This is a genomic window from Vibrio sp. ED004 (assembly GCF_023206395.1).
GTDB lineage: Bacteria > Pseudomonadota > Gammaproteobacteria > Enterobacterales > Vibrionaceae > Vibrio.
The window spans coordinates 173,014-230,684 of the sequence record NZ_CP066149.1 but is presented as its reverse complement, the minus strand read 5'-3'; the positions used below and the strand labels follow the sequence as shown (position 1 = coordinate 230,684).

The following is a 57,671-nucleotide window of genomic DNA, read 5'->3' as shown; positions in this document are numbered from 1 at the left end:
AGGGTGACAGAGACGATAGCTCGCGCCGATGAAGCGCTCTATCAAGCTAAACACTCAGGACGCAATCAGGTGATCTTGAGTCACTAATCTGCAAATTGTTTTGATTACTTAATAAGCCACACGTGCATATGTGACGTGTGGCGTTTTTATGGGCGCTATATGAGTTTACCCTCTAGAGCCTTTTGTTGGTTTGTTTGGATAACGTATTGAAATGATTTCCCTGTTCTTTAAATGCTTGCTGGGTGCAGCGGCTGTTTTATTGATTGCGCTGTTGTCGAAAAGTAAGAGCTTTTATATCTCTGGCCTTGTGCCGCTGTTTCCTACTTTTGCTTTGATTGCCCACTACATTGTCGGCACGGAACAAACCATGGTGGAGTTGCGAACCACAGCCTTGTTTGGCCTGTTTTCTCTTGTGCCATACGCGGCTTATCTTGGTGCGGTCTATGTGTTTAGTTATCGCTACAACTTGGTGTCGACGTTGTCATTGGCAACTGTCGTGTGGGTTCTGTGTGCATCTATGTTGCTGTTGGGTTGGACGCGTCTAGTCCCGAGTGCAATCTAGTACCCAGTGCGATTTAGTCATTGATGAGCTGGTTAGCTAAAAATTGGAAGGCTAGAGTTTAGAAACAAAAAAGGTGGCGAAGAGCCACCAAAAGGGAAAAGCGTTTTATTGTTTCTTTGGATGCCCGCTCAGTGTATGTTTCATGTTGAGCGGGCTTTTTATATTGGCTGAGTGGGGGAACTGCAGCCCGTTTAGGGGAGCATTTATTGCTTACCAGAAAATCCAAGCGAACAGTGTCAGTACTAGGATACAAACTAGGTTTAGTACCATACCGATTCGCATCATCTCTTTCTGCTTGATATGACCAGAGGCAAATACAATTGCGTTTGGTGGTGTTGCAACAGGAAGCATGAAGGCACAAGACGCAGCAACAGCGATCAGTGCAGACAAGATAACTGGCGACATACCAAGTGCTTCAGCGATGGTTGCGAATACCGGCACCAGAAGCGCTGCACTGGCTGTGTTACTTGCGAATTCAGTTAGGAACACTACGAATGCAACTACCGCTAGAATCGTTAGTAGAACGCCTGCTGTTTCTAAGAAGCCACTCAGTGAGTGTGCTAGGAAAACGCTGGTGCCTGTTGCTTTAAGAATGTTACTTAGACAGATACCGCCACCGAACAGGATTAATACACCCCAGTCTGTCGTCTTCTCAACATCTTTCCACTCAACCGCTCTAGAAGCGCCTAATAGTACAATCGCACCAATCGCTACCAAACTGTCGAACTTAGAGAAGCCGCCGATCATTGCATTAATTGGCTTACCGAAAATCCAAAGCGTAACCGTTAGTAAGAAGATAGACAGCGTGATTTTTTTGCTGTTTGTCCACTCAACAGGTGCGTGGTCTAACTCGAATTTGTGGTCAAGCTTAGGCTTCGTCATCACATAAAGAATGAACATCGCGATTGGCATCAAGATAAGTGAGATTGGAAGACCTAGCGCCATCCACTCAGTAAAGCTCAAACCCACTTCAGCGGCTGCGATTGCGTTCGGTGGGCTACCCACCAAGGTCGCGATCCCACCAATCGAAGCACAGTAAGCGATACCCAGCAGCACGAACACGTACGTGTTGCGGTCTTCACTTTGGTCAACTTTGTTCATGATGCCAAGAACGAGGGGAAGCATCATTGCAGTGGTTGCTGTGTTCGAAATCCACATCGATAAACCCGCACTCACACCGAATAGCATGAACACCGCCACCGACATTCTGCCTTTTGCAATCAGCAGTACTTTGTCGGCAATCGCCTTATCGAGCTCTTGCTTGTTGAGCGCAGCAGCAAGGGCAAAACCACCCATGAATAGGAAGATGATTGGGTTCGAGAAGTTTGCCAATGCAGCCGATGTGTTGAACACACCAAACAACACAGCTAAGAGTGGAACGAGCAGAGCAGTAATGCTGACGTGAATTGCTTCGGTTAACCATAAAACGGCGACAAACACGAGAATACTCAGACCAGTATTGACTTGTGTTTCGAAAGGGAGGGTATTGATTAACAGAGCAAATAACATGAAATTACCAATTAATATCATGCTGTTGCGGGTGAACAACCAGTGTTTCAGTGTAGTAACAAGTGCCGTCATAAGACGCTCCTTTTGTTATCCTCGTTTTATAGGTGCATAACTTCATTGAGCCGTGCTTATTATTTCGAGGTATATAGCTTGATGTAGGGTCAGACTTTGTTGGGAGAATGTTACCTAAGTTAATAAAGGCGTGTTGGTGTGTTTTTGTGTAACAGTGGGGAAATGTGAGGCAACAAATTCAAAATGTGTAGTTTTCTACACATCCGTCTCTGCTGGGTCTGTAATAGGGCTTGTTGTAGGATCTACAACAGGGTTTACAGAGGGGTCAGTCATAGGGTTTGGAATCGGAAATGATTCCGGTTTTGGACTCGGTTGAATCGGCTCTTTAGGTCCAAGGAACTTTGGCGTTGTCCCCATAATATACAAGTCTAAGAACGCCTTCGCACGCGCAAAAACTTCACGTAAACGGATAGACGTACCCGAATGGTGAGTAGGGCCTGAAACCGCTAAACATTGCGCGTGTATATCGTAAGAATTAGCGATAAACAGTGCTCTTTCACAGTGGAATTTCTGAGTGATGATCAGGAAGTTGTCGGTATCAAAGATCTTTTTAGCACGAACAATCGAGTCTAATGTTCTAAACCCTGCATAATCGAGATTAATGCGCTCATCAGGCACACCCGCTTTCAGCAAATCGCGTTTCATGGTCCACGGCTCATTGTAAGAGCGGTGAGCGTTATCACCACTTAACAGAAACTGGTCGACTTTTTCACGGTCGAAGAGCTCAATCGCGGCTTCGATTCGATACTTATAATAGTCGTTGAGTGTTCTGCCCAAATACTTGCTGGTACCAAGCACCACTGCAACTTCAAGCTCAGGCACTTCATCAATATCGTAAATGATGCGATCTTCTGCTTGCCATGAAACCCAATAATCGATCGCAATAACCGAAGCGCTGCCTACTAAGAACACGAGGAAAGCGCCAAACAGAAAACCTTGCAGTTTTTTGTAAGCTTTTGATAGGTAGCTACGGTAAATGTGAGAATCGAATTTCACTCTCGGCATGGTCCTTGACTGAGCATTAATTTTTGAGTGCTCGATAATACCAAATAAAAATGAGAAAAATCAGTTAAAAAGACAAGACAGTGTAAAGAAAAAAGCCCCTGCGATTGCAGAGGCTCTTGTAAGAGTGGTATTTGAGAACAAGTACGCTCTATTAGAATGCAGTACGCTTGTAGCGACGGTAAACCGGTTGCCAGAAGTGCTGGTCAATCGCTTGTTGTAGCGCTTCTTCAGTGATCTCTAGTGCAACACCTTGTTCAATCGCTTTCTTACCAACAGCAAAAGCGATCTTCTTAGATACCGTGTGGATCTCTTCCAATGGTGGAAGTAGAGCGCCTGAACCGTTGATTGCTAGCGGAGAACACGTTGCAAGCGCACGGCTTGATTCCATTAGCATTTCGTCAGTGATGCGTGAAGCGTTCACAGCCAATACACCAAGGCCAATACCAGGGAAGATGTAGCTGTTGTTACACTGAGCGATTGGGTAAGTAGTACCATTGTGAACCACTGGCTCAAATGGGCTACCTGTTGCAACAAGTGCTTGGCCATCAGTCCAACGAATGATGTCGTTTGGCGTTGCTTCAACACGGCTAGTTGGGTTCGACAGTGGGAACACGATAGGGCGTTCGCAGTGAAGGTTCATCTCTTTGATAACTTCTTTGCTGAACAGACCCGGCGCACCAGATACACCAACTAATACTGTTGGTTTAGCTTGACGAACAACGTCTAGTAGTGAGAAGCCAGTGCCATCGCTTTCCCAATCTTTAGTATTCGCGTTGGTTTGAACTAGGCGCTGTTGGAAATCAAGCAGGTTCTGCATGCCTTCCTGTAGCAGACCCCAACGGTCAACCATGTAAACTTGAGAGCGAGCTTGTGCATCGCTGATACCTTCAGACACCATTTGAGCAATGATAGCTTCAGCAATACCACAACCCGCAGAACCCGCACCCAAGAAGGTGATACGTTGGTCTGACAATTTGCTGTTTGCTGCTTTACATGCTGCAAGTAGAGAACCTACCGTTACTGCTGCTGTGCCTTGGATATCATCGTTGAAACAACAGATGCGATCTTTGTAGCGCTCAAGCAGTGGCATTGCGTTCTTTTGTGCGAAATCTTCGAACTGAACTAGAGCATCAGGCCAACGACGTTGAACTGCTTGGATGAACTCTTCAACGAATGCATCGTAGTCAGCACCTGTGATACGAGGATGACGCCAGCCCATGTACATTGGGTCAGCAAGACGTTGAGGGTTGTTTGTACCTACATCAAGAACGATTGGTAGCATGTAAGCTGGGCTGATGCCGCCACACGCTGTGTAAAGTGCTAGCTTACCGATTGGAATACCCATACCACCGATACCTTGGTCTCCCAAACCAAGAATGCGCTCACCATCCGTAACCACGATGACTTTAACATTGTGGTTTGTCGCATTATTCAGTAGATCATCGATACGATCGCGGTTCGGGTAAGAGATAAATAGACCACGGCCACGACGGTAAATATTTGAGAAGTTCTCACATGCTGCGCCAACCGTTGGCGTGTAAATGATAGGCATCATTTCAGAAATGTGGTTTTGAACTAAACGATAAAAAAGCGTTTCATTAGTGTCTTGGATGTTACGAAGGTAGATATGCTTATCCATATCACTTTCGAAGTTACAATATTGTTTGTATGCACGTCCTACTTGCTCTTGGATTGTTTCGGTTGTTTCCGGTAACAAACCTTCAAGGTTGAAAGAACTGCGTTCTTCTGCAGAGAATGCGCTGCCTTTGTTTAAAAGAGGGGTACTTAGTAGAGCAGGACCAGCATAAGGGATATATAGAGGGCGTTTATCGTTGTTCATTGGATGCCTAATATGGGAGAAAGGGTAACTGAAAAATGATAACGGTTTAGTTATTCAATTGTAAATAGTTTCCCTCCGATCTTAGCAAACAAAATGATATTCTTACCCTTGTCCCACACTTATCGAATTTGAACGCCATAATTCGTTATACTTTGCTCACACTTTTTCGCGACGCTTCCTTTTTATGTATCAACTTCCCATCGATTCTTATCAAAATTTTTTCCATAAACAGATCTCTGATTCTCATCTTGTTGTCGAGGCAGAAACTGGATCGGGTAAATCAACGCGCTTGCCAATTTGGGCATCTCAACATGGGCGTGTCTTGGTGGTGGAGCCGAGAAGAATTGCGTGGACATCACTTGCGAAATATTTAGCGCAACAATCAGGTGAAAAGCTGGGTTCAAAGGTTGGTTATGCGATTAAGCTCGAGTCGGAATATAACGAGCAAACGGACGTAGTGTTTGTGACGCCCGGTATTGCGCTGCGTTGGCTATCAGAAGATGGGCTCGCTGGCTTTGATGTGATTGTGGTGATGAATTCCACGAAAGACGCTGGGACATCGACTTGCTGGTGGCGATCCTAAAGAAAAAAGCGAGTCATCGTTTAGTCATCACATCGGCAACCATTGAGGGTGAACGCCTTGCTGATTATTTGGGTGCGAATCGAATCAGTTGTGAAGGGCGAACTTATCAGGTTGAGATTGAACATCGAGCGAATGAATCCAGAGCTCTGCCGGATAGTCGACATCTAGAGCAGCGCATTGCTGAAGAAGTGAATCATCAACTGATTGCTTCACATGGCGATATGTTGGTTTTCCTACCAGGTAAGAAAGAGATCGTACAATGTGAGCAAGCCTTAGCAAAGAATCCAGATATCCAAGTCGTTAAATTGCATGCCTCGGTCAGTGATAAGGAGCGAGATATGGCGCTCGCTGGTCGTAATATCGAAATTAAAAACGACGGCGACAGTTTGCGAAAAATCATCCTTGCTACCAACGTTGCAGAAACTTCGTTAACCATTCCTGACATTGGTGTTGTGATAGATTCAGGATTAGAAAGACGCACCGTTCAGCGCAATGGCAGAACGACTCTGATGCTTAAATTCATATCACGAGCCAGTGCCAAGCAACGAGCTGGACGTGCGGGCAGGGTAATGGATGGTGTCTGCGTTCGGTTATACGGAGAACACGCTGCATTAGAGCTAGTGACACCGCCCGAATTGCAACGCGAAGAACTGACAGAACCTATGTTGGCCGCGGCATGTTGTGGCAACTCGATCGAGAGCTTATCTTTCCTCGATCCTATGCCTGAGAAGTCGCTAAACAGCGCGACTCAAACCTTGTTGATGATGGAAGCGATTAACGCCGACCATCAAATTACGGAACACGGCAAAAAGCTGTACCCACTGCCGATTGATGCTTTGTATGCCGATATTGTAACTCGCATTAAAACCAAAGCACTCAAAGAAGCGATGGTCGATCTCACGGCGGCGTTGTCCGTGCCGGCTCGCTTGTATCAGTTACCGAACAATGCAGAACATCTTGAAGCACTCGCTCAACAAGAAAAAGAAGGCTGTGATTTAACCTTACTCATTCAGATTGTGCGTGGTCGCGAATATCCGCATTTAGACACCGACCAACAGGCACTGAATGAAGCACAAGGACTGGCTAAGCAAATGCGGGAGGTGTTTGAGCTTCCTCAGCTAGAAGTCGCGTCACGTTTCCAACGCATTGAACTGCTTAACACTATTGTTCAACTTCACCCAGAACTGGTGTTTGTGCGCAGACTTAAACGAAAAGAAGCCTTTGCCAATGGAACGTTAGAGGTGGTGCTCGGTCGTCAGAATCGTTTCCCGGATAATGCACAAGCGATGTTGGTGCTTGATACCCATAGTTTGCCGGGAAGAGGCGTTAAGCAAACACTGACCTTAGCTACGGTCACTGCACCTATTCCTTTGGATCTTATGATTGAAGCGAAGATGGGAGAGTGGCAACAAGGTGAAACCGTGGTTAATGATGATGGCGTCTTTACTGAGATGGCTTTGGTGTACGCAGGCCGTACGATTACGAGCAAGCTTACTGCGGCAGAAGGTCAGTTATCATTAAAGCCAATCGTCGATCTTGTGTTAAAAGGCGCCCATCTTCCCGGTTTTGCACAAGCTCGTACTCAAGAAATCAAACATTGGCAGCTGTATGTGAAACTTGGGCTCGATGAACAAGTCCAATACACGCCGGAAATTGACCAAATGAACTTTGAGCTATGGTTTATAGAACAACTTGAAGTGTTAGGTGTCACGGATGTCTGCGAGTTGGAAATGTTTGAACATTCTGATATGCCGTTTGATGGAATTTCAATTTGGCTATATCCAGAATTTGCGGAAAAATCCCCGTTTGCATTGAGCCTTGCTGACTTACATCTTGATGTCGAATACTTCCCTGCAAGGAAGCTGATTCATGTGCATTATCAGTCGGGGAGTCGAAAGCTATCACCTAAGCGTTGGGAGCTTCCAACATGGTCTGGTTGGCGAATTCAATATAAGAAAGCGAGTCGGATTATCGACATAAAATAGATGGATAAGTTTTATCTCTAAAATATTAATCAAATAGGTGCATATATGATTTTTCAGTGTTTTTTATGTTACAAGTTTGATTTTTATATGCCTTTTTAACCAATCAAAAGGTCATAAAAGACCATTCTTCTATATCCTATTGCTATAAAGAAAGAGTTGATAGATATTGAGTATATTGTGTTGCCAAAGTGTCGGGGGAGATCATGGATAAACAGGAAGAGACGCGTGTAGAGTTCGATTACACAACATTTCTTGGCGCCTCATGCAGTAAAAAATGGACTTTTCTGGAAGCTCTCACCACTATCGCGCCAGTATTCAGTACTGTCTGGAGAGATAGCATTAAAGAGCTAGCCAGCCCAGAAGATCGCTTATGGCAAATGGCATTGAAATCAATGTCGACGCGCAAAAGTGATGAGTCGAACATTGTTACCTTGCTTAAGCTTGCCAAGCTAGAAGGGATCAATGAGCTCAAGGTTGTCATGCCATATTCGCTTGAAGACGAGCAGATTGATTATATTGAATCGCGTAGTCATTTGGTGATTGCAGATAACTCTGGTGAAGAGTTCACTATCAAGCTTTGATCACTAACTAAGCTTTGATTAAATATACATTGTAAAAAGGGCCTCAATATTGAGGCCCTTTTAGTATCTAAAATTTGTGCTTACAAGCGTATTAGCTGACTAACTTGTTAATTTGCGATTAATCGATTAGCCCATAATCAGCACGAAGCACATCAATGATTTCTTGTTTCGGATTGTCGCTTAATACAATCTCGCCACCGGTGATTTTCGCCGCGATATCAAGGTAAGTACGAGACAGAGACATCAATGCATCCAAAGGAAGTTCATTGTCACGAGCTAACGCTTCACGCTCTGGCATACGTTCTTTGTTCAAAAGAATATCAGCATCAGGGAAGTAGTTAAGCAAGAACTGACGGAAACCTTCTTTCGAGTTTTCGACGATGTTGCCCTTGTTGTACTCTTGAGTATCCCAAATACGAGATGAATCTGGCGTACCCACTTCATCCATGTAGATAAGCTTTTCTTTGCCTTGGGCATCGTTCACGTAGCCGAACTCAAATTTCGTATCAACAAAGGTTTGATCGACTTTTGCTAGCGCTTGGCTAATTACGTTGAAGCCTTCTTTTAGAAGTTTCTCGTAATGCGCAATGTCACTTGCTTGAGTAAAGTTGAACGCTGCGAAGTTGTCTTCAATGTTGTTACGTGTGATGTTCACATCGTCAGCTTCTGGTACACCAGGAATTCCTTTCAAAATCCCTTTTGTCGAAGGCGTGATCAGTAGCTCAGGTAATTTCTTGTCTTTCTCAAGGCCTTCAGGCATCTCGATACCGCAGAATTCACGTTCGCCGTTCGCGTATGCACGCCACATAGAGCCTGTGATGTATTGACGACAAATCGCTTCGATCATGACTGGGCGAGCTTTTTGTACAATCCATACGAATGGATGAGGGATATCAAGAATGTGACTGTCAGCAAGGCCGTTGTCTTTAAACAATTTGAACCAGTGGTTAGAGATAGCATTCAGAGCGGCTCCCTTACCTGGAACACCTTTAAGATTACCTTCACCACGCCAAATACAATCAAACGCAGAGATACGGTCACTGATCACCATGATGGCTAACGGCGCATCGGGCGCTACATTGTAGCCTTTCTCTTTAATTAGTCGTTGGCTATCTTCTTCAGTTAACCAGTAGACCGAACGAACCTTGCCACTGTGGACAGGTTTATCAGTACGGATTGGTAGGTCATCATTTACGGCAAGAACTTGATCAGCAAGGCTCATTTAGACATTCCTATCTTTTATCAAACGTCATACAGAGAAGTGCGGTGTGCACATGATTAGACGGGCATTATACCCAATCTATTATTTGCTTCCAGATAAAAAGCAAACGATTGCTAAGTCTATTGATCAAATAAAAACCCCCGCCTAACTATTCGCTAGAAAATTGGCGAATTGTAGGGCAGGGGAAGGCAGTCTGTTGGTCTGTTGGTCTGTGTTTTGGAGCTATGCTGTTAAATTAATTTAAGTTTGTTAGCTAAAAGATTGAGCTATGTTTCTGAGCTAAATTGTTAACCGAGGTCGGCTTAGTGAATACGCTCTGACGTTTCATCAATGAAGAACACTTCGCATTGAAAGCGTTGGCCTAACGTTCTTAGGTATTGTTGGCTGAATGAGTCGATCGACGTACTCGCAACGATTGCGCTCGCGTTTCCTGAGCGTATTGCTTTCTCGACAGTCTCTACTTCATTCATTTGGTTCGACGCTTTCATATGGATAACACGCTCGCAGCAAACATTGTGTTGCTTAAGCTGCTTAGCGGATGGTCTTGGCGTGTGAGCAGTAAACAGCAGCCATTGATGTTGATTGGACAGCAACGCCATTCTTGCGAACAACGCTTCCTCGTTTGAGTTTTTGCTTTTACGAGAAACTGATGTAAATGCGCAGTGAACTAGCGGGCTAGAGTGTTGGGCTTTAACGTGTGCTTGAATCATTTTGCTGTCCTTATATACATGCTGTATGTGTATACAGTAGTTTTTGTTACTTATAAGATCAAGCAGTTTTTGCGGGATTATTGGTCGTTTTATTGCAGGTAAGTAAGGGCTGTTGCTTAAGTTGTTGATATTTATTGTTAAATTAAATTCGACTGATTTTTGTATTTTGTCTCATAAATTGAAAAAATGTGATTTCTATACAGGTGTATACAGTGGTTTTTGCAGAAAAGTACTGTATATAGCTGTATAGAAGATAAGAAGATAAGAAGATAAGAAGATAAGAAGATAAGAAGATAAGAAGATAAACCCCAGATACAAAAAAAGCGCCTTAGGCGCTTTCTTATATTTCAACGGTGTTACTTATCTCAGTGTTGCTTGGGAGAGTTTTGTTCTCATTTCCATTTCACCAATATTGAACTGGCGAACATCAATGGTTGCAATATCATTGCACTCTTTACATGCATGATGACACTTACCATCTAGGTAGTCGTGCTTTTTTACTAGGCTTGGCTTTTTGCACCAATCACAAACGCCTTCTATTGTGAACATATTTTCTCCTCACCTGTTTAAGTCAGGTGTATTTTCGGCGCAAATTATGACACAAGTAAGACTCATTAGTTAATAGTTTGTTACCCGTTTTTGAGAGGGGGATCGATTGCAACACTAATAAAATCGGTATCTTTGCGATCTTGGAAAATGAATATGTGTAGTTGTTTACGGTTTTGTAACATTTTGTAAAATGGTTTTTAGCGCATTGTTCAAACGTTTCATTTCTTCGTCACATCCATGACCGTCAGGGTGATAGATTTTAGAGAGTTGTTTGTATCGAATCTTAATGCTCTTTTGGTCAGGAATAGATCTAGGTGTGTAGCCAAAGAGAGCACAGGCCACTTGCAAAGCATTCAGACCTTTGTTGTTTTTCTGCTTCTTCAATTCGTTGTAGATGGTTTGAAGCTGACGCTTTTGCTGCTTAATGGTGAAGTCTTTCGCACTAAGCTGTGCTTCCAGTGTCTGTTGCTGCTGATTTAACTCACCAGACTTCAGGCCTTGTCGCTTTCGCGAGATAACCAGAGTCGCGCTGATACTCACTATTGCAACCAAAACGGCCAGCACTGCGCCAATCATATAGTCAGAGCTTGTTAGATTAGAACGTGTTGCTTGGTCTCTAGACGTTAGTGTCGAAGGGAAGGTACTTGGTGGATTTGTATTGGCTTCTGCACTGACGTTGTCATTGAGCTGCTCAATCGAAGAGATTTGCTTGGCACGCTGTTGGTTGAACTGTGCTTCCAGAACGCGATTGTAGCCATCTTCTGCATCAGGATTGTTTTTTAAGGCCGCTTCATACCATAGCTGTGCTGCATCTAATGGTTGGAGTAGATCTTTCGCAAGTGAGGACTCATAGATCTTTGCCACCTCACTGGGAGCGCGCTTGTTGCCTTGTAGCGCTGTTTTGATGAACCATTCCAATGCAAGTTTGTTGTCTTGCTCGACGCTTGTCCCCGCCAAGTACCATTCACCGAGTTTAAATTGCGCATCTGCATTGCCATTGTCTGCAGATTGCGAGTACCAATAGAATGCGTCGTTGATGTTTTTAGGCACTTCCGTTCCCAATTCATACGCTTGCGCCAATTGGTATTGAGATACAGGGTCTTGAGGTTGTGAGTTTACTGACAGCTGAGGGCTACTTTCTGCATGAACCAAATGTGTCGAGAACAACTGTATCGTGGCAAAGATGTAGGCAAGAAGCAGAGTTCTTAGAGGCGATGGTGAAAGAAAGTTGGATAGTATAAGCAAAAGATAAGTCTCGTAAAAAAGCCCAGTGCCGATATATCAGTATGAATACGCTATGTGGCTGTTAATTAGGTTGTAACGTTTGAGACAAGCGCTACAACTGACAAACAACTATATAGTGGTTAATTCAATAGATAAAGGCGACAGGGCTTTAATCGTGCTACTTAAGCGGCAAGATTTGAATTTCTACGCGGCGGTTACAAGCACGACCTTGAGACGTGTTGTTATCACATAGAGGGTAACGCTCACCGTTACCACGAGCAATAGCACGACCTGCTGCTACATCTTGAGAGATCAAGAATGCACGAACAGATTCAGCTCGGCGCTCTGAAAGGATTTGGTTAGTTGACTCACTACCAGTGCTGTCCGTGTGACCTTCGATCACTAGGCTTGTGTCTGGGTATTCAACTAGGATACGCGCAACGCCGCGAAGTGTGTTGTGAATGCTTGATTCCAAAGCGTAAGAACCAGAGTCAAAACCAATGCCGTTTTCTAGACGAAGTAGAAGTTGGTTCTCGCCAACGCGTTCAACTTGAACGCCTGAATTCATTAGCTCTTCGCGAAGGGCTGCTTCTTGGCGGTCAAAGTAGTAACCAATACCACCACCAACAGCGGCGCCACCTGCTGCGCCAATAAGAGCACGTTTACCACGGTCTTTTGAGTTGTCACCAGTTGCAGCACCAGCAACGGCACCAGCGAGTGCACCAATTAGAGCGCCTTGAGTTGCAGAGTTAGTCTCAGATTCGCCAGTTGTCGCGTTTTGACGTTGAGTTGCCTGACAACCCGTTAAAGCGATAGTAAGCGCGAGGGCTAGTGTGATTTTTTTCAACGTATTTCTCCATCATGTACTTTTGCCAAATGAATGAATTCAAGCGACAAGCATAGTCCTGTAAATATTATCGATGGTTTTATCAATACGTTGAAGTAATGTAAAGCGGCTCTATGATTTAGATATCTTTTTAGGTGCCTGTGCACCGCCAACTGGTCGATTAACAGACAATTTACGACCTTTCTTTAAACCAACTTCATAATCCGCGGTGAGGTTCTTCATCGCTTCTTTCAGTTGTTGTTTGAATGTTTCACGGTCGATATTTTTGAACTCTTTATCGATGTAGTTATTAATCTTGTTGTTTGATTCGTCGTCTGGAGTGATGGTTGGCAGTTTTTCAAGCGCACCTTCAACCCAACCTGAAACAAACGAGTTCACACGGCGCGTAACTTCTAATGACCCTGTGCCAGAGCCTGCGAAGCTATTTCTGAATTGACCAGTGTGCTCATTCAGTTCGCGATAAATGATATCGAACGCAAAGGCTGCGAAGATTGCGCGATCGGCTTCACCAATGAACTCAACACGTTTGAGGCCTTTGTGATTGAGCAAGACGGCTTCTACGCCAAATTTGGTGTTGATACCGCGAATAACACGCAGCAGTGTAGAACTGATATTTGCAGGTAACAGGTGAGTAGATTGAGTTTTCCCCATCTTGATAAATTCAATATCGTCTTTTTCGAGACCATATTTCAGCATCAAGTTATGCGCCATTTTTATCGCATTGGCAGCTTCATTGACGTTCGCAGAACTTCCAAGCTCAAGACACTTGGCAATTTTCTTTAGGGCTTTTTTCTTATCCATCGACAATTTAATCAGTACCGCAAATTTTTAAAAGTCCAACATTTTACATGTTTTCGCGGGTAACAGAAAGGCAAAACTGGTTTGATGAACAAGGGAGGTGGTGAACACTACACTACTTGAGTCGACTGAGTGACAAAAACAAAAACGCCATCAAGCGTATTGATGGCGTTAGTGACACTCTTTTTTAAAGCATTCGCAAGCTAGATACCCAGTTCATCGAGTAGATCTGCTGCAGAGTCATTGCCTGAGCTTTGAGCTGGCTTGTTCGCTTCTTGCATTTTTTTCTGAGTCGCTTCAAGAATGCTGTCTGGACACTCGTCTTCAGCAATTTCAAATTCTTCCAATTGAATGAATTCGGTCTTATCCATCGCAAGCTCAAGGTAGAAGATGTTGTTATTGGCGGTAGAGAAGGTAACACGGCGAGCTTGTGGACGATCAAGGTTGGTATCAACAGAAAGGTTCACTTGCTTATTCAGAGCGAGCATTTTCGGTTGGTTTTGTGTGATATTGGTTTGTAGCTCTTTGCGGATTTTATTGGTGAAGTCACCGACCAACTGGTTCATCAGCTCACCCAAGACATCACCCACCTCATCTGAAGTATGAAGCACAGCGAGTTCGTTTTCAGGCATGCCCATATTGCGCATGTAATTGGTGTAGATCTCTAACGCTGCTTTCGACGTAAAATTGATCACAACAAGACCAGAAAAGCCGCCGTCAAACAGAACGAAGCAACCAAAATCTGGCTTTAGGCTTGTCTTGTTGATCTTTTGAACCATGGCTGAATAGGACACCTGAGAGGCCGTCGCTGAAGTCAGTACGCTTGAGACTGATTGGCATAGTTTAAGAAGGATATCTTCAGTTGTGACTGTTTTGCTTTTTTTCATTGTGATGTGCTCGTGGAGATGTCTTAAACAAAATGTTACTCAGTATATTGCTACTGAATTAAGACGAAAGTGACTATTTCTCCATTCTTGCACTGAGATTCTGATTTGATCACCTTTTTATATGATCTTAATAGTAGTAAAGTGACGAAATTCAAAGAAAATTATTAAAAATCTCAGATAACCCAATGCTGATAGGATCAGCGAAGTAGGGGCAGGAAGCAAATGTTACCAAGACTTCAACTCAATGCTGATGTCGATCCAGTTGTCGTACGCTTTTTAGATGAACTAAAAACAGCGGGCTTTACTGGCGACATTGAATCTCAATATTCTAGCCGTTTGGCTGTGGCGACTGATAACAGTGTCTATCAGCAATTGCCGCAGGCGGTCATTCTTCCTAAAACAACGCAAGACGTTGTACTTGTCGGTAAAGTGGTTTCTAAATCCGCTTACGAACGCGTGACTTTTTCCCCTCGTGGCGGTGGTACCGGAACCAACGGACAATCTTTAACAAAAGGTGTCGTGGTTGATTTATCGCGCTACATGAATAAGGTTCTGGAGATTAACGAGAAAGAAGGCTGGGTAAGAGTTCAGTCTGGTGTCGTTAAAGACCAATTGAACGATGCTGTTCGCCCATATGGTTACTTTTTCTCTCCAGACCTTTCTACAAGTAACCGAGCTACACTTGGTGGCATGATCAATACCGATGCTTCGGGCCAAGGGTCGTTGAAGTACGGCAAAACGTCTGACCATGTATTATCGCTGCAAGCGGTGTTCGCAGATGGCTCATGTTTAGAATCTGATTTATCACACGGCTTACCCGAAGAAGGTGAATTTGCTCATCATGCTCTTGCGGTGACTGAGGCTGTGTGTCGAGACAAGCGCGCTCAAATCTTAGATAAATTCCCTCCGCTGAACCGCTTCTTAACCGGCTACGACCTAAAGAACGCAATTAACGAACAAGATGACAGCTTTGACCTGACTCGCGTTTTATGTGGCGCTGAAGGCTCGTTAGCATTCATCACAGAAGCAAAGTTAAACCTAACCAATATTCCAAAAGCGCGCACACTGGTTAACGTGAAATACAACACGTTTGATTCTGCGCTGCGTAATGCGCCTTTCATGGTTGAAGCGAAAGCACTCTCTGTTGAAACGGTGGATTCACGAGTATTGAACCTAGCGAAGCAAGACATTGTTTGGCACACCGTGAGCGACTTGCTGACAGATGTTCCGAACAAAGAGATGCTTGGCATCAACATGGTTGAGTTCGCAGGCCAAGATGAAGCGGAAGTTGAACAGCAGGTTCAAGCGCTGACCGCCAAACTCGAAACTATGGTCGAGAGCGAAGAAGCAGGCGTTATTGGTTTCCAAGTGTGCAGTGATTTGGCAAGTATCGGCCGAATCTACAACATGCGTAAGAAAGCGGTGGGTTTATTAGGTGCGGCGAAAGGCCGAGCTAAGCCGGTCGCTTTCGCTGAGGATACTTGTGTACCACCTGAAAACTTGGCGGATTTCATCTCTGAATTTAGAGTGTTGCTCGATTCAAAAGAGCTGAACTACGGTATGTTTGGTCACGTTGACGCGGGCGTACTTCACGTTCGTCCGGCTTTGGACCTGTGTGATCCGATGCAAGAAGCCTTGATGCACGAAGTCTCTGATGAAGTGGTTAAGCTGGTGGCGAAATACGGTGGCTTGATGTGGGGTGAGCACGGTAAAGGCTTCCGTTCTGAGTATGGCCCTGACTTCTTCGGTGAAGAGCTGTTTACCGAATTAAGACGAGTTAAAGCAGCATTCGACCCGCATAACAAAATGAACCCAGGTAAGATCTGTACGCCTTTAGAAAGTGATGCTGAGTTGGTGAAAGTGACCGACACTAAGCGCGGTTTCTATGATCGCCAGATCGATGTTCAAGTACGTGACAGCTTTAAGCAAGCGATGGAATGTAACGGTAACGGCTTGTGTTTCAACTACGATACGAGCTCGCCAATGTGTCCTTCGATGAAAGTTACGGCTGACCGTCGTCACTCACCGAAAGGCCGCGCAGGCTTAGTTCGAGAATGGTTGCGTCAACTGACTGAACAAGGCGTTGACATTCTCGACCTTGAGCAAGAAGCGCTGAAAGACAACACACCAGTCAAGACTATGGTTGAGCGTGTTCGCAATACGATGAACAAACGCCATGAGTACGACTTCTCGCATGAAGTTCATGAAGCGATGAACGGTTGTTTGGCGTGTAAAGCTTGTGCGAGTCAATGCCCGATAAAAGTTGATGTTCCGAGCTTCCGTTCACGATTCTTAAACATCTACTACTCACGCTACCAACGCCCAGCAAAAGACTATTTAGTGGCGAACATTGAAACCATGCTGCCACTGATGGCGAAAGCGCCAAAAGTAGTGAACGCAGCATTGGGTCAAAAGTGGATACAAACGGCAACCGCCAAAACGGTCGGTTATGTTGACGCACCTTTGATGTCTGTTCCTACACTTAAAAATCGTCTGGCGAGCAAAGAGCTGCAACTTTTCGACCAGCAGTATCTTGAAGGGCTTTCTTCGGAAGAGAAGAAGCAGCATGTATTGATCGTCCAAGATCCGTTTACTAGCTTCTATGATGCAGAGGTGATTGAAGACTTCGTCACTCTAGCTCAAAAGCTAGGCAAAACACCGGTACTGCTGCCATTCAAACCAAATGGTAAAGCGCTGCACATCAAGGGCTTCTTAAGTCGCTTTGCCCGCGAGGCTAAATCGACTTCTGATTTCTTGTCGATGGTAGCTGACATCGGTATTCCTTTAGTGGGTGTCGATCCTGCACTAGTGCTTTGTTACCGCGATGAATATGTCGAGATCTTAGGTGACAAGCGTGGCGACTTTGATGTGCTTACCGTGCACGAATGGTTAATGCCATCGTTGGGTGAATTCGAAGCGCGCTCAGCAAGTGAAGAGATGTGGTACTTGTTCGCTCACTGTACAGAGAAGACCAAGATGCCAAACGCTGAAAAAGAGTGGGGCGCAATCTTTAAACACTTTGGTGCTGCGTTAACCAGTGTTCCTGTCGGCTGTTGTGGTATGGCGGGTACTTTTGGTCACGAAGTCGATAAGTTGCAAATGTCGAAAGACATATACGGTCTAAGTTGGAAGCCAAGGATGCAAGACTTACCGAAAGAGCGTTGCTTAGTGACAGGATATTCATGCCGAAGCCAAGTGAAGCGTTTTGAGGGTGAGAAGCTTGCCCATCCATTGCAGGCGCTCGCAAAAATTCTATAAACTATTTAGCCCAGCAATTGCTGGGCTTTTTTCTAAACTAACAATGGAATTGTTAATAAGGAAAGCTATGAGATTTCTTGAGTTAAAAGTACCACCGGTTGCTCTGTTTATATTGGTAATTGTTGCGTCTTATTTCTGCGCTCAACAACTAAGTACGGCGGCAATAGCATTGCCTTATAAGCTAATCGTTTTAGGTGTTGGAATCGCATTGAGCGGCGTGGTTGGGTTATCCGGTATATGGGAGTTTCGAAAACAGAAAACCACCGTTAACCCGATCAAAGTCGAAACCGCTTCGGCAGTCGTAGACAGCGGCATTTTTGGCTACACCCGAAACCCAATGTATCTAGGGTTATTCATTTTACTGTTTTGCGTTGGCTACTACTTTCAAAACATCTTCAGTATATTACTCAGCTTCGTATTCGTGACTTACATGAATCAATTCCAAATCAAGCCAGAAGAGCGTGTTCTAGAGCAATTGTTCGGCGCTGAATATGTTGATTATAAACAAAAGGTTAGGCGTTGGATTTAGTGCCTATCTGAGTACTGGTTTGAGTGGTTTAGTGTAGTCACAACTAAAAACTACAAACTAAAAAGCCCAGCTTGAGGATATCAAGCTGGGCTTTATTGATCTTTTTCTAGAGCTATTTACATTAAGTGGTGTAAATAAGAGTGCCGATTAAGCGGCGGCTGCGAACTGAGCTAGAAACATCTCTTTGCGTTCGTTGAAGCGGTTTACTAGGTCGTCTACAGAAGCTTGGTCGTATGGCTTAAGGCCGCTTGCTACCATGCGTTTAACGCCTTTACCGACTACTTCACCATCTTCTTTGAAATCGAAGTTCAGGGTCACGATGCCGCGCTTGCCTTCAACGTCAAAAGTCGCGCCAGAGAATTCAACTTCAGGGTGAGATAGGTCTAGGCGAGTAAATTCAACTTCCATGCTCTCGTAAATCACAAGAGGGCGTTGGCAGTTGATCATCATTTGTTGCTCTTCCATAAGAGGAACCATGATGTGAGGGAAGTTCATGCCAGAGAACTTAACGTAGTTTGTTACTACGTGTTCGATGAATGCTTGATCGTGGCTCTTTTCACCTTCACACGACATGTGTAGGTACTCTTTGCCTTTCTCGTCAACCAGTGAGCTTTCTTTCTCGCACTTGTTATCAACGCTTAGCGCAATACCGTTACCAACCATACCTGAAAAATCAAAACGCATTTTTTGGCTGATGCCTTCTTTTTGCAGGAGAACTGCAAACAAAAGATCGCCAGGCACGCAGAAGCGCTTGTTGTCTTCATCGTGAATTGGGTTGAAGTCAGCAGCTACTTTTTTAGCAAAGTGGCTAGCTTGTTCACGAGTGAATTGAAATTGATTGTCTTCAGTAGAAAAGTAAGGTGTCAGAAACATAGTATCGCTATTAGTCATCAAATCTGGGGTGGATTATAGCTAACTAACTTCGTTCTAATGGTCTATCCAGTTAACTTTGCTTATATATCAGTCGATTAGATAAATACGTTGGATGGTATGTGGCGATTTTGAGGGGAATAGGGGCTTGGATTCAATGCAACAAGGGCTAATCAATAGCCCTTGTTTATATGACGAGTTATTTCGTTAAACCTTAGAAGCTACATAGTAGGCCTTCTGGCATTAGATGGTTATGCACTGATAACTTGAGCAGTAGATTTGCTTGCTCGATATCAGGTGAGAAGTAACGGTCTTTGTCGTAGAAGCTGACTTTCTCGCGCAGGATCTGTTTTGCTTCTTCTACTCGAGGAGAAGAAAGATTTGGTGCTCGAAAGTCTAGTCCTTGTGCAGCTGCTAGGTACTCGACCGCCAAGATTCCACGAGTATTCTCTGCCATGTCTCGAAGACGACGACCCGCAAAGGTTGCCATCGACACGTGATCCTCTTGGTTAGCGGATGTTGGCAAGCTGTCTACAGAAGCCGGGTGAGCCAGTGTTTTGTTCTCGCTTGCTAATGCTGCTGAGGTAACCTGAGCAATCATAAAGCCTGAGTTCACGCCGCCATTATCGACCAAGAAAGGTGGAAGCTTACTTAGTGCGCTATCTATCAGCAGTGCCATTCGACGCTCTGACAAGCTACCGATCTCTGCGATAGCTAATGCAAGGTTATCGGCAGCCATAGCAACAGGTTCTGCGTGGAAGTTGCCGCCTGAAATGATGTCGCCATCGTCAGCGAAAACCAGCGGGTTATCAGATACCGAGTTTGCTTCAACGTTTAGCGTTTCTGCTGAGTTACGGATCTGCTGGAGACACGCGCCCATTACTTGAGGCTGACAACGCAGCGAGTAAGGGTCTTGAACCTTTTCACAACACGTGTGTGACTCACCAATCTCACTCTTTTGATCAAGCATATGTCGATAAGCAAGGGCTGCATCCATTTGGCCACGATGACCACGAACGCGGTGGATACGAGGGTCAAATGGGCGGCGACTACCGAGTGCTGCTTCAACAGACATAGCGCCACAGACAGTTGCCGACGCAAATAAATCTTCCGCTGCGAATAGGCCTTCTAGTGCAAATGCGGTTGAAGCTTGTGTGCCGTTTAGTAGCGCTAAACCTTCTTTCGGTGCGAGCGTGATTGGCTCTAGCCCTGCGATCTTCATCGCTTCTAAACCTGTAATGATTTTGCCGTTGTGTCGTGCTTGGCCTTCACCAAGTAAAACGGTACTCATGTGTGCGAGGGGAGCAAGGTCGCCAGAAGCACCTACTGAGCCTTTTTGTGGCACACAAGGGTAGACCTGCGCATTCACTAGATCGATAAGAGCATTGATGACCTTGAGTCGGATACCTGAGTAGCCACGAGACAAGCTGTTAATCTTCAGAACCATCATTAAACGCACGGTTTCATCAGACATGAACTTGCCGATGCCTGCTGCGTGAGAAAGTACGATACTTTTTTGTAGAACTTCGAGATCTTCTGGCGCAATCTTGGTGTTTGCCAATAAGCCAAACCCCGTATTGATGCCATAAACTGTGCGGTCTTCAGCGATCACTTGTTCGACAACCTGCATGCTCGCTTCAATATCTGGGATTGCAGCAGGGTCGAGTGATAAGTTCACAGGGCTGCGGCTGATTTTGCGAAGTTCAGATAGGCCTAGAAGTCCTGGTTTTAGTAATAAATTTAACATGTTTTCTCCAGACATTAAAGGCGACGAAGTTCTTCGTTTAGCATAGGTAAATCAAGCTTCTGCTCTTTAGCACACTGCTTGGCAATATCGTAACCCGCATCAGCATGACGCATTACGCCGGTTGCTGGGTCATTGTGAAGTACGCGAGCAATACGTTGTGAAGCATCTTCGCTACCTTCACAACAAATCACCATACCTGAGTGTTGCGAGAAGCCCATGCCAACGCCGCCGCCGTGGTGTAGAGAAACCCAAGTTGCGCCGCCTGCTGTGTTTAGTAGTGCATTCAATAGAGGCCAATCTGATACGGCATCTGACCCATCCATCATGCCTTCTGTTTCACGATTCGGACTGGCAACAGAACCTGAATCTAAGTGGTCACGACCGATGACCACTGGTGCTTTCAGCTCGCCATTTTTCACCATCTCATTGAATGCTTGGCCTAAGCGTTCGCGATCTTTCAAGCCAACCCAACAGATACGCGCCGGTAGGCCTTGGAATTGAATGCGTTCACGCGCCATGTCTAACCAGTTGTGTAGATGTGGGTTGTCTGGAATCAGTTCTTTTACTTTTTGGTCTGTTTTGTAGATGTCTTCTGGGTCACCAGATAGTGCTGCCCAACGGAATGGACCGATGCCTTCACAGAACAGTGGACGGATATAAGCAGGAACGAAACCCGGGAAGTCAAACGCGTTTTCTACGCCTTCTTCCAGTGCCATTTGGCGAATGTTGTTGCCGTAATCGACGGTCGCAGCACCGCGGTATTGCAGGTCTAGCATCGCTTGAACTTGAATTGCCATCGATTGTTTCGCGGCTTTTACGACTTTCGCTTCATCAATGGTACGCTCTTGTGCAGCCTTCTCCATCGTCCACCCTTGCGGCAAGTAGCCGTTCAGCGGGTCATGAGCAGAGGTTTGGTCAGTCACCACATCTGGCGTGATGTTGCGCTCTACTAACTCTGGAAATACGTCTGCTGCGTTACCAAGCAGACCAACAGAAATAGGCGTATCTGACTCTTTGATCATAGCCATTGCTTCATCTAAGCTGGTGGCTTTTTTGTCTACATAGCCAGTACGTAGGCGGTAATCGATTCGTGATTCATCGCATTCAACCGCAATCATTGAAAAGCCAGCCATGGTAGCTGCAAGAGGTTGAGCGCCACCCATGCCGCCAAGACCGCCCGTTAGAACCCATTTACCTTTGGCTTCGCCTTGGAAGTGTTTCTTCGCGATAGCAACAAAGGTTTCGTAAGTACCTTGAACGATGCCTTGTGACCCGATGTAGATCCAGCTGCCTGCGGTCATTTGGCCGTACATCATCAAGCCTTCTTTATCGAGCTCGTTGAAGTGTTCCCAGTTTGCCCAGTGTGGAACAAGGTTCGAGTTAGCGATTAATACGCGAGGTGCGTTTTTATGAGTCGGGAACACGCCTACAGGTTTACCTGACTGGACAAGTAGCGTTTGGTCATCTTCTAAACGTTCTAATACTTCAACAATCTTGTCATAACATTTCCAATCACGCGCAGCGCGACCAATACCACCATACACAACCAGTGCATGTGGGTGTTCTGCCACATCAGGGTCTAGATTGTTCATCAGCATACGTAGTGGTGCTTCTGTTAACCAAGATTTAGCGCGCAAAGTAGTGCCATGAGGTGCGCGAATTTCGCGAGTCGTGTCGAGACGAGGGTCACTGTTGCGGTGTTCCGTCATTTTGGAATTCCTTCTGTTTCACGTTATATCGTTGTAGTTGTAGTTGTAGTTATCGGTATAGCTGGATTAGTCGCTGGCCATTGCAGAGGCTATATCCCAACACAAACGCGCCGCTAATCGAGCCGTTTGGCCGTCGACGTCGTAGTCTGGGTTGTATTCCGCAATGTCCGCGATAATGAGTTTTTCACTGTGTTTGAAAATCTGTTCTAGAAAAGGTGCGAGCGCTTCATAGCTAACGCCTCTTGCTGCTGGCGCACTGACACCCGGTGCCGTCGCTGCAGGGAAGACATCGAGATCAATTGTGAGATAGAGGTAATCACACTCAGCGATGAATTTTTGTAACTTAACCAGTTGAGCGACTTGGTTTACTTGGGTCATGTTACGGTCGTGTTCATACCAAACGCCCAGTTGGTCGGCTTTGTTAAATAGTGCTTTGGTATTGCTGGCTGCACTCACGCCAAGACACGCGTAATGAAATGGCCACTGATGTGTGTAACAGTATTCGCTAATCTGATTAAATGGTGTACCGGAGCTTGGCTTGACGTCAGCGATGTCGCTTTCGAACTCACGAAGATCAAAATGAGCATCAAAGTTAACGATGCCTATCTTAGGTTTGTGCTCTGGTTGAGTTCTGTGAAGATGCTCAGTGAGGCCTTGGAAAGAGGCCCAAGCCACTTCGTGACCACCGCCAAGGGTAATCACTTTGTTGGTTGATAGCGCATTGGTAATCACATCAGCGCACTGCTTTTGGCTGACTTCTAATTGATCATCTTTACATTCGATATCGCCAAGATCAGCAATGCGTGTATCCCTGTGCCAAGCCATATTGGCCAACGCTTGACGAATCAAATTAGGTGCTTTTTTCGCGCCAACACGTCCTTTATTTCGTGCAACGCCCGCATCACTGGCAAAGCCAACCAAGGCGATAGCATTCTTCATCAGCTGGTCATCCCAATCGCCATTTTGGACTTGGCTGGTGATGTGATGAACGCGGGTGCCAAGTTCGCCATGTTCAAGGTCATTGCGCCCCGTCCATACAAAGTTGTGGGTGGTGACTGCCGTTGCGTTAGTGCTGTTGGGTTTAGATTGCGTCATGACATACCTCGCCATTAACAATGCGTTTATGCAGGTGAGGTACGCCTACCTGATAGCTTAGATCTGCTGGGTGTTCGATATTCCAAATCGCCAAGTCAGCAGCGTAACCCACTTCAATTTTGCCTCTATTTTGCGATTCACCAATGGCAGCTGCAGCATGGCAAGTTACACCGCGCAGCGCTTCTTCAGGCGTCGTACCAAATAACATGCAGCTCATGTTCATCATCAGCGTTAAGTCCGCAAAAGGTGAAGTTCCGGGGTTTAAATCCGTCGCGATTGCCATTGGGATATTGTGTTCACGAAGTAAGGTAATTGGTGGCTGTTGAGTCTCTTTCAAGAAATAGAAAGCGCCGGGCAGTAATGTTGCAACTGTGCCTGATTTCGCCAGTGCTTTTACTCCGGTTTCATCTAGGTACTCAACATGATCAACAGAGAGAGCACCGTATTTAGCTGCTAGCGCGCTGCCGCCCATATTAGAAAACTGTTCTGTATGGCCTTTTATCGCTAGTCCATGTTGTTTAGCAGCCGCAAACACACGCTCGGTTTGTTCTAGATTGAAGCCGATCGATTCACAAAATACGTCGACCGCGTCAGCTAAGCCTTGTTCAGCTGCTTTAGGGATGATTTCTTGGCAAACCAGATCGATATAGCTGTCCGGCTGCTCTTTGTATTCGGGTGGTACAGCATGTGCTGCGAGTAGTGTGGTGGTGATCTTAATACGACGGTAGTTTTCTAAGGCTTTGGCAGCGCGTAACATCTTGAGTTCGTCATCAAGCGTTAAGCCATAGCCAGACTTTACTTCAACGCTGGTGACGCCACTTCTTAATAGGCCATCAAGTCTTGGCAAAGCCATTTCAACTAACTCGGCTTCTTGTGCTGCTCGAGTCGCCGTTACCGTTGCTAAAATACCACCGCCTTGTTTCGCGATGTCGGTGTAAGACACGCCATTTAAACGCTGTTCAAATTCATTGGCGCGATTACCTGCAAATACAAGGTGAGTGTGGCAATCAATCAGCCCTGGGGTGACTAGCTTGTTTTTGCAGTCGTAGGTGGCGTAATCCAAAGTACCATCAACACTTGATTGTTCTAATTCAGAAATAAGTGCGTTTTGGTTTGAACAAGAGATGGACACGATTTTACCGTTTTCGATAACGATATCTTGCAGGGAAGAAGGTTGGTAACCATCGGCCCCCGAGCTCATCGAGACCACTCGTGCATTTTTGAGGATCAAATTCATAATCACCTAGATCTTTGCTAAACAATAAATGTATATACAAATAAATAGGCTAAATACTGACCCGAATCAAGTTGATGTTGCAAAAATGTGATCGGCGATCAGGATGATATTCTTTAATCTAGAACTATCTTAGAGCTTAATTTGTACTTAGAGCCAGGGTGGTAGAGTAATGCAAAGCTGATAAGGCGTTCTTTACTCCATGTTCTTCTATTGAGAAGAAGGCAAGGCTCTGATTCAGATAGCTTTAGTGATGTTCTGATTTTCGAGTCTGGAATAATGGCTTCAACCGTGTGCTCGATAGCACTTAACGGGCAGCTTTTTGAAAGGTATTCATTAGGGGTGGAAGTTGAAAAATCTTGCTCTAGGTATTTTGGAGCGGCTTGAGAATTCACCCAGCGCGCTTCCAATTGTATCGGCGTGTTGTCGGCAAAGTGGATGATTTCACTATAGAATACTTCTGCGTTAATCATCACACCTAACCGTGTAGCCGAGCTTTCATCTGCCTTGATGCTATCGTGCTTGATCACTTGGCTTGTGTAGGTTTGGCCACGGTCTTTGATCTCTTGGGCGATGTTGTTGATATCAAGTAGGGGAGATTGCGCTTTTTCCTCTGGCTCACACACAAAAGTACCCAGTCTTGGCTTCCTGATGAGCTTGCCTTCAGACACAAGATCTCGAATTGCTTTATTCACCGTCATTCGACTCACATTGAACTGCTCCGTGAGTTCGAGTTCGGTGGTAATTTGATAACCCACCGGCCAGTGACCATTGCTAATTTTGTCGTCTATGAACTGTTTTATTTGAAGGTAGAGCGGCGCTTTCGACATAATGAAACCTTATTTGACTATACAAATAGAGTAACGGATTTTTTCACGATTTCAACATTTCCTCAGAGGATGTGAGCTTGTTCAACATTGATAGCGCAAATAGCTTGATTCTGTGGGGCAAGTGTCGCAAATTGTCACGCAATAACTATTCGTAAATCAGATAATTAGAAAGGGAAATAATATGTTTAAGAAATTAAAGGCCTCGTTGGGCATTGGTGCGGCAAAGGTCGATACCGTCTTAGATAATATTGACGTTTTCCAAGGTGGCGAGTTGTCTGGCAATGTTCACATCATGGGTGGCGACGTTGAGCAACAAATCGACCTGATCAACTTAGTTCTCAACACAGAAGTGAAAGTCGAAACTGAAGACAGCACCAGTTATGAAACCTTTTCACTTGGTCGTATTCAAGCTGTAGAGCCTTTCGTTATCCAACCGGGCGAAACCAAACTGGTTCCATTCCGTCTAAAGCTGAATGATGAAACGCCAGTCACTGCATTGAACGCACAAATGAACCAGTGCCATGTGTGGGTAGAAACGAACCTAGATATCGGCTTCGCGATTGACCCTAAAGACCGCGACTTTATCTCCGTTCATCCACTGCCAACAGTTGCTAAAATCATCCAAGGTGTTGAAGCATCGGGCATGGCAATGGTGAAAGCTGATGTAGAGAAGGGCTTCTTGAAAGGCAACAACTTTGCTTCACGTTCGGGTTGTTACCAAGAGATTGAATTCCGTAGCGGCGGCTTTATGAATAACAAAGAGATCGAGCTGTCATTCATCGTTGAAGGCTCTATGGTTCACTGCCTAGCTGAAATCGACCGCTCAATGAGCTTCCGTGGTGACCATTACATTTCATTCAGCTTAGCTGCTAACGCGGTTGACTCAGACATCCTCAACGCCGTCTCAAGAATCATGAGTGCGTAATTGCCTCTCTGTTAGTAGTCACTCTGTCTATTAATAGAGACAATATGATTTCTGAAGCCGAACCTATCCGTTCGGCTTTTTTGATTCCATTACTTCAAATTAAATTAGATCTACCACTGATGCCGATAAGCCAATTGAAAGGCCACATCGGTGGAGTTGTCCATATTGAAGATGTTCTCGATAATGGATATCTCGACTGCCGAGCGTTGCATCACGTAGCGATAACCAAACATCATCTCATTCGCTGATTCTGAAAACTCGGTTTCGCCATCTTCTGCACCTTCATACCAACGATATTCTAGATGCAATTCATGATTTTCAAACAACGTGAGTTGATAGCCGCCCATCCATGACCATGTCGTTTTCTTATGTGAAAAACCATTCTCTACCTCTCGATTGGACTGATTCGCTAACCCTAAGCTTGTATAGAAGGTATTGATATCGAGTTGGTAGGCATAGTTGAACTGAGCGCTTTGTTCGGTACTGCTTCCTTCGAATGCACCATGGCTGACATTGTTATGATAGAGGGAGACACCAAAGGATAATCCGTGGTTTTCAAGATCTATGATTTGGTATTGAGTGTAGAGGGTGAAAGCGCTGGTCAGCGTGTCGCCGGAGAAGTCTCGAACATTGATGTCGTGGTCAGGAGCGTAAATATCAAACTGATGTCGCTCTTTACGATCGCGTCCTGCTTGGTCGATGTCGAATAGGTCATGAAAGTTGATGGTGATTTTGTCGAGGTGATTGTTTGCAGCGTAAAGGTAACGGTAATTGAATTCTACTTGCCACGCTTGAGTTAATTGCCATCGTAAACCCGTTTGAAGTTGATTCTGATAATAGTCTAAATGGTAGTCGTGGGAATTGGCCCAGATACTCGCGGCGGTGAAAGCAGCAAACACTTCAACCTTATTCTCTTCGAGTGGAAAGCCAGAGCGAAGTGTCGGAGTGAGACGAACGGACTGCAACGGTGCTTGGGTATAACTGATTAAGGGTCCGTAATCTTTATTGGCCCATGTCGCTGGAGTGTAAATAGTAGCAGTTATGATTAACGATAAAGAGGGTATGAACGATATAAAAGTAGCCTGTTTCTCCATATGCACCTCATCCGTATTCCGTCACTTATCTATAGCTTAGTTCGAAATGGCTAAATCGAAACTGTTATGTTGGATTAGAGTGCTTCAAGAGTGGGTTTGTAGGAGAGGGAAGGCGTTGGTTAGCATGACAAATTCTTACCCATTGAAAGTTATAGTGGAGTCGGGAGGGATCCTCTGTCATTGTCATTTTATATTATTTCGTTACAATGCTCGGATACCTACAAATGGGGCATCTGTATTTGCTTCTATGTGGGTATATTTATTATGCATATATCTCCGGTCAACATACTCGTTGACTGACAAACATATATTAAACATTTTCATGTGTTGCTTGGTGTGCAACACCACTGTAAAGGACAAATAATGCCAATTATTACTCTTCCTGACGGTAGTCAGCGTCAATTTGACAACCCTGTATCAACTCTAGATGTTGCCCTATCAATCGGTCCTGGTCTTGCGAAAGCAACCATTGCAGGTCGTGTAGACGGCGAGCGTGTTGATGCTTGTGATCTTATCGAAAACGATGCAAGCCTAGAAATCATCACTGCTAAAGACGAAGTTGATGGCCTTGAGATCGTTCGTCACTCTTGTGCTCACCTTTTAGGCCACGCGGTTAAGCAGCTTTTTCCAGAAGCGAAAATGGCGATCGGTCCTACCATCGATAACGGTTTCTACTACGATATCGACCTTGAGCACTCTCTAACGCAAGAAGATCTAGAAAAGATTGAAAAGCGCATGAAAGAGCTAGCGAAGACCAAGTACCAGGTTGTTAAGAAGAAAGTTAGCTGGCAGGAAGCGCGCGACGCATTCGAAGCTCGCGGCGAAACTTACAAGATTGAAATCTTGGACGAGAACGTTTCTAAAGACGATCGTCCAGGCCTGTACCACCACGAAGAATACATCGATATGTGTCGTGGTCCACACGTGCCTAACATGAGCTTCTGCCAGCACTTCACTCTACTTAACGTAGCGGGTGCTTACTGGCGTGGTAACAGTGACAACAAGATGCTTCAACGTATCTACGGTACTGCATTCCACGACAAGAAGGCACTTAAAGCTCACCTTGTGCGCCTAGAAGAAGCGGCTAAACGTGACCACCGTAAAATCGGTAAAGCGCTTGACCTATTCCACATGCAGCAAGAAGCACCAGGCATGGTGTTCTGGCATCACAACGGTTGGACTATCTTCCGTGAGCTAGAAGTATTTATTCGTCAGAAACTGACTGAGTACGAATACCAAGAAGTTAAAGGCCCATTAATGATGGACCGTGTTCTTTGGGAACGCTCTGGTCACTGGGATAAGTACGCAGAAGCGATGTTCACTACTTCTTCAGAGAACCGTGAATACGCTATCAAGCCAATGAACTGTCCTGGTCACGTTCAAATCTTCAACCAAGGTTTGAAATCTTACCGTGATCTACCGCTACGTATGGCTGAGTTTGGCTCATGTCACCGTAACGAGCCGTCTGGCGCACTTCACGGCATCATGCGTGTTCGTGGCTTCACTCAAGATGATGCTCACGTATTCTGTACTGAAGACCAAGTTCAACAAGAAGTTAAAGCTTGTATTGATATGGTTTACGATACTTACACAACTTTCGGTTTCGAAAACATTGTTGTTAAGCTATCTACTCGTCCAGAACAGCGTGTAGGTTCAGACGAAATGTGGGACCGTGCAGAGGCTGACCTTAAGCAAGCGCTAGAAGCATTAGAGATTGCATACGAGATTCAAGAAGGCGAGGGTGCGTTCTACGGACCTAAGATTGAATTTACTTTGCATGATTGTTTGGACCGCGCATGGCAATGTGGTACAGTGCAGCTCGATTTTGCATTACCAGAACGTTTAGGTGCTACTTACGTAGGTGAAGATAACGAGCGTCACATGCCAGTTATGATCCACCGCGCGATTTTAGGTTCACTAGAACGCTTCATCGGTATTCTTATTGAAGAATACGCTGGTTTCTTCCCAACGTGGTTGGCGCCAGAACAAGCAGTTGTAATGGGCATTACAGACAAACAGTCTGAATATGTACAAGAAATTACGAAAAAACTGCAAAAAAGTGGATTTAGAGTCAAAGCAGACTTGAGAAATGAGAAGATTGGCTTTAAAATCCGCGAACATACTTTGAAACGTGTACCGTTCATGCTTGTGTGTGGTGACCAAGAAATGGAAGCCGGCGAAATTGCAGTACGTACACGTAAAGGTAAAGACCTTGGCAAGTTTAAAGTGGATGATTTTATTTCATACATCCAAGCTGAGGTTTCAAGCCGTAAGCTCAATCTGGAGGAATAGCTATTAAAGGCGGAAGACGTGGCCAACAACCGGCCAAACAAAACCAGCACCGTTTAAACGGTGACATTCGTGGCGTTCGTGAAGTGCGTCTAACTGGCGCTGACGGCGAAGCTGTTGGTGTGGTTTCAATCGCTGAAGCGATGGAAGCTGCAAATGAAGCTGGTATGGATCTTGTAGAGATCAGCCCTAACGCCGAGCCGCCAGTTTGTCGTGTGATGGACTACGGTAAGTTCCTCTTCGAGAAGAGCAAAGCTGCGAAAGAGCAGAAGAAGAAGCAAAAACAGGTTCAGATTAAGGAAGTTAAATTCCGTCCTGGAACTGATATTGGAGACTATCAGGTAAAACTACGCAACCTGACTGGTTTCCTAGAAGACGGCAACAAAGTGAAGGTAACAATTCGCTTCCGTGGCCGCGAAATGGCTCACCAAGACATCGGTGTTGACGTTCTTAATCGTTTGAAAGCGGATACTGAAGAATTTGCAGTAGTCGAATCTTTCCCAACGAGAATTGAAGGTCGCCAGATGATCATGGTATTGGCCCCTAAAAAGAAGTAATTAACGGCTTTGCAAGTAATTGAACCCTGCAGCCTCAGGTTGCGGGGTTTTATTCGCCCTAATTACTATGTTATTAACAACTCAACAATGCGGAGTTATTCATCATGCCTAAGATGAAAACCAACAAAGGTGCTGCTAAGCGTTTCCAGAAAACTGCTGGTGGTATTAAGTTTAAGCACGCTGGTAAACGTCACATCCTGACTAAGCGTACTACTAAGAACAAGCGTCAGCTACGTCCGAACTCGATCCTTCCTAAATGTGAAGTTGCTCAAGTTCTACGTATGATGCCATACGCTTAATTCTTTTTAGTTTATAAATTCGTTTAGTTTAGGAGAAGCATAATGCCTCGCGTAAAACGTGGTGTACAAGCTCGTGCACGTCATAAGAAAGTTCTAAAACAAGCTAAAGGTTACTACGGAGCACGTTCACGTGTTTACCGCGTAGCTTTCCAAGCAGTTACCAAAGCTGGTCAATACGCTTACCGTGACCGTCGCAACAAGAAACGTCAATTCCGTCAACTTTGGATTGCACGTATCAACGCGGCATCTCGTCAAAATGGTCTATCTTACAGCCGTTTCATCAACGGTCTTAAGAAAGCATCTATCGAGATCGATCGTAAGATTCTTGCTGACATCGCAGTATTCGACAAAGCAGCATTTGCTGTTCTAGTTGAAAAAGCGAAAGCATCTCTATAATTTAGAGATTAGCTTAAAGGTTTAAGAAAAGGAGAACTTCGGTTCTCCTTTTTTATTGCTTGCAATTTGGTTGTTCCGTATTCTCTCGCATCTCGCATCTCGCATCTCGCATCTCGCATCTCGCATCTCGCATCTCGCATCTAATTTTTATTCGCTTGAACAAGCATTCTGGTATATAAACATCTACCTAACCTTTAAATGTTAAGCGACAGAGATAAATGACCGCACCTACCACTATGACGTTCTTCGAACGTTTTGAAACCGATATCCTTTCAGGCAAAAAGACGATCACCATTCGCGATGAATCAGAGCGCGATTACCAGCCAGGTAGCGTTGTGGAAGTATCAACGCTAGAGCAAGGACGTGTGTTCTGTAACCTTAAGATCATCAGCGTTGAGCCAATCTTGTTTGATGAACTGGGCGAGTTCCATGCTCAGCAAGAGAACATGACGTTAGAAGTTCTGAAGGGCGTAATTCAAGACATCTACCCTGGAATCTCAGAGCTTTATGTCGTCTCTTATGAGTTGGTAGCTTAAGCCTGATTGGATTAACTAGCTAGTGATGGTGATTAATGAGTGATAACCAACAGACACTGCTTCAACTTTACTACCGCGAACAGCAAGAGCAAAAGTTACTGGATAAACATGACTTAGACAGTGACCTGAGCGAGAGCACCGACTATTTAAAGGTTCATCGCGGATTAGCGGGAACTAAAAACAAAAAAACGGTAGTAAGTGATATGGTTTAGTCGCCAAACAAAAATCATACACAAACTACCGTTTTCATGCCGAATCATACTTTCCTATCTTCATTCTGGGAAGGCTTTAAAATAGTAAAGTCTCACCAGACAGCATCACTTGTTACACTAACTCTTAAACCTAATTCTGAGGCTAAATGCCTTTGCGGTCTTGAAGCTGAGGCTATCCATGAGTATCAATGGCGTCATGTGAAAGAGGCCATGTTGTTCAATGTTCCTGTTGAGCTTTCCGTTCAAACTCGAAGGATCAAGTGTCGTGACTGCGGCATAAAAACAGAGTTTCTATCTTGGTTAGAGCCTTATGCTCGTATAACGACGCGTCTAAAAGCTATATAGAACAACTACTGCCTCTTCTTCCCATTAAGCATATCTCCCAGTTAACGAGCGTTCATTGGCACACCATTAAAGAGATAGATAAACGTCGACTTCGCCAAGTGGTACCGTCAGTGAAATGGGAAGGGCTAAGGCAACTCGTCATGGACGAGCTGCCATCTTTAAAGGGCACCGATATGCCACAGTCATCGCTGATGCTAAGACTCACCAAGTCATTTGGATAGGGTTAGGTCGTAGCCGCAGGACATACGACCGTTTTCGAGCAGTTAGGCAAGCATGGTAACAATATCGAAGCGGTCGCAATGGACATGAATACGGCTTTTGACCTTGAAGTTCAAGCGCACTGCCCGAATGCAAAATCGTTTACGACTTATTCCATGTTGTTGCTAAGTTCGGTCGTGAGGTGATGGATAGAGTCAGAGTCGACCAAGCTAACAAACTCAAGCAGGATAAAAAAGCGAGGCAATGGGTGAAGCGCTCACGCTGGGTACTGCTGAAAAACAGAGGTAATTTAAATGCACGACAAGATAGCTATCTTACTGAAATATTGAATATCAATAAGGACTTGATGGCCACTTATATACTCGGCTCACAACTCAAAGAGCTTTGGTACTGTAAATCAGAAGCACATGCTAAGGGGCTCTGGGAGGTATGGTGGGCACAAGTGCAAGAGAGTGGAATTAAGCCATTGAAAGAGTTTGCACGAAAACTGAGGCCTTATCTTCACGGTATTATTGCATCGGCAACTTATCCGCTCAACACCTGCACATTGGAAGGGATAAACAACAAAATAAAGTTAATCAAGCGAATGGGGTATGGATATCGAGATACAGACTACTTCTTCTTGAAGATAAAAGCGGCTTTCCCCGGAAAGCCGCGATGAACCTATTTAAAGTGGTGCGAGAGTAAAAGAAACTTTGTTGCAGAGGATGTCTTAGGGCGTACTTGGGTAAAAAGTTGCCCTGCTGGGTACATTACTGAGGTTCACTTTCATTCGGATGGTAGCCTAACGGAATACCGCTTGTTTGATCGGTTTGAAACTCAAGGTCATTGGCTGCTGAAAGGCGGGTTGCTGCAAGTTGAAATCAGCAAAGGTGACAATCGTTACCAGTTTGATGCGGTTGCGTGTAAGGGTTTGAATATCCACTCAGCGGTGGAATATAAAAACCAAGAGCTTCACTCTTACCTTAAGCTTGTTCAGGTGGAAGTCAGTAAAGTCTAATTTGATTCATCAAGCTCCAAAAGCAAAAAAGCTAACGTCAAACGTTAGCTTTTTTCATTTCTGTCGAACCTTGATTGAATACTTAGGCTTGGTAGCGCTTATGCGTGATAGTTTTCAAGTTTCTTGTACTGTTCTGAATCTCTATCTTCAGTAGAGCAAACCGTTAGTAGGTCTTCAATAAAATACTTGAGAGCGCGAGCTTCGATGCGTCGAATGCCTTGTTGCTGCTCCTCTGTTAGGTAACCGTAGATAGTCGCTGCGCCAAAATCACCAAAGATCATTTGGCCTTGCTCATTGACTAGGGTGTTGTGCGCATACAAGTCACCGTGACAAACCTTGTTGTCATGAAGGTGATTAAATACATCAATCATTTGAGTCACGATGTTGTCGATTTGCGCGATTGGAAGTTCGAAACCTTCTGGGAAAGTATCACGTGTGCAAGTCTCGAGTGTCGGTGGCAAGCCTAGGTTGTAATAGCTGCTTGGGATAAGCTCCATAACCAAAGCTAAGTAGTCTTGCTCGTCCACTTGGGCGATAGACTTCACTAGGTTGCTATGGTGACCAGCTTGAAGACACGCTTCCAGTTCGTCATGTGGGTAACCGTCGCTTGTCACTTCGCCTTTGAAGACTTTAACTGCTACTTCCTGAGGGAAATCAAAATCGCTATTTAGCCAGCTTGCATGAGAGATCACGCCTGAAGCACCTTGACCAAGCACTTGATTCAATGAGTAACATTGAGAACTCACAGCTGGCACGCTATCTAAGCTGCTAGGGTGTTTGCAAAATGGATTACCCGCAAAGGCTAACCAAGCAAGCTTTGGTAGCTTAATAAGAAACTCTGGGAATTCAGTCAGTTGGTTTGCAGACAATCGAACCAGTCCGAGGTTGGATAGCTTTTCCATACTCTCAGGTAGAGTACGAAGTTGGTTGCCTGCGAGTGCCAGTTTTTGCAGTCGTGGTCTTTCACCCAGTGAGTTAGGCAGAACTTCGATGGCATTGTCGGTCAGGATCAACCAGCGCAATTGAGCGGGTAGGGACTCTTCACTCACGGTTTTGATTTGGTTGGTCTTAAAGCCAACCATTTCAAGCTTAGGAAGCGAACCAAGAACATCAGGAAGGTGCGTAAATAGGTTATTCGACGCAAAGATAATACGTAGATTAGTTAGCTGTGTTAACTCTTGTGGAAGCTCCGATAACTGATTCCCTGAAAGATCCAGAATCTCTAGTGAATCGGCGAGCTCTAAGATCTCTAGCGGAAATTCGGTGAGACCTTCTGACAGTTTTAAGCGCTTAACACCTTTTAGTTGCCCTGATTTTAATTGTTCTAGAGTATGCAAACCTTAGCCTTATGAGTCGATGTTCGAGGTGCGTAGTGTACTTGTCTCAATCGAGAAAGGCGAGCACCGGAACGATGCTCACCTAACTAAGTTCGTTGAACGAATCGACGAGGTTTAAAGCTGTATATGATTTTGGCTTACGCCTACCTCCTCAACAAAATCCGCATCATGACTGACTAGGATGAACGCGCCTCGGTATTCACGTAAAGCTGACGCCAATATTTGCTTTGAGTCGATGTCTAGGTGATTGTCTGGTTCATCGAGCAGCAGTAATGCGAATCCTGCTTATGGCTGACGATCAACATCGCCAGTTTCATTTTTTCTCCACCGCTTAGGTGAGCTATTTTGCGGTAGACGGAGTCTCGCCTAAATCCAATACCAGCTAACAAGGTTCGTGCGTCACTTTCTGTCATGCCGCAGCTATGTGTCACCAGGCTATCGAACATGGTGTCGTTGGTGTCTAACAGTCCAAAGTGTTGATCCAAGTATACTGTGGTTCCTAAGCGTTTAATGGAGCCTGTATAGTTCGAGTGTTGCCCATGAATGGCTTTTAACAGCGTCGACTTTCCACAACCGTTTGCACCAGTTAGATAACACCGTTCACCTTGCGACATAGAGAAGTTGATGGGAGCGCCAGAACCCAAACTCAGATGGCAATCTTCAACGGTTAACAGCGAGTTCTTTTTACTGTTATTACCCTGTTGGAGATATAACGCTTGTGGTTTTAGTTGCTCCTTTAAGTTCTTTTGACTAGTGGCAGATGCTCCTTGAGTTCGTCCTGCTTTATCTTTCATCGCATCCAATAATATCTTGGGTTGGCTGCCTGAGTTTCTGAGTCGATTACCTTGAGACTCACGTTGCTGTGCTTTTCCTTATTAGTCTGAGCTTGGCGATCCAGTCGTTTCTTTTCGGATTGGTGATGCGCAATCTGCTTGTCCAATGCTTGACTTTGGCTCGACATTTGTTTGAAGTAATCATCGTAGTTTCCTTTGTAGAAACGTAACCCCAAACTGTTGAGATGGTAGATTCCTTCCATGTGCCTCAACAGACTTCGATCGTGACTGACGACAAGCACTTTGCCTTCAAACAACTGGCACTGCTCTAATAACCAGTTACGTCCGTCGCTATCCAAATGGTTGGAAGGTTCATCGAGAATTAAAATGTCGTGATTCGAGTTAAATAAGCGATGAAGTTGCAAGAGGGCAAGTTGGCCACCACTTAATGTGTTGCACGGTGTAGTTAACTCACTGGTTATTTTCAATGTAGCTAAAAGTTGCTGAGTGCTTTCTTGCAAATCCCAATCATCACCAACGATATTGAAATATTGAAGTTCGCAGCTACCTTGCTCGATGGCTTGCAAGGCATTGAGCTTTTCAGTGATACCTAAAAAGTCAGCAATGTTGATTTCGCTATCTAAAAGCTTTGAAGGTAATTGCGAGTAAAAGCCGATCGAACCTTGTCTAGACACACTGCCTGATGTCGGTTGCGTTTGCCCGGTGAGTAACGAAAGTAGCAGTGACTTTTCAGCCCCATTTCTTCCAACTAAGCCAGTCAGTCGCGAGTTCAAATTAAAGGTTATGTCTTTAAATAACCACTCACCAGTATTGAGCTGAAATGACAGATTATTAGCTAATATAGTAGGCATAAGAATACCTCCCTTTACGTGTAAACGAGTAAAAGGGGTGAGGCGCTTTTCTATCTAGACTCCAATGTAGGACTCTAACAATAGATCGCCAAAGACGTTACTTAGGTAGATGACCAATCAAAGATAGAAAACCTGTGATGAGATGATTTCTGTCTTTGAGGTACAGTTCTGCATGATTCATGTTGTCAGAAGACGGATCTTTAAGAACTTGATTTGTCGCGAAAATAGATGACGAAGTAACGCCCACTAACCCCGAGTGTCCAAATGATTTTTATAAAAATAAATCGGATGTCAGGATGTTAGTACTTCATTATGGCGTTATTCTCTTTTGAAATGATGGTGGAATGGTACTGAATACGGGCTTAGAAAGTCAACAGGGTGAGGTGATTAAAATGTACCCAAATAATAAAAGCGCCTATATAACCATGAGGCGCTTTAGAGTGTTCTTTGAAAGAATAGCTTCGAAGAATGTGGAAGTTACGTGTTTTGTCCGCCGACAGCTCGCCAACACATATCAAAGCTATCATTGATGTACTTGTCTGATTGCTCTTGCGATAACTCGTCTTGCTCGATTAGCCAGTTGGCACAAATCAAAAAATGGCTGTGGATGAAGTGTCTAACAAGATTAATGTCTAACACCATTAACTCTCTAGCTTCTTGTCCTTTCAGTACGATGTCATCGAGTGATGCGAACATCTGCGACACAATGACTTCACGAGTTTGAGTCGTTGGGTCAAAATGAACATTGGTGAAGAACTTCATGGCGACTGGGTTTTCCAATGCCCACTCAATTCCAGTCATCCACATGAATTTAAAGGCTTGATAGCGATTTTGTTCAGCGATTTCTGTGTGCTGAGCCAGAGTAGAAAATAGCTCTACTTTCAATTCACGAAACAGCTCATCAATCAGTAGAGATTTGTTCTCAAAGTGATGAAACAGCGTCGCTTTTGCTACGCATGCGGTCTTCGCTATTTGCCCTGTAGATGTGCCCTCTAACCCTTGTTGGGAAAAGAGTAGGAGTGCAGCATCTAGGATTTTTTGCCTTTTTGTAATCATCGATTCAGTACTTTGAACATCATTTTCTTGATTGGGTTGTTGTATGGAGGGTGCATCAACTTAGTGAAATTGATCTTGCCTCGAGTCAACACGGTTTTTGCATGGCTAAAGGTCTTGAAGCCTTCAATGCCGTGGTAGTGTCCCATGCCTGAAGGGCCAATACCACCAAACGGTGCGTCTTCCGCTGCCACATGCACCAAAGAGTCATTGATACAAACGCCGCCTGAGTGAGTTTCCGATAGGAATCTGTCTTGGGTTTTCTTGTTGTGACTCATTAGGTACAGCGCAAGTGGACTCTCTCTTGTGGTGATGTAACTTATCGCTTCTTCAATTGAATCATAAGGAACGATAGGAAGCACAGGGCCAAACAACTCTTCTTGCATTGCCACCATGTCATCATTCACTTCGGTGAGAAGGTGCGGTGTCATTCTGTGGTTCACGTCGTCTTGTGCCTGCTCGGTAACGGTATGTATCACAGCACCTTTTGACTTCGCATCTTCAACTACGCTTTGCAAGCGATTGTACTGACGCATGTTAACCACTGAGGTTAAGTCTTTGCTCTCAATTCCCGCTTTATACAGTTTCTTGAAGTAGCGCTTGTAAGCGGTGATAAATGCATCGACTTTCTCTCGTGGCAGCAAGATGTAATCAGGTGCAACACAGATTTGACCTGCGTTTAAGCTCTTGGCAAACAGGATGCGCTCAACCGCGTCTGCGACATCGAAATCTGGGGCAATAATGGTTGGAGATTTCCCGCCTAGCTCAAGTGTCACAGGTGTTAGGTTAGCAGCGGCAGCTTTCATCACGTGCTTACCAACAGCGGTTGAGCCTGTGAACAGGATATGGTCAAACGCTAGCTGGCTGAATTTAGCGGACACATCGGCTTCACCTTCGATGATCGCCACTTGATCTTCACTGAAGCCTTCGGCCAACATTGCTTTTAAAACACGGTTGGTCGCAGGAGTAAACTCAGACATCTTGAGCATTGCGGTATTACCTGCCGCCAACGCTGTGATGAGAGGCCCTAAAGCGAGCATTACTGGGAAGTTCCAAGGAACGATGATGCCCACTACACCTACCGGTTGATAATGCACAGTAATCTTGGCTGGTGTGAGCATCAGGCCGGCTTTACGACGTGAAGGCTTCAACCACTTCTTAAGGTTTTTATCACTGTAATTGATTTGGTGTAGGGAAGGGGTGATGTCAGCAATTAAGCTGTCGTGTTTTGCTCGATGGCCATAATCTTCAGATACCGCTTCAATTAACTGCTCTTGATAGCGCATTAATAGGGTTTTCAATACTGAGAGATCATTTCGTCTCTGCTCAAGTGTTGGATTAACGTTGTTACGGTAGTGATCTTGTTGTCGGTTGAATATTTGATCCATGTCGTTGGTGCTCGACGTGTTTGGTTCAAGGTCTAGATTATGGCTCATAGTATCCCCTAAATTCGAAAGCTGACCGATTGGTTGGTCAGTTAAAATTACAAGAAGATCGAATCGAATTCAAGGTATGTGCGAGAAAAGTTTATTTTTTGTGCAATGAACTGGCAATTTAGTTAAGTGGACCCAACAACGGAAAAGCGGGTATTAAGGAAGAAATGACAGGTTTACGAGAAGTGATCGTGTGCCTTTGGGGTAGTTAAAGGCACACGCGATTTGGTTACGGGTTAGGCTGAGACTTTCTCGCAACGCATAAAGATGAAGTTAACGTTTTTCGATAGGCGCTTGTACGTTTCTTCAGAGATGGCTTTGGCTTTCTCGTCGATTGTGCCTTCAGTGATTTGTGAAATCAGCAAGCCAGATTGGCTGACAGCTTGGCAAAGCTCGGTTAATGAACGGCGGTAGAAGCTCACCTGAACGGGTGTGCCGACCGTGTTCCACTCTTCTTGAATGAATTCGCGCTCAAAGTAGTTACCTGAAAGGGTGCACTCAAAATCCGCAAAAGGGTGATGAGTGGAAAACACGATGTAGCCGCCCGGTTTCAAAACGCGATAAACGTCATCAAAGACAGGCTTTAGATCTTCAATGTAATGCAGCACCAATGGGCACACGATGACATCAGCGCTGTTATCAGCTTCCTTGGGTAAACCAAGAGCAGCATCTTGCGCGTATGCGGACACATTGGGGATTTGTTTTCCGTTCACTAGGTCAACCATATCTTGAGATAGGTCGGTACATGTGACTTTGTTGGCACCTTGGTCAATAAACCATTGTGCGTAAATACCTGAGCCGCAACCAAGGTCGACAATATCGAGCCCTTTAACATCGTCTAGTAAGGCTATGGTTGATGGGCGTTCTAATAGGGCATTATAAATATTATCGCGAGCAGCAGAGTCGTATTGCTTTGCGTAGGTGGTGTACATTTCGGACATGATTTAACACTCATCAATAGGTATGGAAGAACAGGATACTGACTATCTTGGTGATAGCGAGAGTTGTGATAGGGAAGAGCCGATATTTGTCGCAACCCTGACTTAATATCACCAAATTAGCTAAGAATTTTAGGCGTCATTGCTATTTTATTCACCTAAATTTTTGTTAGAAAGTGCTTTATTTTTAATGCACTTCAGTCTGTTTTTTTCCCTAAAACCTTGTAATTCCTTAGTTGTCACTTTAAGTCGATCTGTCGATAAAAAAACGTAATCGTAACCACAAATATCAATGGTTGGACTCGCTCTTCATAATATCGGTTAATGCAGCCAACAAATCGTATTCGAACGTTTTTTGTTGGGTTATACCTCGCTATTCCAAAGAGGTATCTTCTGTCGATGGCCCTATAGTGTGAGGTCTCTAGAATTGGAAAATTCGGTTAATTTGGAACGCATCCGTGCTGAGTATAACGTAAAGCACTGGAGCCAAGGTTTTTATGGCATTGATGACAACGGTGAGGTGTATGTATCGCCGAGCGAAACGGATCATCAAGTCCCACTAAGTAAGATCGTAAAACAGTTAGAGCAAAGAAATATTGGTTTACCTGCTCTTGTGCGTTTTCCTCAAATCGTGCATCAGCGTGTGCACAATATCTGTAACGCATTTAACCAAGCGATCGAAGAATATCAGTACGACAACCGTTACCTACTTGTTTATCCGATTAAAGTTAACCAGCAAAAAGAAGTGGTTGATGAGATCTTAGCGAGCCAAGCTCAACTAGAGCAAAAGCAGCTAGGCCTAGAGGCGGGCAGCAAGCCTGAGCTATTAGCGGTGTTGGCGTTGGCTCAAAAAGCGAGCTCTGTGATCGTGTGTAACGGTTACAAAGACAGAGAATACATCCGCCTTGCACTGATTGGCGAGAAGCTAGGGCACAAGGTTTTTATCGTCCTAGAGAAACTGTCTGAGCTTGATCTTGTTCTTTCTGAAGCGAAAGCTTTGGGTGTGAAACCTCGTTTAGGTTTACGTATCCGTCTTGCTTCTCAAGGTGCAGGTAAATGGCAAGCAAGTGGTGGTGAGAAGTCGAAGTTTGGCTTGTCTGCATCACAAGTGCTTACCGTTATCGAACGTTTGAAAGCTGAAGACCAGTTGGATGTTCTAGAGCTAGTACATTTCCACCTAGGTTCGCAAATGGCGAACATTCGTGATGTGCGAAATGGTGTGAGTGAAGCAGCTCGTTTCTACTGTGAACTGCGCGATATCGGTGCTCAACTGAAGTTCTTAGATGTTGGTGGTGGTTTAGCTGTCGATTACGACGGTACACGCAGCCAGTCTTCAAACTCGATGAACTACGGCTTGCTTGAGTACGCTCGTAACATCGTGATGACAGTAGGGGATATTTGTAAACTCTACAATCAGCCACAACCTGTGATCATTTCGGAGTCTGGCCGCTCACTGACAGCGCACCATGCTGTTTTGATCACCAACGTTATTGGTACTGAAAGCTACTCACCGGAAGACATGGTTGCGCCAGAGGCAGACGCACCACTGTTGCTTAACAACATGTGGAAGAACTTCTTAGAACTCGATGCTGGTAACGATGACCGTGCGTTGATTGAGATCTACAACGACACGCAGAGTGATATTGCAGAAGCACACAACCAATTTGCGACCGGTATGTTGAACCTTCAGCACCGTGCTTGGGCTGAGCAAATGTCTTTGCGTATTAACTACGAGCTAAGCACTCGCATGAGTACTAAGAACCGTTACCACCGTCCTATTTTGGATGAGCTGAGTGAGCGTTTAGCGGACAAGTTCTTCGTGAACTTTTCTTTGTTCCAATCGTTGCCAGATGCTTGGGGTATTGATCAGGTGTTCCCTGTATTGCCCCTGAGCGGTTTAGACAATGCGGATGAGCGTCGTGCTGTTGTATTGGACATCACTTGTGACTCCGACGGTACGATTGACCAGTATGTTGACGGTCAAGGCATTGAAACCACGTTGCCAGTGCCGGCATGGAACCCAGATGAACCATATCTAATGGGCTTCTTCCTAGTAGGCGCATACCAAGAGATTTTGGGTGACATGCATAACCTATTTGGTGACACGCACAGTGTTGTGGTGAATGTTGATGAGAGCGGCGAAGCAAACATCGACTACATCAACGAAGGCGACACGGTTGAAGACATGATGCGTTATGTTCATATCGATATGGACCTAATTCGTCAGAACTACAAAGAATTGGTAACGGCTAAAGTACCATCGCAAGAGCAGCAAAGTGTACTTGAAGAGTTAGAGCAAGGCTTGATGGGTTACACCTATCTTGAGGATTTTTAATGAACGATCTATTTACGAAACCAGATTACTCGCTGTACTCAAATGCGATGACGTTTATGCGTCGCCCATTAGTTCAGAATCCAATCGACAACGACGCTGATGTGGTTGTGTTGGGTGCGCCACTAGATATGGCGACATCTGGTCGTCCGGGTGCTCGCATGGGCCCTGATGCGATTCGTCGCGCTTCTGTGAACCTGGCGTGGGAAGGCAAAAAATTCCCGTGGGATTTCAATGTATTTGAACATACCTCGGTAATTGATGCTGGCGATCTTGTATTCGATTGTGGTGACGCAGAAGACCTAACTCAGCGTTTGGAAGCAGCAGCTGACGCGATTCTAAATAGTGGTAAAACTCTGTTAGGTTTAGGTGGCGATCACTTCATTACACTGCCGTTACTACGAGCGTATGGTAAGAAGTACGGTGAGATGGCGTTGATTCACTTCGACGCACATACTGACACCTACAACCAAGGCAGCCGTTACGACCACGGCACAATGTTCTATCATGCACCAAACGAAGGTCTTATCTCGCCAGAACATTCGGTGCAGATCGGCATTCGTACTGAGTACAAACAAGAAGGTCATGGCTTCAACGTCATTAATGCGATGCAAGCCAATGACATGAGTGTGGACGAGATCATTGCTCAAGTGAAAGATATTGTTGGTGATAAGCCAGTGTATCTGACGTTTGATATCGATTGTCTGGATCCTGCTTTTGCTCCGGGTACTGGCACGCCAGTGTGTGGTGGTTTGAATTCAGATAAAGTTCTGAAAATCATCCGTGGTTTACAGGGTATCAACATGGTTGGTATGGACGTTGTAGAAGTTTCTCCAGCGTACGACCAAAGTGAGATTACCGCATTGGTTGGCGCGACGATTGCGCTTGAATTACTTTATGTTTGGACGGCGAATCGCCTAGCTAAATCATAATCTTTTACAGCTAACAGCATAACGCTGCATACTGATTCAAAAGCCCACCAGGTTTAACTTGGTGGGCTTTTTTGTTTGCCCAGCGAAGCTGGCAAACCCGTTAGGTTGAAAGAAACCTGAATCACCCCGACTGAGGGGAAGATAATCCGAATCGCAAGGGCGTTGCTGGCTAACGGCAGGGTCTGAAGGAAGCGATAGGAAGTTAACAGTACACAACGCAAGTAAACCTGCTTCGGCAGTATAGGTGGGTAAGCGTCCGAAATAGCGCGAAGCCCTATACTCAGTCAGACCTATGCTGTGCTTGAGGGTGGCATTGTTAACAGGGAGCCAGTGCAGTAACTGGGGAAGCCTGACACCACATCCAAAAGTCTGGAAGCACAAACTCGAAGCGAAAGCTAAGAGCTGTGTTGGTGCGAGGTGGCAGATGAATCCGTAGTAGTGAGTAAGGCTAAGCCCGAGAAGCCCAGTAATGGTGTGGAGGAGAAAACTTAGCTGACCATCAGCATCAAGTCTGATGGAGCACTGAAATGCCAAAAGCACTCAGTGCTGCGAAGGGAGGAAGTACACTTTAAGTCTGTGATGAACAGATGTTTTTTTTCAGTGATACCCAAACCGAATCGCTATCGGGGTATTCCTAGTTTGGTTGATTGTGGAAGCAAGATACTGAGCTAAGAAACCGTATAGGGGAGTAACTCTGACACACTTCAGTAAATTGCCATTGAGCTAGAAGGCTGAATAGCAGAGAGAAATAACACCCACACTGGACATGAAACACTTGTCCCCACACAGCACACAACCCAAGGAGAGAAAGTGCGAGTTTATTACAGTTTATATGGTCATCTGCTCAACAAAGAGAGGCTGTATAAAGGGTTTAAAAAGGTAAAGAAAGCGAAAGGCGCGGCTGGAATAGATGAGCAGAGCCTGAGCGACTACGCCGAAAATCTGAGTGATAACCTCGATCAACTCCTCTCTGAACTCAAAACCAAGCAATACAAACCTCAGCCAGTCAAACGAGTAGAGATACCCAAAGAAGACGGAGGGGTACGATTGCTTGGGATCCCAACCGTTAGGGACAGAGTTGTCCAACAAGCACTCAATGATATCCTCACCCCCATCTTCGAAGAGCAATTTCACCCATCAAGTTTTGGGTATAGACCGAATCGAAGTTGTCACGATGCAATCAACAAATCCACGATGTTTATCCGCCGATACGGATTACAGCACGTCGTAGATATGGACTTGTCGAAGTGCTTTGACAAACTCGACCATGAGTTGATCCTCAAGAGCATCAGAAGGCGAGTCACAGATAGCAGCGTGTTAGAGCTGATAAAACAGTTTCTGAAAAGTGGCGTGATGATAGACGGTAGTTGGCAGGAGACAGAGCTAGGAAGTCCACAAGGTGGTGTTATCAGTCCTTTGATTGCCAATATCTACCTTGATGCGTTCGATCAGGAAATGCGAAAGCGTGACCATAGGCTCGTTCGTTATGCGGATGACATACTCATCTTTTGTCGTAGCAAGGCAGGAGCAGAGAATGCCCTTGCACAAGCGACGAAGATCCTAGAAGGAGAGCTTAAACTCACAGTGAATCAGACGAAATCACATATAGCGCACAGCCGTGATGGCGTGAAGTTCTTAGGTGTAGAAATCGGGAGTCAATTTACCCGCATTCAAACTAAGAAACTGAAAGGGTTCAAAAGTAAGTTAAAGCGACTGACAAAGCGAGGTGCGGTAAGCCACTTGAGCAAGTCATAAAAGCTTTAAACCCAGTGTTAAGAGGGTTCAGTCAATACTTCAGGATCACCAATAGCAGCAGAGAGTTTCAAGGTTAGCAGGGTGGCTACGAAGAAGACTTCGTAGTATCCAGTTGAAACTTTGAAGAAGCCTCAACGGTTACACCGAAGGTTAAAACAGTTAGGTATAAGCCGCCGTTCCAACATATCTCAATGACAAGTTGGGTCAGTGCAGCGAGTCCCCTATCAAGCTATGCGATGCCAAATCAATGGTTTAATGACCAAGGGTTGGTAAATCTTGGAACAATAAGGACAGGGCATGTGTTCAGCCAATATGCTGAATGGAAGTGTGCATGAGCCGTATACGAGGTCCGTACGTACGGTTCTGTGAGAGGGATGAGGCGGTAACGCCTCACCCTACTCGATGTTTATCACTTCCTGAAAAGAACCTGTGACCAAATTGAAGCGGCTAGCAGTTGTTTATCAGTTGGTTAAAATTCCGACAGATACGCTTTATGCAACTTATTTGATTGTTTTTGATTCGAATTTCACCACCTTTCCTCTGATTAGCGTCTCATAAATGGGAATTGCTTCTGCTTTGCTGCAAACGCATAGTTAGCCTCAATTAATGCCCCATGTTTGCTAATGATTTATCAACTTTATTGCTGTATATATTTATAAATAATGAGGTGCAATTACATTGTGAATTTATTTGCATATAAATCAGCACCATACTAACTTTTAACTAAGTTTTTCAAACCCCAACAAGAATACCTCGATTTGTGAAAAGACGTCCCTTAGCACAGACATGGCATTTTTTATGGGGAAGACTAGGCTTAAGAGTAAGTAAACTATAAAAAAACAGGTGAAATACTTTTCTCTTTTCAGGCCAGTTGGACGTGACAATGGATTGCCGTTGATGAGAGTTAAGTCTGCATTCAAATGAAACCTGAAATTGCTATTACAAATAATTTTCACAGCGCTCGAGAATAGTGTTTTGTGACAACGGGGGATATATGGATATCGAAGTTTCGCGCCAGGTTGCGGTAGTTGAAGCCGCTAGTGGAGATGTCGTCGTAGTTAAGCCAGACGGCAGCGCAAGAAAAATTTCAGTTGGCGATACCATCCGTGAAAATGAGATCGTGATTACGGCCAACAAGTCAGAACTTGTATTAGGCGTTCAGAATGATTCGATTCCCGTTGCAGAGAATTGTGTCGGTTGTGTTGATGAAAATGCAGCTTGGGTAGACGCCCCAGTAGCTGGTGAGGTTAATTTTGACTTACAGCAAGCAGATGCAGAAACCTTCACCGAAGACGACCTTGCTGCTATCCAAGATGCCATTTTAGGTGGTGCCGATCCGACTCAAATCTTAGAAGCAACAGCGGCTGGTGGCGGACAAGGTTCAGCAAACGCGGGTTTTGTGACGATAGACTATAACTACACAGAAACCCATCCCTCGGCATTTTTCGAGACCGCAGGCCTAGAACAACAAACCGTTGATGAAGACAGAGAAGAGTTCAGGTCGATCACTCGTTCATCAGGCGGTCAATCAATCAGTGAAGCTCTTACTGAAGGCTCAATATCCGATAATACTTATCCTCAATCTATCACGACGACAGAAACCATTATTGCTGGTAGTTTAGCACTCGCTCCAGATTCTTTTGCTCCAGAAACTCTATCCCTCGCGTCATTACTCAGTGAGCTAAACAGTGACATTACCTCAAGTGGTCAGCCTGTCACCTTCACTTATGACGCGACAACCAACTCTATTATTGGTGTCCAAGGTACTGATACAGTTTTAAGCATCGACATTAATGCCGTCAGTGTTGGAAATAACATTGAGCTTTCTTTAACCACAACGATTTTTCAGCCGATTGATCATGTAGCGTCTGTCGGTGGTGGCCAAGTTTCCTATACTGGCGATCAAATAGATATTACCTTCGATATTCAAGGCGAAGACACCGCTGGAAATCCATTAGCAACACCTATCAACACACAAATTACCGTATTTGACGGGGTAGATCCGTCTGCTGAAAGTGTGAATATCAGTAACGTTGAAACGAGCAGCGCAGCAATCGAAGGCGCGTTCTCCAATATTGGGAGTGATAACCTTCAATCAGCAGTCTTCGATGCAAGTGCATTAGAACAGTTTGATGGCGTACTCAGTGATAATCAGAACACGCTGGCAAGACTTTCTGATGATGGCACGACGATCACTTTGGCTATCCAGGGTCGTGGTGAGGTGGTTCTCACTATCTCACTTGATACCGATGGCACCTATAAATTCGAGCAGTTTAATCCGATCGAACAGATCGGCACTGACTCACTCTCTTTTTCGCTGCCGATCACGATTACGGACTTTGACCAAGATGTTGTAACTAATACCATTAACATTGAGATTACTGATGGCGATAGCCCGGTTGTGACCAATGTTGACAGTATTGATGTTGATGAAGCTGGTATTGTTGGTGGTTCTCAAGAGGGAACCGCGCCCGTATCGGGTAGCGGAAGTATCACTGCCGATATTTTTGAAAGCGACATCATCGATCATTACGAGCTTGAACCCACGGAGTTTAATACGGGTGGCTCTTTAACGTCTAATGGCGAAGCCGTATTGCTTGAGTTTATTGATGAAACTAACGGTGTAAGAACTTACGAAGGCTACGTTGAAGTCAATGGTTCTCGAATAACGGTCTTTGACGTTAAAGTTGATAGTCCGTCATTGGGGAACTATGAATTCACTCTGTACGAAGAGCTTTCTCACCAAGGCGCTGAAGACGCGTTGTTGACCTTTGCTTTGCCTATTTATGCCGTTGATGCGGATGGAGATCGCTCTGCACTGTCCGGAGGCTCGAACACACCAGAAGCCGCTGAGATTCTCGTCAATGTCACAGATGATGTTGTTGAGCTCGTTGATAAGATTGAATCAGTCACGGAACCGACTTTAGCGGGCGATACCATTGTTTCGTATAACCTGTTCAATTTCGAAGGTGCAGATGGCTCTACAATTCAATCGTTTAACTATGATGGTGTTGATTACTCACTAGATCAAAGCCTGCTCCCCGATGCTCCCCAGACTTTCAGTTTTACTGAGGGTGTCGTCACTATCTCATTAAACGGTGATTTCAGTTTTGAAGTTGCTCGTGATATCGACCACTCAAGCAGTGACACTATAGTAAAACAATTCTCATTTTTAGCTGAAGATGGTGATGGAGATACTGATACCTCAACACTTGAGCTGAGTATTACTGATGGTCAGAACCCAACTATAGATCTGATTCCGCCTGTTACTTTATCTGAAACAGATCTTGCCGATGGTTCTGCACCAAGCGGAAGTGCAGTGAGTGCAACTGAAACGATTACCTTTACTGCAGGCAGTGATGATGTGGCGAGTTTCCGTATTGAACCAACTGAGTTCAATGTAGGTGGAGCTCTGAAATCGAATGGTTTTGTAGTCGAGATAAAAGAAGACTCTGCTAATCCGGGGACTTATATCGGCTTTATTACTGATGGCTCGAACGCTGAAGTTCCTGTATTCACCATTAGCTTCTCTACGAGTACGTTAGGCGAATATACCTTTACTCTGCTTGAAGCCTTAGACCATGCGGATGGTTTAGATAATAACGATTTGAGCTTTGACCTGCCTGTTTATGCGGTTGATACAGACGGCGACGATTCATTAGTGTCTCAACTGAATGTGACCATCGGTGATGATGTTCAAATCATGCAAGAAGGCACGCTAGATATCATCGAGCCAAACCTTGCTGATGGCACGATCACAACCAGCACCATTGATGTGATGCCAAACCAAAGTGCCGATGGTGCGACGATCACTCAGTTTACCTATGACGGTCAGCTACGAACGCTTGACCAAAATGATACTGGCGAACAGCAGTTTAGCTTTACCGAGGGTGAGCTATTTATCACGCTGCAAGGTGAGGTGCGATTTGAACCCAATCGAAACTTAGATCACTCGGTGAACGAAGACATCGTGAAATCGATTGTCGTGACTTCAAGCGACTTCGATAACGATCCGGTGACTTCAACCGTAACGCTGACCATTACTGATGGTGATAACCCTACGATTGATGTTATTCCAAGCGTTACTCTTTCTGAAACGAATCTGAGTGATGGCTCAGCTCCGAGTGGCAGCGCGGTGAGTTCGACTCAAACTATCACGTTCACCAACCAAAGTGATGATGTGGTTCGTTTCCGTATTGAGCCAACGGAATTTAATATTAACGATGATCTTAAATCAAACGGTTTAGCCGTTGAGTTACGAGAAGACCCACAAGGTTCGGGTAATTACATTGGTTTTACGACCAGCGCGACGAACGTAGAAACTCAAGTATTCACGTTAAGCTTTAATTCTGGTTCATTGGGTGAGTACACATTTACACTCATCGAAGCCTTGGATCACCAAGATGCCCGTGGCAACAACAACCTCAGTTTTGATTTACCCGTTTACGCGGTAGATAGCGACGGCGATGATTCACTGATGTCTCCGTTAAATGTCACTATCGGCGATGATGTTCAAATCATGCAAGATCGTGCGTTAGATATCGTCGAGCCGAATCTTGCAGATGGCACAGTGACAACGGGTACTGTCGATGTGATGCCAGATCAAAGTGCCGATGGCGCAACGGTGACGCAATTCAGTTATGACGGCCAACTTCGAATGCTTGACCAAAATGACAATGGCGAACAACAGTTTAGCTTCACGGAAGGCGAACTGTTCATCACGCTTCAAGGTGAGGTGCGCTTTGAGCCCAATCGTAATTTAGACCACACGTTGAGCGAAGACATCGTGAAGTCGATTGCGGTGACGTCTAGCGATTCCGATAACGATGTATTGACCTCAACCGTCACGCTGACCATTACCGATGGTGATATCCCAACCATTGATAATGTGCCAGCTGTGAGCTTGTCAGAATCTAATCTTAGTGATGGCTCCGCACCAAGCGGCAGCGCGGTGAGCTCAATTCAAACCATTACTTACACCACTCAAAGTGATGATGTGACCAGCTTCCGTATTGAACCGACTGAGTTCAATGTTGGCGGAACTCTCACATCAAACGGATTAGCGGTCGAGCTGAAAGCTGACCCAACCACACCGGGCGGCTACATCGGTTATGTTACTGATGGTTCGAACGTCGAAACCAACGTGTTCACGATTAGTTTTTCGGATACCAATTTAGGCCAATACACCTTCACCTTACTTGAAGCACTAGACCATGTAGATGGCCTCGCAAATAATAATTTGAGTTTCGACTTACCGGTTTACGCCGTTGATAGTGATGGCGATGATTCACTGGTCTCGCAATTAAACGTAACCATTGGTGACGATGTTCAAATCATGCAAGGTGGTACGTTAGATATCACTGAGCCAAATCTTGCAGATGGCACAATCACAACCAATACCATCGATGTGATGCCAAGTCAGAGTGCCGATGGTGCGACGATCACTCAGTTCACTTATGACGGTCAACTACGAACACTGGATCAAACGGACACTGGTGAGCAGCAATTTAGCTTCACAGAAGGTGAGTTGTTCATCACTCTTCAAGGTGAAGTTCGCTTCGAACCAAATCGCAATTTAGACCACACGGCTAGCGAAGACATCGTGAAGTCGATTGTGGTGACCTCAAGCGATTCAGACAATGATGTACTGACTTCTACAGTGATGCTGACGATTACCGATGGTGATATCCCAACCATTGATGCCGTGCCAAGTGTTACTCTTTCGGAAACTAATTTAGCTGATGGTTCTTCACCAAGTGGTAGCGCAGTTAGTCAGACCGAAACGATTACCTTCACGAACCAAAGTGATGATGTGGCGAGTTTCCGTATTGAGCCAACGGAGTTCAATGTCGGCGGTGCACTGAAATCGAATGGATTTGCTGTCGAGATAAAAGAAGACTCGGCTAACCCAGGTACTTACATCGGTTTTATTACCAACGGTTCGAATACTGAAGTTCCTGTATTCACCATTGCCTTCTCTACGAGCACACTGGGTGAATACACCTTTACCTTACTCGAAGCGCTAGACCATGTGGATGGTTTAGATAACAACGATCTGAGCTTTGATCTGCCTGTTTATGCGGTTGATACAGACGGCGATGATTCATTGGTGTCTCAACTTAACGTAACCATCGGTGATGATGTCCAAATCATGCGAGACGGTACGTTAGATATTGTTGAGCCAAATCTGGCTGATGGAACAATCACAACCAATATCATTGATGTGATGCCAAACCAAAGTGCCGATGGCGCGACGATCACTCAGTTTACTTATGATGGTCAACTACGAACGCTTGACCAAAATGATACTGGCGAACAGCAGTTTAGCTTCATCGAAGGTGAGCTATATATCACTCTTGAAGGGGAATTGCGCTTTGAGCCAAACCGAAATTTAGACCACTCGGTGAGCGAAGACATCGTGAAATCGATTGTTGTAACCTCAAACGACTTCGATAACGATCCGGTGACTTCAACCGTAACGCTGACGATCACGGATGGTGACAATCCGACTATTGATGCGGTGCCGAGTGTATCGCTGAAAGAAGCGGATCTCGCTGATGGCTCATTGCCAACTGGTAGTGCGGTTAGCCAAACGGAAACCATTACTTTCACTAATCAAAGTGATGACGTGGTTCGTTTTCGTATTGAGCCAACGGAATTCAATACTAATGATGATCTTAAATCGGACGGTTTAGTTGTTGAGTTACGTGAAGATCCACAAGGTTCGGGTAATTACATTGGTTTTACGACCAGTGCGACAAACGTAGAAACTCAAGTATTCACGTTAAGCTTTAATTCTGGTTCATTGGGTGAGTACACATTTACACTCATCGAAGCCTTTGATCACCAAGATGCCCGTGGCAACAACAACCTCAGTTTTGGTTTACCCGTTTACGCGGTAGATAGCGACGGCGATGATTCACTGATGTCTCCGTTAAATGTCACTATCGGCGATGATGTTCAAATCATGCAAGATCGTGCGTTAGATATCGTCGAGCCGAATCTTGCAGATGGTACCGTGACAACCGGTACTGTCGATGTGATGCCAAACCAAGGTGCCGATGGCGCAACGATCACTCAGTTCACTTATGATGGTCAGCTACGAACGCTTGACCAAAATGACAATGGCGAACAGCAGTTTAGCTTCACGGAAGGTGAACTGTTTATCACCCTTGAAGGTGAAGTACGCTTTGAGCCGAACCGCGACCTAGACCATTCAGTTAGCGAAGACATCGTGAAGTCGATTGTGGTGACTTCAAGTGACTTCGATAATGATCCGGTAACTTCAACCATTACGCTAACCATTACTGATGGTGACAATCCGATTATTGATGCGGTGCCGAGTGTATCACTTAAAGAAGCGGATCTCGCTGATGGATCATTGCCAAGTGGTAGTGCGGTTAGCCAAACGGAAACCATCACTTTCACTAATCAAAGTGATGACGTTGAGAAATTCCGTTTAGAGCCAAGTGAGTTTAATACTAACAATGCGCTCAAGTCCGATGGTTTGATCATTGAGATTCGAGAAGAGCCAACAGGTTCAGGCAATTACATTGGTTTTACGACTGATATTTCGAATGTCGAAACCACGGTATTTACACTCGATTTCAGCAGTACCACTTTGGGTGAGTACACCTTCACGCTTCTGGAAGCGATTGACCATACACCAATTCAAGGCAATAACGATCTAACATTCAACTTGCCGGTTTACGCGGTAGATAGCGATGGTGATGACTCTGTGATGTCGCCACTGGCCGTGACTATTACTGATGATATTCAAGTGATGGTTAACGACTCTCTCACAATTGCAGAGCCAACGGTTGCAGATTTGGCAGCGGGTACACCGACAACGTCGACAGTTAATATACTGGATGAAGAAGGTGCTGATGGCACGACCATTACTCAGTTTACTTACGATGGTGGAGCGGTATTAACGCTTGACCAAAATGATACGGGTGAACAAAAGTTCGTGGTTGCTGACGGGTCATTGTATATCACTCTACAAGGTGATATTCGCTTCGAACCAAGTCGTAACCTTGACCATGCTGGTGGTGATATCGTTAAGTCGATAGTCGTAACCTCCAGTGATTCTGATAGCGATCTTGTGTCTTCAACGGTAACGCTAACCATTACTGATGGCGATATTCCAACCATTGACACAGTGCCAAGCGTTACGCTGTCAGAAAAGAATCTGAGTGACGGTTCTGCTCCGAATGCAAGTGCGGTGAGTTCAACTCAAACCATCTCGTTCACCAATCAAAGTGATGATGTTGAGAAATTCCGTATTGAACCAACGAAGTTCAATACTAACGATGATCTTAAATCGAACGGATTTGCAGTTGAGATAAAAGAAGATTCGGCTAATCCGGGTACTTACATCGGCTTTATTACCAATGGTTCGGGCACTGAAGTTCCAGTGTTCACGATTGCCTTCTCTACGAGTACGTTGGGTGAATACACCTTTACTCTGCTTGAAGCGTTAGACCATGTGGATGGTTTAGATAACAACGATCTAAGCTTCGATCTACCTGTTTATGCGGTAGACAGTGACGGTGATGATTCAGTGATGTCGCCGTTAAGTGTAACCATCGGTGATGATATTCAAATCATGCAAGATGGCACATTAGATATCGTTGAACCAAATCTTGTTGATGGCACGGTGACAACCACCACCATTGATGTGATGCCAAATCAAAGTGCCGATGGCGCGACGATCACTCAATTCACTTATGATGGCTATCTTCGAACACTGGACCAAAATGATAATGGCGAACAGCAGTTTAGTTTCACGGAAGGTGAGTTGTTCATCACGCTTGAAGGTGAAGTGCGCTTTGAGCCAAATCGCAACCTAGACCACACACTGAGCGAAGACATCGTGAAGTCGATTGTGGTGACGTCTAGCGACTCCGATAACGATGTGCAGACCTCAACCGTCACGCTGACCATTACCGATGGTGATATTCCAACCATTGACACAGTGCCAAGCGTTACGCTGTCAGAAAAGAATCTGAGTGACGGTTCTGCTCCGAATGCAAGTGCGGTGAGTTCAACTCAAACCATCTCGTTCACCAATCAAAGTGATGATGTTGAAAATTCCGTATTGAACCAACGAAGTTCAATACTAACGATGATCTTAAATCGAACGGATTTGCAGTTGAGATAAAAGAAGATTCGGCTAATCCGGGTACTTACATCGGCTTTATTACCAATGGTTCGGGCACTGAAGTTCCAGTGTTCACGATTGCCTTCTCTACGAGTACGTTGGGTGAATACACCTTTACTCTGCTTGAAGCGTTAGACCATGTGGATGGTTTAGATAACAACGATCTAAGCTTCGATCTACCTGTTTATGCGGTAGACAGTGACGGTGATGATTCAGTGATGTCGCCGTTAAGTGTAACCATCGGTGATGATATTCAAATCATGCAAGATGGCACATTAGATATCGTTGAACCAAATCTTGCTGATGGCACGGTGACAACCACCACCATTGATGTGATGCCAAATCAAAGTGCTGATGGCGCGACGATCACTCAGTTCACCTATGACGGCCAACTTAGAACGCTTGACCAAAATGACACGGGTGAGCAGCAATTCAGCTTCACAGAGGGTGAATTATTTATCACGCTGCAAGGTGAGGTGCGATTTGAACCAAACCGTAACCTAGACCACTCCTTGAGTGAAGACATCGTGAAGTTGATAGAGGTCACCTCAAGTGATTTCGATAAAGATCCAGTAACATCAACGGTTACTCTGACCATCACCGACGGTGATAACCCAACTATCGATGCGGTACCGAGTGTATCACTTAAAGAAGCGGATCTGGTTGATGGCTCATCACCAAGTGGTAGTGCGGTTAGCCAAACAGAAACCATCACTTTTACCAACCAAAGTGATGATGTTGATAAATTCCGTTTGGAGCCGAGTGAGTTTAATACTGGCGGTACTCTGAAGTCTGATGGTTTAGTGATTGAAATTCGAGAAGAGCCTGCAGGTTCGGGTAACTACATTGGCTTCACCACTGACACTTCAAATGTCGAGACCACAGTCTTTACACTTACATTTAGCAGCACGACTTTAGGTGAGTACACCTTCACGCTTATAGAAGCGATTGATCACACACCAATTCAAGGTAATAACGACCTAACGTTTAACTTGCCAGTGTACGCGGTCGATAGTGATGGCGATGATTCTCTAATGTCGCCACTTGCTGTGACGATTACCGATGATATCCAAGTCATGATAGATGGCGCGTTTACGATTGAAGAGCCGACTGTGGCTGATTTAGCAGCGGGTACGCCGACAACAACGACCGTCAATGTTCTTGATCAAGAAGGGGCTGATGGCACAACTATTACCCAAATCAATTACGATAATGGTACAGTGTTTACGGTTGACCAGAGCAATACGGGAGAGCAAAAGTTTGTGGTTGCTGAAGGCTCGCTCTATATCACGCTGCAAGGCGATGTGCGCTTTGAACCAAACCGCGATCTTAATCACTCGGGCGGGGATATCGTTAAGTCGATAGTGGTCACTTCAAGTGACTCTGATAGTGATGTGGTGACTTCGACAGTAACGCTAACCATTACGGATGGCGATCTACCAATCATCAACGTCATCCCTGGCGTGAGTCTTTCTGAAGTCGATCTGGCTGATGGTTCTGGGCCAACGGGTAACCCAGTATCGATGACTCAAGTGATTAACTATACCGAGGGTAGTGATGATGTTAGTCATTTCAAAATTGACCCTGCTCAGTTCAATACTTCGGGGGCTCTTAACTCGAATGGATTAGAGGTTGAGATTAAAGAGCAGCCAGCGAACTCTGGGAACTATATTGGCTTTGTAAAAGACGGTGCTAACGTAGAAACAAACGTCTTCACGATCAGTTTCTCAACCACCAATTTAGGGCAATACACGTTTACGCTGCTTGAAGCGTTAGACCATGCGGATGGCTTGCACAACAACACGTTAAACTTCGATATGCCTGTTATAGCTGTGGATACCGATGGTGATGAGTCTGCGATGTCACCAATGACATTGACCATTACCGATGATGTACAAGGTGTACAAAACGGGTCATTGAATATTGTTGAGCCTTCACTGGCTGATCTCGTGGCAGGCACACCAACTACGCCAACCATTGATGTTATGCCGACTCAAAGTGCTGATGGCGCAAAGGTTACTCAATTTATTTACGATGGTGGTATTGCTGTCACCTTGGACCCGAATGTATCGACAGAGCAGGTGTTTACCGTAACCGATGGTTTACTGTACATCACGATTGAAGGCGAAGTTCGTTTTGAGCCAAATCGAAACTTAGATCATTCAGCGGGTGATATTGTTAGAACGATTGTTGTAACGACCAGCGACTTTGACAACGATACTGATACCGCGGATGTCACATTAACGATCCAAGATGGTATTGACCCGGTCATCGATGTTGTTCTTAGCGTTAACTTATCGGAAGTGAACCTAGCGGATGGCTCAACGCCAAGTGGTTCTGCGGTGAGTTCAACACAAACCATTACCTACACCGTGGGTAGTGATGACTTAAGCCACTTTAGAATTGCAACCAACGAATTCAATCCTGGTGATGTGCTGAAATCAAATGGTCTTGTTGTTCAGCTAAAAGAAGATCCTGCTTCACCTGGTGACTACATCGGGTTTACTGATGATGGGGCCGGTAATGTAACTAATGTATTCACCATTGATTTTGATAGTGTCAACAAAGGTCAGTTCACCTTCAAGCTGATTGAGGCACTCGATCACCTTGATGGCGCGCTTAATAACAATCGTAATTTCAACTTGCCGGTTTATGCGGTTGATACTGATGGTGATGACTCAGTTAAGCGTGATGTTGTTGTCACCATTCAAGATGACCTCCAACAAATGCAAGATGGCACGTTAACCATCACAGAGCCAAATACTAGCACACCAACTACCTCGACCGTTGATGTCTTGCCTACGCCAGGTGCTGATGGGGCAACCATTACACAGTTCACCTATGACGGTGGATCTGCGATTACTTTGGATCAAAGCATCAGCGGTGAGCAGGAGTTTGTTTTCACTGAAGGCTCGCTGTTTGTCACTTTGGATGGTGATTTAAGGTTTGAACCAAATCGTAATCTTGACCACTCTGCAGGCGACATTGTTAAGCTGATTGAATTTACTTCTTCTGATTTTGATAAGGATATGTCTTCTTCAACAGTCACACTCACTATCGTTGATGGTGATGGACCAACCTTGAATGTCGTTCCGAGCGTTAGCTTGTCTGAAAGCTTACTGGCTGATGGTTCAACGCCGAGTGGCAGCCCTGTCAGTGTGACCCAAACCATTACTTCACTCGCAAGCAGTGATGACATCGAGAAGATTGTCGTCGAAGTAGGGCTGTTTAATACCAGTGGTGTATTGAAGTCTGATGGTCTTGAATTGAGCTTGCGTGAAGAGCCTGCTGGTTCAGGTGATTACATAGCGTTCACAACGGATGGCTCAGGTGTTGAGAAAGTTATCTTCACCCTAGAATTTGATAACACCAACCAGAGTGAGTACACGTTTACTTTGTTAGAGCGTTTGGATCATGTCGACGGATTAGGAAACAACGATCTCAGTTTTGACTTGTCGGTGTATGCACAAGACACCGATGGCGATATCTCACCGTCTAAACCGCTTTCTGTGACTATCAGTGATGATGCTCAATTGATGCAATCTGGTGCTCTTAGCATCACAGA

At 45.0% G+C, this 57,671-nt stretch carries 35 protein-coding genes and 7 pseudogenes (2 of these 42 only partly in view); 20 read left to right on the top strand and 22 right to left on the bottom strand.

The features are described 5' to 3' along the window. Positions 1–87 (top strand): annotated as a pseudogene (locus tag ITG10_RS00935) (GGDEF domain-containing protein); it begins 1,208 nt to the left of the window's first position. A gap of 124 nt (positions 88–211) precedes the next feature. Next, entirely contained in the window at positions 212–562 is a 351-nt protein-coding gene (locus ITG10_RS00930) for a GlpM family protein (protein WP_017631289.1), read from the top strand. Positions 563–772: 210 nt separating this feature from the next. Here the strand turns inward: ITG10_RS00930 and ITG10_RS00925 are convergent, their stop codons facing one another. The 3 genes from ITG10_RS00925 to ITG10_RS00915 all read right to left on the bottom strand — a co-directional run bounded on the left by ITG10_RS00925 (position 773) and on the right by ITG10_RS00915 (position 4,988). Continuing rightward, positions 773–2,143, bottom strand: a complete 1,371-nt coding sequence (locus ITG10_RS00925) for a DASS family sodium-coupled anion symporter (RefSeq protein ID WP_017631290.1) — start codon at positions 2,141–2,143, stop codon at positions 773–775. A 195-nt stretch (positions 2,144–2,338) separates the two neighbouring features. Continuing rightward, on the bottom strand, positions 2,339–3,139 hold the full coding sequence (locus tag ITG10_RS00920; protein WP_017631291.1) for an ElyC/SanA/YdcF family protein: 801 nt from the start codon (positions 3,137–3,139) through the stop codon (positions 2,339–2,341). 160 nt (positions 3,140–3,299) lie between these two features. Continuing rightward, positions 3,300–4,988, bottom strand: a complete 1,689-nt coding sequence (locus ITG10_RS00915) for an NAD-dependent malic enzyme (protein WP_248386633.1) — start codon at positions 4,986–4,988, stop codon at positions 3,300–3,302. A 184-nt stretch (positions 4,989–5,172) separates the two neighbouring features. Here ITG10_RS00915 and ITG10_RS00910 point away from each other — a divergent pair. Next, positions 5,173–7,556 (top strand): annotated as a pseudogene (locus ITG10_RS00910) (helicase-related protein). A gap of 203 nt (positions 7,557–7,759) precedes the next feature. Next, positions 7,760–8,137, top strand: coding sequence for a hypothetical protein (locus tag ITG10_RS00905; RefSeq protein ID WP_017110913.1), 378 nt, complete (start codon positions 7,760–7,762; stop codon positions 8,135–8,137). A gap of 118 nt (positions 8,138–8,255) precedes the next feature. On the opposite strand, the gene ITG10_RS00900 is transcribed toward ITG10_RS00905, so the two are convergent. The 7 genes from ITG10_RS00900 to ITG10_RS00870 form a co-directional block, all read right to left on the bottom strand. Further along, positions 8,256–9,359, bottom strand: a complete 1,104-nt coding sequence (locus ITG10_RS00900) for a phosphoribosylaminoimidazolesuccinocarboxamide synthase (protein WP_017632354.1) — start codon at positions 9,357–9,359, stop codon at positions 8,256–8,258. A gap of 302 nt (positions 9,360–9,661) precedes the next feature. Beyond that, positions 9,662–10,069, bottom strand: coding sequence for a SulA-like leucine-rich domain-containing protein (locus ITG10_RS00895; protein WP_017632353.1), 408 nt, complete (start codon positions 10,067–10,069; stop codon positions 9,662–9,664). A 360-nt stretch (positions 10,070–10,429) separates the two neighbouring features. After that, positions 10,430–10,618: a hypothetical protein gene (locus tag ITG10_RS00890; RefSeq protein ID WP_017078672.1), complete on the bottom strand. Its 189-nt coding sequence runs from the start codon at positions 10,616–10,618 to the stop codon at positions 10,430–10,432. Positions 10,619–10,783: 165 nt separating this feature from the next. Continuing rightward, positions 10,784–11,863 (bottom strand): tetratricopeptide repeat protein, encoded by a 1,080-nt coding sequence (locus tag ITG10_RS00885; RefSeq protein WP_017632352.1) that lies wholly within the window; start codon positions 11,861–11,863, stop codon positions 10,784–10,786. A gap of 157 nt (positions 11,864–12,020) precedes the next feature. After that, a complete protein-coding gene (locus ITG10_RS00880) occupies positions 12,021–12,689 on the bottom strand; it encodes an OmpA family protein (protein WP_017632351.1) in 669 nt (222 codons plus the stop codon). A 111-nt stretch (positions 12,690–12,800) separates the two neighbouring features. After that, positions 12,801–13,490 (bottom strand): DUF2786 domain-containing protein, encoded by a 690-nt coding sequence (locus ITG10_RS00875; RefSeq protein ID WP_017632350.1) that lies wholly within the window; start codon positions 13,488–13,490, stop codon positions 12,801–12,803. A gap of 200 nt (positions 13,491–13,690) precedes the next feature. After that, a complete protein-coding gene (locus tag ITG10_RS00870; protein WP_076654885.1) occupies positions 13,691–14,374 on the bottom strand; it encodes a DUF3334 family protein in 684 nt (227 codons plus the stop codon). 222 nt (positions 14,375–14,596) lie between these two features. Here ITG10_RS00870 and ITG10_RS00865 point away from each other — a divergent pair, with 222 nt between their 5' ends. Both ITG10_RS00865 and ITG10_RS00860 read left to right on the top strand, forming a co-directional pair. Then, entirely contained in the window at positions 14,597–17,632 is a 3,036-nt protein-coding gene (locus ITG10_RS00865) for an FAD-binding and (Fe-S)-binding domain-containing protein (protein WP_248386632.1), read from the top strand. A gap of 67 nt (positions 17,633–17,699) precedes the next feature. After that, positions 17,700–18,161, top strand: a complete 462-nt coding sequence (locus tag ITG10_RS00860) for an isoprenylcysteine carboxylmethyltransferase family protein (RefSeq protein WP_017630805.1) — start codon at positions 17,700–17,702, stop codon at positions 18,159–18,161. Positions 18,162–18,308: 147 nt separating this feature from the next. Here ITG10_RS00860 and ITG10_RS00855 read toward each other — a convergent pair whose 3' ends face one another. The 6 genes from ITG10_RS00855 to hutC form a co-directional block, all read right to left on the bottom strand. Next, entirely contained in the window at positions 18,309–19,034 is a 726-nt protein-coding gene (locus ITG10_RS00855) for a DUF3581 domain-containing protein (protein WP_010438254.1), read from the bottom strand. 211 nt (positions 19,035–19,245) lie between these two features. Then, complete coding sequence (gene hutH / locus ITG10_RS00850; RefSeq protein ID WP_026084238.1) at positions 19,246–20,778, bottom strand: histidine ammonia-lyase; 1,533 nt, start codon at positions 20,776–20,778, stop codon at positions 19,246–19,248. Between the two features lie 14 nt (positions 20,779–20,792). Continuing rightward, positions 20,793–22,487 (bottom strand): urocanate hydratase, encoded by a 1,695-nt coding sequence (hutU, locus tag ITG10_RS00845; RefSeq protein WP_017630807.1) that lies wholly within the window; start codon positions 22,485–22,487, stop codon positions 20,793–20,795. 66 nt (positions 22,488–22,553) lie between these two features. Continuing rightward, positions 22,554–23,582, bottom strand: a complete 1,029-nt coding sequence (gene hutG / locus ITG10_RS00840) for a formimidoylglutamase (protein ID WP_017630808.1) — start codon at positions 23,580–23,582, stop codon at positions 22,554–22,556. After that, positions 23,569–24,819 (bottom strand): imidazolonepropionase, encoded by a 1,251-nt coding sequence (gene hutI, locus ITG10_RS00835; protein ID WP_017630809.1) that lies wholly within the window; start codon positions 24,817–24,819, stop codon positions 23,569–23,571. Before hutI ends, hutG begins: the two co-directional genes overlap by 14 nt. Before the next feature lie 113 nt (positions 24,820–24,932). Next, positions 24,933–25,646, bottom strand: coding sequence for a histidine utilization repressor (hutC, locus tag ITG10_RS00830; protein WP_017630810.1), 714 nt, complete (start codon positions 25,644–25,646; stop codon positions 24,933–24,935). Positions 25,647–25,827: 181 nt separating this feature from the next. Here hutC and ITG10_RS00825 point away from each other — a divergent pair, with 181 nt between their 5' ends. Next, the gene (locus ITG10_RS00825) at positions 25,828–26,571 is read left to right on the top strand and encodes a sporulation protein (RefSeq protein WP_017630811.1); all 744 of its coding nucleotides are present in this window, start codon (positions 25,828–25,830) and stop codon (positions 26,569–26,571) included. A 110-nt stretch (positions 26,572–26,681) separates the two neighbouring features. Here ITG10_RS00825 and ITG10_RS00820 read toward each other — a convergent pair whose 3' ends face one another. Beyond that, the gene (locus ITG10_RS00820; RefSeq protein ID WP_026084239.1) at positions 26,682–27,665 is read right to left on the bottom strand and encodes a DUF3187 family protein; all 984 of its coding nucleotides are present in this window, start codon (positions 27,663–27,665) and stop codon (positions 26,682–26,684) included. A 363-nt stretch (positions 27,666–28,028) separates the two neighbouring features. Between ITG10_RS00820 and thrS the strand changes: the two genes are divergently transcribed. The 8 genes and pseudogenes from thrS to ITG10_RS00780 form a co-directional block, all read left to right on the top strand. Then, the gene (gene thrS / locus ITG10_RS00815; RefSeq protein WP_017630813.1) at positions 28,029–29,957 is read left to right on the top strand and encodes a threonine--tRNA ligase; all 1,929 of its coding nucleotides are present in this window, start codon (positions 28,029–28,031) and stop codon (positions 29,955–29,957) included. 2 nt (positions 29,958–29,959) lie between these two features. Next, on the top strand, positions 29,960–30,511 hold the full coding sequence (gene infC, locus ITG10_RS00810) for a translation initiation factor IF-3 (RefSeq protein ID WP_080566530.1): 552 nt from the start codon (positions 29,960–29,962) through the stop codon (positions 30,509–30,511). Positions 30,512–30,615: 104 nt separating this feature from the next. Then, positions 30,616–30,810 (top strand): 50S ribosomal protein L35, encoded by a 195-nt coding sequence (gene rpmI, locus ITG10_RS00805; RefSeq protein ID WP_004738430.1) that lies wholly within the window; start codon positions 30,616–30,618, stop codon positions 30,808–30,810. Between the two features lie 42 nt (positions 30,811–30,852). Then, entirely contained in the window at positions 30,853–31,206 is a 354-nt protein-coding gene (rplT, locus tag ITG10_RS00800) for a 50S ribosomal protein L20 (RefSeq protein WP_004733517.1), read from the top strand. Between the two features lie 218 nt (positions 31,207–31,424). Next, a complete protein-coding gene (gene yqfB / locus ITG10_RS00795; protein WP_017630814.1) occupies positions 31,425–31,742 on the top strand; it encodes a N(4)-acetylcytidine aminohydrolase in 318 nt (105 codons plus the stop codon). 35 nt (positions 31,743–31,777) lie between these two features. After that, positions 31,778–31,954 (top strand): hypothetical protein, encoded by a 177-nt coding sequence (locus ITG10_RS00790; RefSeq protein ID WP_248386842.1) that lies wholly within the window; start codon positions 31,778–31,780, stop codon positions 31,952–31,954. Between the two features lie 36 nt (positions 31,955–31,990). Then, positions 31,991–33,179, top strand: a pseudogene (locus ITG10_RS00785) (ISL3 family transposase). A gap of 3 nt (positions 33,180–33,182) precedes the next feature. Beyond that, positions 33,183–33,518: pseudogene (locus ITG10_RS00780) on the top strand (hypothetical protein); the annotation flags it as partial. A gap of 98 nt (positions 33,519–33,616) precedes the next feature. Here the strand turns inward: ITG10_RS00780 and ITG10_RS00775 are convergent. From ITG10_RS00775 to ITG10_RS00755, 5 genes and pseudogenes are all read right to left on the bottom strand, one after another. Further along, complete coding sequence (locus tag ITG10_RS00775; protein WP_017632988.1) at positions 33,617–34,855, bottom strand: leucine-rich repeat-containing protein kinase family protein; 1,239 nt, start codon at positions 34,853–34,855, stop codon at positions 33,617–33,619. Between the two features lie 114 nt (positions 34,856–34,969). After that, positions 34,970–36,500: pseudogene (locus ITG10_RS00770) on the bottom strand (ATP-binding cassette domain-containing protein). 477 nt (positions 36,501–36,977) lie between these two features. Continuing rightward, a complete protein-coding gene (locus tag ITG10_RS00765) occupies positions 36,978–37,556 on the bottom strand; it encodes a TetR/AcrR family transcriptional regulator (protein ID WP_017632989.1) in 579 nt (192 codons plus the stop codon). Further along, on the bottom strand, positions 37,553–38,989 hold the full coding sequence (locus ITG10_RS00760) for a coniferyl aldehyde dehydrogenase (RefSeq protein ID WP_017632990.1): 1,437 nt from the start codon (positions 38,987–38,989) through the stop codon (positions 37,553–37,555). The genes ITG10_RS00765 and ITG10_RS00760 overlap by 4 nt, the downstream gene beginning before the upstream one ends. A gap of 233 nt (positions 38,990–39,222) precedes the next feature. Continuing rightward, positions 39,223–39,927, bottom strand: a complete 705-nt coding sequence (locus ITG10_RS00755) for a methyltransferase domain-containing protein (RefSeq protein ID WP_017632991.1) — start codon at positions 39,925–39,927, stop codon at positions 39,223–39,225. Positions 39,928–40,351: 424 nt separating this feature from the next. Between ITG10_RS00755 and speA the strand changes: the two genes are divergently transcribed. The 5 genes and pseudogenes from speA to ITG10_RS26275 all read left to right on the top strand — a co-directional run. After that, on the top strand, positions 40,352–42,259 hold the full coding sequence (speA, locus tag ITG10_RS00750) for an arginine decarboxylase (RefSeq protein ID WP_128644332.1): 1,908 nt from the start codon (positions 40,352–40,354) through the stop codon (positions 42,257–42,259). Then, entirely contained in the window at positions 42,259–43,188 is a 930-nt protein-coding gene (speB, locus tag ITG10_RS00745; protein WP_017629742.1) for an agmatinase, read from the top strand. The genes speA and speB overlap by 1 nt, the downstream gene beginning before the upstream one ends. An 810-nt stretch (positions 43,189–43,998) precedes the next feature. Beyond that, positions 43,999–45,278: pseudogene (gene ltrA / locus ITG10_RS00740) on the top strand (group II intron reverse transcriptase/maturase). A 659-nt stretch (positions 45,279–45,937) separates the two neighbouring features. After that, positions 45,938–54,031, top strand: a pseudogene (locus ITG10_RS26280) (retention module-containing protein); the annotation flags it as partial. A gap of 143 nt (positions 54,032–54,174) precedes the next feature. Continuing rightward, positions 54,175–57,671 carry the 5' end (the start) of a type I secretion C-terminal target domain-containing protein gene (locus ITG10_RS26275; protein WP_282575744.1) on the top strand. 6,745 nt of this gene lie beyond the right edge of the window, so 3,497 of the gene's 10,242 nt are visible here — the first part of the coding sequence; its start codon is at positions 54,175–54,177; its stop codon lies off the right edge, out of view.

Coding starts and splice junctions, on each gene's coding strand:
- speB (WP_017629742.1), top strand. CDS start 42,259: ATGAACGATCTATTTACGAAACCAGATTACTCGCTGTACTCAAATGCG.
- hutC (WP_017630810.1), bottom strand. CDS start 25,646: ATGTCGAAAGCGCCGCTCTACCTTCAAATAAAACAGTTCATAGACGAC.
- ITG10_RS00915 (WP_248386633.1), bottom strand. CDS start 4,988: ATGAACAACGATAAACGCCCTCTATATATCCCTTATGCTGGTCCTGCT.
- rpmI (WP_004738430.1), top strand. CDS start 30,616: ATGCCTAAGATGAAAACCAACAAAGGTGCTGCTAAGCGTTTCCAGAAA.
- ITG10_RS00865 (WP_248386632.1), top strand. CDS start 14,597: ATGTTACCAAGACTTCAACTCAATGCTGATGTCGATCCAGTTGTCGTA.
- ITG10_RS00905 (WP_017110913.1), top strand. CDS start 7,760: ATGGATAAACAGGAAGAGACGCGTGTAGAGTTCGATTACACAACATTT.
- hutH (WP_026084238.1), bottom strand. CDS start 20,778: ATGTTAAATTTATTACTAAAACCAGGACTTCTAGGCCTATCTGAACTT.
- ITG10_RS00755 (WP_017632991.1), bottom strand. CDS start 39,927: ATGTCCGAAATGTACACCACCTACGCAAAGCAATACGACTCTGCTGCT.
- hutU (WP_017630807.1), bottom strand. CDS start 22,487: ATGACGGAACACCGCAACAGTGACCCTCGTCTCGACACGACTCGCGAA.
- ITG10_RS00860 (WP_017630805.1), top strand. CDS start 17,700: ATGAGATTTCTTGAGTTAAAAGTACCACCGGTTGCTCTGTTTATATTG.
- ITG10_RS00760 (WP_017632990.1), bottom strand. CDS start 38,989: ATGAGCCATAATCTAGACCTTGAACCAAACACGTCGAGCACCAACGAC.
- hutG (WP_017630808.1), bottom strand. CDS start 23,582: ATGACGCAATCTAAACCCAACAGCACTAACGCAACGGCAGTCACCACC.
- rplT (WP_004733517.1), top strand. CDS start 30,853: ATGCCTCGCGTAAAACGTGGTGTACAAGCTCGTGCACGTCATAAGAAA.
- ITG10_RS00765 (WP_017632989.1), bottom strand. CDS start 37,556: ATGATTACAAAAAGGCAAAAAATCCTAGATGCTGCACTCCTACTCTTT.
- ITG10_RS00890 (WP_017078672.1), bottom strand. CDS start 10,618: ATGTTCACAATAGAAGGCGTTTGTGATTGGTGCAAAAAGCCAAGCCTA.
- ITG10_RS00820 (WP_026084239.1), bottom strand. CDS start 27,665: ATGGAGAAACAGGCTACTTTTATATCGTTCATACCCTCTTTATCGTTA.
- ITG10_RS00930 (WP_017631289.1), top strand. CDS start 212: ATGATTTCCCTGTTCTTTAAATGCTTGCTGGGTGCAGCGGCTGTTTTA.
- yqfB (WP_017630814.1), top strand. CDS start 31,425: ATGACCGCACCTACCACTATGACGTTCTTCGAACGTTTTGAAACCGAT.
- ITG10_RS00900 (WP_017632354.1), bottom strand. CDS start 9,359: ATGAGCCTTGCTGATCAAGTTCTTGCCGTAAATGATGACCTACCAATC.
- ITG10_RS00825 (WP_017630811.1), top strand. CDS start 25,828: ATGTTTAAGAAATTAAAGGCCTCGTTGGGCATTGGTGCGGCAAAGGTC.
- ITG10_RS00925 (WP_017631290.1), bottom strand. CDS start 2,143: ATGACGGCACTTGTTACTACACTGAAACACTGGTTGTTCACCCGCAAC.
- hutI (WP_017630809.1), bottom strand. CDS start 24,819: ATGAATTTGATCCTCAAAAATGCACGAGTGGTCTCGATGAGCTCGGGG.
- ITG10_RS00790 (WP_248386842.1), top strand. CDS start 31,778: ATGAGTGATAACCAACAGACACTGCTTCAACTTTACTACCGCGAACAG.
- ITG10_RS00870 (WP_076654885.1), bottom strand. CDS start 14,374: ATGAAAAAAAGCAAAACAGTCACAACTGAAGATATCCTTCTTAAACTA.
- ITG10_RS00895 (WP_017632353.1), bottom strand. CDS start 10,069: ATGATTCAAGCACACGTTAAAGCCCAACACTCTAGCCCGCTAGTTCAC.
- thrS (WP_017630813.1), top strand. CDS start 28,029: ATGCCAATTATTACTCTTCCTGACGGTAGTCAGCGTCAATTTGACAAC.
- ITG10_RS00855 (WP_010438254.1), bottom strand. CDS start 19,034: ATGTTTCTGACACCTTACTTTTCTACTGAAGACAATCAATTTCAATTC.
- ITG10_RS00875 (WP_017632350.1), bottom strand. CDS start 13,490: ATGGATAAGAAAAAAGCCCTAAAGAAAATTGCCAAGTGTCTTGAGCTT.